The sequence below is a fragment of the Spirosoma luteum DSM 19990 genome, from assembly GCF_000374065.1.
Lineage (GTDB): Bacteria > Bacteroidota > Bacteroidia > Cytophagales > Spirosomataceae > Spirosoma > Spirosoma luteum.
On sequence record NZ_KB893246.1, the window covers coordinates 57672 to 115342 of the forward strand.

Here is a 57671-nt window from a genome sequence, read left to right on the forward strand (position 1 = left end):
CGGCTATCCATCTGCGCCGGAACAGTGCGATTGCCATCTACAATTCCCTGTTTTACGGGTATCCTGAAGGGCTGCGGATTGAATCAGCCGTGTCTACAACCGCGCTGACGGGTGGTTCAATCGACCTGAAAGGCGTTGTACTGGCCAACGTAACAACGCCGGTAGCAGGGGCGGGGGTAATCACTAACGAGCAGGCAACGGGTTATTTTACGGATGCCAGTCGGGCTAATCAGGTCATTATGTCAAACGATCTGGTGTCTCTGATGCTGAATTCGATGACCTTCAATCTAACTTCCCCTAATTTTGTGCCCCAAACGGTTTCACCATTGCTAACGAGCGTGGTGACGGGCGGGAAATTAGCCAACTCTTTTTTTACATCGGTTGCCTACAAAGGGGCATTCGGTACGGACAACTGGCTTTCAGGCTGGACAACGTTCAATCCACAGACCGCTGATTACGACCGGTAATCTGTCTTCTAAGTTACAAAAGCGAGTCCCCGTCAGAAACAAGTTTCTGACGGGGACTCGCTTTTGTAACGGAACGAATCAACGCATACCAGCAAGCGTTTTCAATCGATTATAAATCCGGATTGGAACGCTGTAACGCTGTAGAGTTTTGCGGTGATAGTAAGCCGTAGACTCCACCAGTTCGGGAAAGGTAAAAGTCCGTTGAGTGCCTTTGTCCAACTGCGTTTTGTAACGATTGAAAATATTGGTATGAGTGGCCTCCTCCCCAAATCCAATATTTTCAACTTTCGAAACGGTTGGGTAAACCGACAATCCATCAGCTTTGAAACGGTTGTAGCAGAAACGAATATCCCACGCATCGGCCCGCCCTTCCATTTGGCTGCGCAGCATACCCACTAAGTCGGAGCCGCCCCGCATGAATGCTTTCTGTTGCTGTTTATCCCGTTCAAATGTTGGATAATCAGTCATGGCCCAGTCGATGGATTGCCAGCGGTCGGCCCAAGTAGCCCAACCCCAGGGGCTGTGGCGCGGAACGAAATAAGCATCCACGTTGTAGTTGGCTGGCTTTGGAAAAGGAAATGTATACCCCGCTACGGAGTACACCCGTTTACTGGAACTGTAGTGGACCAGTGCCTGGTTCATGAAGTCCAGAAAGTTGGGTGCCGTAATCAAGTCGTCCTCCACGATAATGGCCGATGGATACTCTTCCAGCACTAAGGATACGCCCCGGATGATGGAATCAGCGCATCCTATATTTGTTTTTGCATAGTTTCGGTGAATAGTTCGGAAGCCAGAGACTTTATCCAGAAAGTCGTGCACTTCGGCCACTTTAGCCACATCTGCTTCTTTTCGGGGGGCATCCACAAAAATAATTAAGTCACTCTGAGAAGCTAAATGGTTAGCTTTTAGGGCCTGAAAAGTTGCTTTTAGTTCGTCTGGACGCTTAAAGGCAAACAAAATTACAGGTGCGTTCATACAATACTTGTTCAGTTATTTCTATACATTAAGTAGAAGAGAAAGACTTTGTATCGTTTTGATTAGCTTAACATAAGCCCTTTCAGGTAACATAAATCCTTGCCATCTCTTCTTTGAGGACGAGATGGGCTAGACGAGTTATTCAGTTTTCTACGTTTTGAAATTAGGACCATAGACTCCGAGTTCAAAATGAAATCACTTCAATGGCACCGTCTCTCTATAACTCTTTATTTTCTATATAATATAATTATTAATAACTAAAAGCATTTTATTAACTCTATTTCAATATAGTAAACAATATTTTGTTGTCATTTAGCTTGATATTATAACTATTCAAATAAATAGCTAATTAGAAATTAATTAATCGCACATGCTAACAGACCATTATATTCGTGTGTTTGATAACCGGTAGTCGTATGATCAATCATTCTTGTTTTTTTAAGATAGCAGTTAAGTAATCCAGTCGACTTCTGGATACGGACAACGCCGTACCATCAACTAATTGAATTTCTCCAGAACGATTGCCTATACAATGGAATGTTTGAATATATTTTTGATTTACGAGCGTTGACCGATTAATCCGAATAAAGTCGAGGTGGTGTTCAAACCATACAAGAGGTTGTGTAGCTACAGAGGAAGGTTTATCACGGAAATTAATGCGTGTGTAACTCCCTTCTCCCTTGAGCCAAATAATTGAATCAACTAAGACCAAATCTGAGTAACCTGGCAGACGAATTGATGTCATATTTATTTCCATTTTAATAGATTTATTATATAGGGCAAATATGATAAAATACGAACGGAGTAAATCTGGTATTGTTTGCATGATACTGGTTAATCACAAATAAGAAGTTGGGATAACTGACTGAAAGCCTAAGCGCTAACTACATTTATAAAAAAATAAACTTCGCTAAATCTGCCAGTTTAAACAGTGAGTTACGTGTTTTGAAGCTTTTACTGTTAGTTTTTCCGGAAGCGAAGCCAATTTTTTGCAATGAGATGTGACTTTATGACCGCTGTAAAAAAAATAAAGACGGGCAACTTACATAGCCATATATCCGGTGTAGAGTCGGGTCGGTTAATGGTTAGCACAGAGAAACTACCAAACGTAAACACATCTGAACTGCTGTTTGTACAAACCACTACTAACAAGCCCGTTTTTTTAGTTCTGCAGATTAAGCAACAGGGAATTACCAGCTCGGTAACGCTGACGACAGATGCCCCGGAGTATTTTCAGTTTGCTACTGATGATTATCCCATTTTTCTGTCCAGCCTTACCCTGACTCCTGACGTTATTAATAGAGGTGTATACGTACATATACGTTATTTCTCCGGTAAAGTTGGTGTGCACAAGGGTGAACTGAGCATTCAGAACGGGGTGGATTCAAAATACGTGTCTCTAAGGGGACAATACATGGGCTTTCTACCCGGCATCCAATTTCCTTGGCCTGTTATCAGGAAGTCAACAGAATCCGTCTGGTCTCAACAGTCGCTATCTAGACGATGGCTAACTCCGCTGTTTATTTTATCCATTTTGCTTGGTACTGCCTACGCAACTTTTATGTATCGCTCCGTGCCTGCTACCGCTCAAGAAAGCCAAACCAATAAGCCGAAAGAGAGGACAGTTCCAAATTCGGCATCCTCCCTTTTAGCCACTAAAACGCCGGAGATGGCCGTGTCACCGACTCGGAAGAGAAGTAAGAACAAGGTAGTGCCTACGAGTAAAGAAGAAACCCGGCTCAGTTCACCAGACCACGCACCACCGGTAGAACGACTAGCGAATAATGGCCAGCCTGATGCACCGTTGCAAAAAAGGAAATTAGTAGCATCCATTGAAAAACCGACAGATCAAAAAAAAATGGATGGAAAAAAGACGAATGAACAACTTACAAAAAAACGGTATCGAAACGATATTGAAGGGGTCTCTACTGCTGCAGGTGATACCACCACGAGTGAGTTGGAACGGCTCATCAATAAATCCCATTGATACAGTAATACATCCACCCTGTCAGTGATTTATGCCACAAGACAAACAGACTAATTTTTAACTCTTCACCTGTAAATTTTTATTCAATGAATACCATACCATCTGTTGTAAAACCCCGGAATCCAAGAAGACGGAAAACCGGTCAGCTACCGATCTTGATTATTGAAGACAATGCTGATCAATGGCTCATTATACGGTCGGCATTGAGTCAGCGTTTTCCTGAAGTAAATCCCATTTGGGTAAATAATCAAACGCAGGCTATAACGTATCTGGAAACCCACTCTCAGGATATAAATACGTTTCCAAGGTTGATTCTGGTTGATCTGTATTTACCCCGTATAGAAGACGGTTTTGAAGTGCTTAAGTTTACAAAACAGCATATTTTTCCCAAGAAGCCAACCGTCATTGTCCTTAGCTCATCGACGGCCGATATGGATATAGTGAAGGCATATGACTTAGGTGCTGTTTCATACATTGTAAAGCCTAATAGCTACGCAGATTGGCTAAGTTGTTTTAATTCGTTACGGCGCTACTGGTGGGAGTTGGTTACACTGCCACTATATCATCAACAGTATGGGTCATAAATGTACGGTAATGCGCTGGGGTTTTAGTTTATTCTTCTTGTGTGCAGTACTGTCGGTGAGTTTTGCTCAAACAACATATTATGTAACCAGTACCGGTAGCGATGCCAACGACGGTAAGTCGGTGGAGAAACCATTAAAAACTTTGGCTAAAGTCAGCCAGCTTGCGCTCCAGCCTGGCGACGTGGTTTTGTTTCGTCGGGGCGACACCTTTCAGGGAACCTTGTCAATCAGCCGGTCTGGTACCGGATCAAAACCTATTCGGTTCGATGCCTTTGGCAGTGGCGCAAAACCACTGCTTGTTGGATCGATGCCGGTCACAAACTGGACTAGCCTGGGTAATAATCGCTGGCAGGCTTCCTGCTCTGATTGTGGCGACCGCCTGACGGGGCTATATATGAACGGAATACCCCAGCCATTAGGCCGCTACCCGAACGCCGACGCACCCAATCGGGGCAGCTTGACAGTACAATCGCACGTGGTTACGAGTCAGTTAACAACGCAGGAAGACCTGACAAGGGACTGGACAGGGGCTGAAATTGTGTTATTTCCCGGATACTGGGTTATAGACCGTGCAGCCATCAGGCAGCAGCAGGGAAATACCCTCTTTTTAGATGACCCATCCACCTATCCAATCTCGGACGGTTGGCCCTGTTTTATCCAGAATCACCCGGCAACGCTCGACCAACCGGGAGAATGGTCTTATAATTCAAAAGATAGGACAATTCAATTGTATTCGGATCAGGTGAACCCGACCCAGCAACGCATCAGGGCTACGTCGGTTGACCGGGTTATCGATATTTCCAGCGCGTCTTTCATTACCATTCAGAATCTGCACGTTGCTCAAGCCCGGGTATCGAACCTGTACGCATCGAACGTATCAAATTTAACGCTGATACAGGATGACTTTTCGGAAGCTGGCGAAGATGGTGTGGTCATAAAGGGTACAGGACATACGATTCTGGTTGATAACAGTTCCATTACGAACTGCAACAACAATGGATTTTATATTGACTCCTACCAGGATTTTATTTTTCGGAATAGTACCATTCGCCACATTGGAGTGGTGGCGGGGCGGGGTAAGGGGGGCGATGGTCAGTATATCGGGTTTCAGTCCCACGCCACGCAGCAGACGCTTATCGAAAACAACACGATTGACAGCGTTGGCTATAATGCCATCACCGTAGCGAATAACAGCATAGTCAGGAAGAACCTGATCGCTAATTTTTGCCTGGTGAAAAGCGACGGGGGGGGCATATACCTTTTTAATGGTAATCTGGCTTCCCTTCATAATATTCGTATCGAATCAAATATCATTCAGCGGGGTATTGGTACCTACGGAGATTTATCGGGTAAAACGCTCAGCGCAGCACATGGCATATTTTTAGACGACTGTGTAGAAAATGTGTCTATACTGGACAACACCATTTTCAACTGCAATGGCTTTGGTATTCTTATGCACGCAGTTAACCACGTCAACGCACTCCGGAATACAAGTTACGATAATAGCCTTGGTCAGCTTTTACTATATAACTACAAAGCACCCTGTTTGCTCCGAGATAATACATTGACCAGAAACGTGCTGCTGGCCAAAACATTGGCTCAGTCGGTGGTTAGTTATGCATCAGGTAATGACGACCTCGTCAAATTTGGCTTGATGGAGCATAACTACTACGCCCGCCCGTTCAAGGACCTATCGACTATCAAAACGGTTTCTAACCACGATATAGTTGACAGCCTGGATCTACAGCAGTGGCAATCTCAATACGGCAGGGATCTTACCTCTGGGCAAAGCCCGCTTACGTATAAAGAGTACGCGGTGAAAAGCATGAACCCCGCAAGCCACCTGCTCACCACTTTCGACAAAACAACGGACGGGTGGGACACCTGGAGTCCGTATGGCAACAGTCAACTCACCTGGATCAACAGTCCCTTGCTTGATGGGGGGAGTTTACATTTTGGCATTCCCGACGTATCGAACAAGCGGGATTCCTACGCATTGCTGTTCAGAAGCATTCCGACCGTAACGAAAGCCCAAACATACCTGCTTCGGTTCGACGCTACCTCTTCTGCCCATAAAAAGATGGTTGTCTATATTCGACAGCGCGTCAGTCCTTATCAGGATTTAACCCCTCGTTACGAGTTTTCAACGGGTCCCACCCGCCAGAGCTATGAATTTGCCCTGACGGTTTCTGCTACCGAAGCAGACCCACTGATCAGCTTTCAACTCCAGGACGAGAGACAGCCTGTCCTGTTCGACAATATCCGGCTCCAGAAAGCAGCTATCGAGTCAATCGATCCCAACAGTTGTATCAAACTAGTGTATAACCCTACCCAACGGGATAGTGCCGTTTTGCTGGATAAACCATACCGGGACGTTAAAAACCATTATTATGCCAGTCGGGTTACGCTGAAGCCGTTTACATCCGTTGTTTTACTACATGACACGTTACCCCCGGTTGATGTTAGGATGTCATTACGGACTAACCGGACAGCCGTGGACGTTAACGAAATCATTACCGTGTCGCTTTCCCTACACAGTGAATCAATCGGTCAGAAAAGGAGCCAGGTGCAGTGGACCTGCCGACTGCCTGCCAATCTACTACTGGTAAACGGCATGGGACTTACTTATAAAGATAGTACTCTAACCGGCACGGTTTATCAGCTCAGCACCGATACTACATTTACATTCCAGGTTAGATCGTTGATTCCTGGATCCTACAGTATAGCGGCCGAAGTAACAAAAACAACCTTTGCCGATCCAACCAGTACGCCCGATTCTGGCACCGAAGACGGAGAAGACGACATGGCCCATCTTACGCTGCTGGTCAATGACCGGGGGGCCATACTGCTGCCGGAGTCCGTTATAGTTTATCCCAATCCAACGTCCGATGAGTTTACTCTTACTGCCGGAGCCGATATATCGGCCATTCGGATTGTGGACCTGCTGGGGCGGCAACAACTCACTCTGGAACCGGTTCGTAAAGGGGAAACCATTTATTTTGGGAAGGAATTGGTCAATACACCTTACCTGCTTTGCATTGACTACGAATCGGGTGATAAACGAGTAATTAAACTTATAAAGAGATAAAAATTAAAAAATAGCCCGGTCATCAAAAAGCCGATTGTAGTCAATAATAACTACAATCGGCTTTTTGATGACCGGGCTACGCGGAGGATATAATTAAGATAGACTAACTACTCTACCAGTAAAATCTTCCGGGTAATTCTCTTTTGCCCCTGCACCAACGTCAATATATATGACCCTCTATTCAACTCGCGAACGGGAATATGAATCAGATTCTCGCCCATCATCACTTTGTGATTCATTACCATACTCAGTTGCCCGGCAATGGTAGTTAGTTGCAGATTTACAGCGCCTGTTTCTGTTGCGTGATAACGCACCTGAACTGCCTCGCGGGCCGGTACTGGAAATACCACTGTAGTAGCCTCAAATTCATCCGAGTTAATGGCAGCCGCCCGTGCATTACTACTACCGGCTGCGGGGTACAGGCGTAATTTGGGAACCGCCTGCTGATCCTGGCCCGGATAGGCCCACATCAGCTTGGCTACCGCCCCACCAAAATTGTCGAAGTACTCCATGCGGATGTCATACTTCTGACCCCCATTCAATACGATACCGGCCCCCGTGTTCAGCTGGGGAGCGTGCCCGTTCCAGTCATCGATCAGCAGCACCCCGTTCACCCACAACCGGATACCGTCGTCGCCCAGGGTGCTGAAGATGTACTTGCCATTCACCGGAGCCTCGACCTGGCCCGTCCAGCGAACCGAGAAGTAGTCCGACTTTACTCCTCTTCCAGTCGGCGATTTGTCACCCCAATCGAAATCTACCGTTTCCTCCACCCGGCTCACCACAATGGGGGTTGTCAGGTTAGTGTTGTTGAAGTAGTCGGCCCGCAGCCCTGTTCCGCTGCCACGCCCACTCCCACCAGCCGGAGTGCCCCCCCCGGTACCTCCCCGTAGATAAGCGGCTGCCGGAATGAGCTGCTTGTCCAGACCCGGCCCGTTGTAGCTGACGTTCAGGGCCTGCCCGCCGTTGCCCTGGTAAAAGAGCACACTCAGGGCATGCACCCCCGCCTTGAGCCCGATACTGCCCGAGCGTTCCTGCTCAGGATGGTTTCCGTCGTTGTTGACCACCTCGGTAGTGCCAATCAGCAGCTTGCTGCCATCGTCGGAGAAGGTGTAAAACGTGTACATCCCATCGGTAGGTACGCTAAGGTAGCCGGTGAAGCGCAGGCCATAGTTGCTATCACGGCTGCGCACCGAGAGGGCGGGTACGCTGGCCGTTCCGGATTTGAGAGCCGTCAGGGCGTTAAAGTCGGGCAGGGCGCTCCAGCTTCCTTCATAGTACTGGTAGGTCAGGCCAGCCACCGCATTAGCCGGATTCTCCGGGTCTCGCAGGGCGACCGGTGTGGGCGTAGTGGTGGTACTGTTCTCCCTCATCAGCACAATTGAAGAGAAAGGAGCAATAATTACCTGACCCGAATACACGTTGTTTTTCACGTCCCGGAAGGAACCATCCAGGGTCTGAACTTTATCCTGAAATGTAGTATTGTAGTACAGCTTGATCTTATCATCTGGGTCAACGTTTACCAGGGTGGCTTCCCTTAATCTGAGGTTATCGATCCAAGCTGTTTGCCCATCCTCATATACCTGAATCAGCAGAATAGCATTCGATTCATCCATCGTAGCCGTAAAAGTAGCTTCGTACGTCTGCTGTCCTGTACTCAGGACCAGAGCGGTCCGGTTAGCCAGATCCTGGTAGCCTCCCGATAGCTGACGGGGATACACCTGAAGGCGCTTATCCGCCTTCGAAGCGATCCCATTAAACAACAATTGATAGGTTTTCCCTTTAGTAACGGCTCCAATGTTGATGAAGGCTAACAGATAGGAATCACTCTTGCCAGAAGCCGACCCAAATGATAAGCGCATGGAACCACCATCAAGTTTGTTTGTATTATCCCAATCGATTCGACCATTGCCATAGGGTGCATAGCCGTTCCAGCCGTTTGTATTACTGGTAAATGACTGATCCAGCAGGGTGGCCCCCGTTTGACCAACGGTTTGCGTCTTATAGGTAATCGGGCTGTTGAATGAGTTACGGTCCATCCCCCACCGCGATTGCCATTCGGCTAAAGTAAAGTTATCACCCGTTACCCCCGATCCCGGATTATAGATGGCCCGAATCTTAAACAGGTCTTCAAACGGACGGGCATAATAATTGTAGTCGAACGAACCGTACTGGCTTAGGTCATTTTCAAACGATTCATACTCGACTACGCCCTGTGTGGGGTATTTACTAAAAAGTATGTTGTTTTGAACCTGGTTATTCCGCATTTGGCATACCCCATTGTAACTAAATTTGAGTTGTTCCTCGCCGTTGCTAAAACTAGTGTTGTTCTTAATGATAATGTTGGACGAGCCCCGAATCATAAGTCCTTTACCACTTGAGTTGAACGATGTATTATTGGAAATCTCAGAATTTTGCATGCAGTCGTCCAGAAAAATACCGTTTGCCCCGGAATAGACGCTAGGGGGCATTCCCTCTGCCGCACCGATACCATTATATACAATGTTCGACATAATTTGCAGCCCACCGGGGTTATTGCGGTTACCATTCCAGGCGTAAATCCCGCCCCCATCACTTTTTGTCAGGCAGAAATTGCTGATCTGATTGTAGCGGATAACGGTATTACTAGATACCGACATACCGATATACCCAATATTGTCCAGCACATTGCTTTCAATCAGACCATTTTGGTTTACACCCGATATTAGCCCGGTATAACTGCCATCTCCACTTTTTCCACGCCCTGGTACGAGGCCAATTCGCCGGGCGGTATTGTTCCGGAAAGTGAAGTTCTGATATCCCTCAATGCTTACGCCGACGTTGTTAATATCTTCAATCAAGTTATTTTCAATCAGCACATTTGTGTTTGACCCTAAAATAGCAATACCATCGAACCCGCAATTCGTAATATCATTGCTGGAAATACTCAGATTAGAACCCCCATTGCCTACTATGCCCGTTGCAAGCGTTTGGCTGATCTGTATATTGCGGATAGTGATGAACGACGAATTGTTCAGGTTTATGCCCACGTCGAAAGCGGTAGCCGTAATGAGCTGACTGTTGACATCATTCTGACTATCGTACAGTTGGATGGTCTTATTACTTGGGTTATAGTACCATTCACCGGTTTGATCCAGCGTAGCCGGGTGATTCTGAATAAAAAAGCCCCATCCATTGGCAAGGTTATAATTGCTAGTGTTGTTGAGCGAAAGCGTATTACCATTTTGCCCCGTAATTGGTGCCCGATCCATAATCCATTGAGTCGGACGAACCACTACCTCGCCACCAATCCAGTTTGTCGGCAACCCCTGCTGGCTAGTAAGCTGATTTTTACCGTTGTGCGACTCCACCGTCAGATACCCCCGGTTGGTATCAGTCAGGTTAGGATACCGGCCTAGCGGCAGAGCTGTTGCATTGCGGTAGAGCCCTGTCACCTGACTTCCGCACGCAGCGCATATAGCCTGCCAGATATTGCCGTTGCGGCTCCATTTGCCAACGGTAGCTGAACCTGCAATAATTGGCTTATTCCCTGATCCGTACGCTTCAATAACTATGGGGTTGCCCGATGAACCGGAATGCTTAATTGATAGAGTACCCTGAAATGTATCCCCCCGGCGTAGTAGTATGGCATCTCCGGCTCTGAGGGTCATAGTATTAACCTTCGCTAAACTCTGAAATGCAGCCCCTGATGAGCGTCCGTCATTGGAATCCTTCCCATCAGTGGCTACATAATACGTGGCTTGGGCACAAACCAACTGGCTTATCAGACTGAAAAGAAAGAGGGTAGAATAGCGAGTGTAAGCACAAGGAGAGGTGTTGTACAAGTGCATTTTGTACAGAAAAAACCTGAGTAGATACATAAACCAAATTAAGAGAGGTTGTAATTAAAAGAAGTAGTTCAAAACTTAATGGAATGGGCTCGGAGAATAATAAACCGTTGGGGAGAATTTATAAAAGTGTGGTAGTTGTAGAAATGTGCGGTTAAATAAAGGCACTGATTAAAAATCACTTCTTTTATAGAAGTGGAAGTTTACTGGATAAATATAGTTGGCAAATTTGGCTTCTTTAAAGCCGATGGGATTAGGTTAAGCCTTTTAGTTTTTCAGAATAAACATTAATATTTCTCTTGATTATCCCTATATACATACACTATTTCCTATAAACAACCAAATAATTAAGACCTTGACTAATGAACCAATGTTAGTCGTTGAGCTGCTTTGTTATGCTCAGAAGTTCAAACAAATAAGTTGCCAAAGAATACATTTTGCTATAAATAAATTAAATTTTTTTGAAATTTTTACAGCAATTACGTGAGTTAGAAGTTAGTTTGTTTATAATCATGAAACGGGTAAGACTCACGAGAGGATACTATAACTTCCTTCGGCGTCAGCCAAAAGACAGGTATAAATTTCGTATGCTACTGGAATAAATTTACAAAGAAAAAAAACTGATTATCAGCTTGATATTGGGCATTTCCGAATCTAACTTTTTATGCAAGTACCAGTTTGAGGCAGATGGCCTTGACCCTGATGAGCACGATTAGACACCTTATAGCCTAAAGAAGCATGTGGCCGTATCGAATTGTAATCCATAATGACCTGCTCAAGGGCCATTTCATTCATGCTGAAAGTAGAAAAACCCACTCGGCCACCATATTTTCATCGCTCCAGTGGCCCAACCGGGTTACTAGAGCGATTTCTTTAGTCTACGTAAGAGAAAGGCATAAAATTTGTCATAGTCTTCACCCCGCTCAACGACCGTATAATCCCAGCGAATTAGTTTGTCGCGAACCGCGTTGAGTACCAGCATTTTGTTTTTGCCTTTGGCCATTTTGCCGCACTGGCAGACTGACTGATAACACGCCTGTAGCTCATAGTTGACTTGAATAGCCGACACTGCCCGGCACAGGCCGCCCTGCTAAATGCAATAATGACTTGAGTCATTTTTGCGCCCGGTGACTTACTCGGGTCTTACTGCAGCATAGGCGGTCCGATCTTTTTCTAAAGCTGCTAATAAGGTCTTACAAGTGTGCCGGGCCTGCTTTTGCATGGTAGAGCTAACGAACGTATCTTGTTCATCGAGTAGTCGAGCCAGTTGCTTATAGACTTGTATCACTCGTTGACGAGCAGCACTCAAGAAGGCTATTTGTCAGATGATTGGACGGGGTAGTTGCCACAAACGGGTTCTATCCCAAAAGCGATACGGGACCGCCCGTGCAGGCATACTCGTCCATCAGCTGAGCCTCAACTTTATCCGTCTTACCTCACTGCATACCACCAGGCTGTTTGATTTGAAGCGATGACTCTAGCTAAATTGGTTTTGTCCAGGTATTCTAGCAGATGCGCATTAATAGATACCTGCGTGTTGCATGAAGAACACCGCTTCCGTTAGTTGCCAGTTCGTTAGGGCTTTCAAATTCTTAAGCCTATTTTGACTCCAACCACCGAATTTGGTGTTTGGGAATATAGTTGATTGCCTTGTTACGAGTAAACGGCAGCATCGGCCGTCCGCCTTTTTATGGGCCGCGAACCGCACAGGGACCCCTGCCTATTTTCAATCCGAGCCTTTGCAAGTCTAACCGAATGGGGTGCTGACCGCGACAGCGGACCGTTTGAAGCATATATCTTTGACTCCTCGGCGCCCCGTTTGCATACCCCCTCGGGTTGCCTGTTAGCAAGATACCAAAGCTGGGAATCTTACTAACTCTCAAACCTAGATGGCGACCCGGCTGCTTTTATTCCTCTTTCCAATCACCAGTGAAAAGCAGGGTAAAAAACTAAATTTCACTGGTGATTGGAAAGAGGAATAAAAGTCTGTTGCCTATTTTACAAGTATTTCGTTATGGGGAAGTGCGTACTGGTTGTTCACCGTTAGCAATACGATGCGGTCCCCTTTTTTGCAGGTAATCAGTACTTGTTGCACGGGCAACTGCTGATACGTTTTATTCGAGAACATACGGAGCGTGTTGGTCGCTTTGTCACGAATGGCCACATGAAAATCAATTTTGTCAACGGCTTTATTTTTCGTCGGCGACAAAGCGACTGTTTGCACGGTCAGCTTACCAGTAGCGGCAGCCGAAAGTCGGCACTGGCCTGTTGGCGAGTAGTTGTTAACGATCATTTTGCCGGGGATAAAAGCGGCCGGGCAACTGTTGAACGGTGCCTGAGCGAAACTTACCGCAGTAATACCGCAATTAACGGCCAGCAGGAAAATCAGCACTGTCTGTTTAATGATGTTTGATTTATTGGTTAGTGATGAAGCAAATCTACCAATCGACTTATTTCTCCCTGTCAAACATTGTAAAGGAAATGTAAAAATTAGCAACAGTACTGGCTATCAATAACTTACTCAATCCGCAGCGACTTCACCGGGTCCATCAGGGCGGCTTTTACACTTTGGAAACTTACCGTGATTAGCGCAATCCCTACGGCCAGCAAGCCCGCCAGAGCAAATACCCACCATCCAATGCCTGTTTTGTAGACGAAGCCCCGCAACCACTGATTTATAGCATACCAGGCCAGTGGGCTGGCAATGATAATAGCCACCAATACAAGTTTGACAAAGTCTCTGGAAAGTAGGGCAACGATGCTGCTAACACTCGCGCCGAGCACTTTACGGATGCCGATTTCCTTAGTCCGCTGCCCAACGGTGAACGTAACCAGTCCATACAAGCCTAAACAGCAAATAAGGATGGCAATACCCGTGAATGCGTTGATAAGACGGGCGGTCAGGGTTTCGGTTTTGTAAAAACTGGCTACCTGCTCATCCAGAAACTGGTATTCGAATACCTCGTTTGGGTACAGTTTCAGCCAAGCCTGACGGATGTACTCCAGCGTTTGGATTGGATTCCGGCCCGATAGTAGAATACCGGCCCGCACATAAGCGTCAGCCCTACTGGCGATAAGGCAGGGGTCGATTTGTTCCCGCAGTGATTTGAGGTGAAAATCACGAACAACACCCACAATGGGCAACGGAACCGACGATAAGTGGTACTGCAATCGCCTACCCAATACCTGTTCCGGCTTCTGGAAGCCGAGTTTGTGCAACAGCGTCTCATTGATGAGATACTCGCGAATGGTATCGCTCGGTGCCAGGTTTCGCCCGGCTATTACTGTTAGCCCGAAGGTTTTCACAAAATCAGCATCGGCCAGCCGTTCGCGAACCGGATAACGCTCCCAATCGGGTTTACCATCGAACTTGACTTGTCCGCCATACATCAGCCCATTGGTAGGTAATAAAAGGCTTAGACTAACCGCCTGGACATCACTATACGCTTGTAGTGTTTGTTTGAAGGCATCCTGCAATGGTTTTGTACCGAAGGGCATCGTCACAGCAACGATATTGTCTTTACGGAAACCCAAATCGGCCCGCTGCATGTAGCGGACCTGCTGAGCGACCACCAATGCTCCGAGAATAAGGGCCTGACAAACGGCAAACTGCACAACTACCAGCACCTGACGAACACGTATAGTTCTACCACCTGATACACCCGACTTACCCCGGAACGCCGAAGCTGGCGTAACACCGGACAATACGAATGCCGGGTACGCACCCGCCAGCAACGTTACACCAACGAGCAGCCCGCCAATGAACCCAATGGTTATCCCGTCGGGGTGCAGAGCCAAAGGTAGCTCTACCCAGTCAACAAATAGGGGCAGGATAACTACCGTCACCAGCACTGACAAACCCGTAGCAGCAGTTGTGATGAGGCCGGTTTCGAGCAGAAACTGACCTATCAATTGCTCCCGGTTGCTGCCCAGAGTTTTCCGGATGCCCACTTCTCTGACGCGCCGGAGGGCCTGCGCTGTAGCGAGGTTGACGAAGTTGATACTGGCTGCCAGCAGCAATAACACACCGACTGTGCCCAGTGACCAGAGAAGTGACGGTCGGATGCTGCCTCCAATCCGGGCTACGTCGAAATGTATTTCCCGCATAGGCTGGACAACGAACCGATAGTAGTTGGCTTCTGGGCCGTAGGATTTCCGAGCTAGAGCGGGCATAGCTTCCTGCAAACTGGCTACGTCTCTGGGACTTTTCAAGGTAACGTATAGCCGGTTGGTACTGTTGAGTTGCCGCCAGTTTGCCTGGTCGTAGTCGGGGTCGAGCTGATGGAGCGTTGCCATTGAAACGAACAGGCCCAGCTTTGTATCGGTCGTGGTGGGTGGTTCGGCCAGCAAACCCGTTACGGTTGCGCTGATTTTGTTGTTGAGTAGCAGCGTCTGCCCAATGGGATCTTTATCGCCAAAATATTTTCTGGCCCAGGATTCTGTCAATACAACGCTGTTGGGCTGACGCAGTGCTGTTTCGGGATTTCCCCGTAGCCACACGTAGCTTAATACATCGAACCACTGCGGCTCAGCCAGCCCTGCTCCGCTACGTTCCAGAAAACGTCGGCTTGTCCCTTCGCGGGGCTGGTTTACGCTGACGGTCAGTTCCCGAAACATTCGCAGAAAAGCGGCCTGTTCCACCTGTGGGAAGTCCGTTCGTAGTACTTTAGCCATAGGCAAGGGTGCCTCCGGGTAATACTCAACCGACCCGTCGTCGAGGTGCAGGTCGGTACTGATGCGAACCATGCGGTCGAATTTGGTGTGATACCGGTCGGTGCTGAGGTGATGGCGGATGAACAGGAAAACAAGCAATCCGCCCGCCATGCCAACGGATAAGCCAATGATATTAAGCAGTGTATACGTCCGGTGCGTACGCAGGTTACGCAAGGCTATTTTAACGTAGTTTTGAAGCATGAATGTCCGTACCAGATTACATCATCAAGGTACGGACATTGCTTATAGACAGGCTGTTAAAAAAAGTTAAGCGTTGTTATTACTCGCTCCGTAAACTCTTCACCGGGTTCGTCAGGGCGGCTTTGATGCTCTGGAAACTCACCGTCAGCAGGGCAATGCCCACGGCTATCAGACCTGTCAGCGCAAATACCCACCACTCAATGTCGATCTTATAGGCAAAATCCTGCAGCCACTGGTGCATGGCATACCAGGCTAGTGGACTGGCAATAACAATTGCCACCAGCACCAGCTTGAGAAAGTCTTTGGAGAGCAGCGTAACGATGCTACTAACACTCGCGCCGAGCACTTTACGCACACCAATTTCTTTAGTCCGCTGCTGAATCGAAATCAGGGCGATGGCAAACAAACCCATGCACGACAGGAGGATGGCGACCCCAGCGGCAGAGGAGAAAATAGTAGCCAGCCGCTGCTCCTTTTTGTACCAGCGTTCAGTATTTTCATCCAGGAAGGAGCCGATAAATTCCTGCTTCGGGGCTACGGTTTTCCAGGTCGCTTTAATGGTTTCCATTGCCCCCGTCAGGTTCTGGGGATTTACCCGAATCAGGATGTACTGAATCGGACTCATCGACTGCATTTGGAGGGTGATTGGTTTGGCTTCCTGACGCAGCGAATACAGGTTGAAATCCGAGATGACCCCAACAATCTGGAACGATTTATTATCGGGTTTGATAAACTTACCGACTGGATTATTCTCCCCAAGTGCCTTAGCCATACTTTGGGTAATAAGCACCGCCGAACTGGTATCAGTACCAAACGCCGTACTAAAATCGCGCCCCTGCAACAGCTTGATACCCATCGTTTTCAGGTAGTCTGTGTCGACCCGTAGCCAGTCGCAGGTAACGTCGCGTTTGCCATAGAGGAAGCCAAATAGCTGCCGCGATGAACTACCATCCAGCCCGGCACCAATGTTGACACCCGACCCCGAGATAGCTATGATGTTCGGCTGGTTGGCCAACCGGTCGCGCATAGTTTTCAGGGCTGCACCACCGTTCAGTTCATTCCCAACCGGAATACTCACAACCTGTTCTTTATCCAGCCCCATTGGTCTTTGCTGGAGATAACTAATTTGCTGACGCACAATCAGCGTAGAAATTATGAGCAGACAGGCAATGGCAAACTGAGTAACTATTAACGAATTACGCAATAGTCCCGGTCGGCTCGATTTACCCCGGAGGGCAGCCCCGTTGCCCTTCAGTACATCCACGACGTTGAAGCGCGTTACAAACCACGACGGGTACCCTCCTGCCACCAGCGTGATGAGTAAAAAGCCCAGGCCCGTTGTGAGCAGAGATACCGGTTTCAAAAAATCGGTCAACCTCAAATGGCTTCTGAATAGCTGGTTAAAGGTGGGTAAGGTCAGATAGGCCAGCCCCAAACCCAGCAGCAGAGCAATCAGACTAAGCAGAACGGTTTCGCCCCAGATCTGACCGAATAACTGCCCCCGCTGCGCCCCCAGCGATTTACGAACACCCACCTCCCGCGCCCGTGTGAGTGACTGGGCAATAGTGAGGTTAATAAAATTGATGCAGGCAATAGCCAGAATGAATAATCCAACCAGCAACAGTGTATAGACATACGTCCGGCTGATGGCCTGACCGCCAACCGTTTCCGTATCAAAGTGTACGTCCGTCAGCGGTTGCAGGAGCAAACTTTTCTGGTAGCCGAGGGTATTTTTGGGGTAACCCTGCTGCTGCTGTTCGCTGATGTCTTTAGCGAAGTACTTGGCGATAAATGCCTGCGTGCGCCGTTGCAGGGTCTGCGGGTCGGTACCAGCTTTGAGTTTCACGTAAACATCATGACTGCCGTGGTCCCATCGAGTTTTATTACCGGCATAATCAGCCGCGTTTTCGCTGCGGATGAAGGCATCGTACTTGAGTGTTGAATTATCTGGAAAATCGTTGACCACGCCCGTTACGGTGAAGGCTTGCCACGCGCCATTCAGGCGGAGTTGCAGCAGCTTGCCAAGGGGATCCTGCCTGTCGAAAACCGCTTTCGCCATGTTTTCGCTGATGACGATATCGCTGAGACCGTTCAGGGCGGTTTTGGCACTGCCTGTACGCATCGGAAAGGTGAACATCCGCAGGAAATCCGCATCGACCAGCCGGACATCTTTGCTGTATGTCTGCCCATTCTCCCGAACACTCATGCCACTATCGAAGACGCGCGATACGCCCTCTATTTCGGGAAACTCGGCTTTGAGAGCGGGCGTAATCGGGAACGGCATCGTGCTGCTGCGGTCAGGCGTACCATCGCGGTTGGATTCCAAAAAATTGAGCCGGAAGATGCGGTCACCATCGGCATGAAACCGGTCGTACGATAGTTCAAAAGTGGCCGTTAGAAACAGCAGGATGCACGTACCGAAGGCTACTGATAAGCCAACAATATTAATGGCCGTATGCGTCCGGTTTTTCCAGAGCGTACGCCAGGCAATTTTGAGGTAGTTACGGAACATAATCGGACAAATTTATTCGCTGCGTAATGATTTCACCGGATTGACCAGTGCCGTTCGGATGGACTGGAAGCTAACTGTAAAAAAGGCAATCAGAATTGTTAGCAGGGCCGCCACGGCAAACGTCCATCCGCTGATGCTGATGCGGTAGGGATAGTTTTCCAGCCATTGCTGCATAGCATACCAGGCCAGCGGAAAGGCAACCAGAAGCGAGAGCACCACCAGTTTTAGAAAGTCAGACGACATCAGTTGAATAATACTGGCTACAGAAGCTCCCAGCACCTTCCGAATTCCGATTTCTTTAGTGCGCCGTTCGGCAGAGAGCGTGGCAAGGCCGAACAAGCCGATGCAGGAAATAAAAATGGTCAGGATGGCCCCAAACAACAAAATCTGTTTCCATTTCGCTTCCGACTCATACTGCTTCAGGTTGGCCTCCTCTAAAAAGGTGTATGAATAAGGATGAAATGGGAAGAGTTTTTTGAACGTCTTTTCAATGTACTTCAGACTGGCCGTTGTTGTGTTCGGTTTGATTTTCATGAACACCTTTCCAAATTGATTGCCCGGTTTCATGGTGAATAACTGCGGGCCGATTGCCTCGTTCAGCGCGTTGAAATGATGGTCCTGTACCACCCCTACCACCGTATATTTTTCATCGGGTTTGTACCAGAAGTCAACCACCTGCCCAATGGGATTTGTCCAGCCCGCTTTTTTGGCAAACGTTTCGTTGACCAGTACCGAGCGGGTTGAATCAGCCGGAAAATCAGGGGAAAAATTTCGACCTTTTCTAATCGGAATATGGAATAGGGGCAGGTAAGTCGGGTCGACCGTTTCGTACTTGAAGTTGATCTCCGTGTTCTGGTTTACTTTAGCAATGGTGCCCCATTGGCCGCCGTTTTTGGGTGCTACATCAACTATATTTCCATTTTTCAGCAGTTCCCGTTTCAGCAACAGAACTTCGCTCCGCTTCAGGTTTGATTTATCGACACTGATAATATTGGCATCGTCATAGCCTAAATCCTTGGTTGTCAGGTAATCGAACTGCGAATAAATGGTGAGGGTAGCAATGATCAGGAATGAAGCCAGGGCAAATTGGATTACGACCAGGGAGCGCTGTAGATAATTCTTTTTCGACAGATTAAATCGGTTGTACAGCGTTTGGACCGGGTTATAGCTAGACAGGACCAGTGCCGGATAAAAGCCAGCCAGGAAGCCCGTAGTCAGGAAAAGCCCCACATACCCCAGTACCAGTTTAGTATCCAGCAGGTAGGCCAGATCCAGCGCTTTGTTGGCCAATTGATTAAAGGTAGAAAGCACCAGCTGTAGCCACAGCAGGGCCAGTAAAAACGCGCCCAGACACAATAGAAACGACTCGCCCAGGAACTGCAACGTAAGTTGCAGACGCCCTCCGCCCACTACTTTCCGAACGCCGATTTCTTTAGCCCGCTTCAGGGAGCGGGCAACCGTCAGGTTCACGAAGTTGATGCAGGCAATCAGCAAAATGAACAGGGCGATCCCCGACAGAATGTAGGAGAACATGGGACTGCTGCCATCCACCAGTCCGTTGTTGGCGGGCAACTCTTTGCTCAGGTGCATGGCCGTGAATGGTTGCAGGCCATAGGCTACCTGGTTTTTGAACCCGTACTTATCCGCCATCATTTTAATGGAGGAAGCGGCATTGGCCCGGTAAATCTGGTTCATTTTAGCCTCGATACGCATAATCTGGTCTTGCGTAGTGCCAGGGTGAAGCAGGACAAACGTATTCAGGAACATGTTGAACCAGTTTTCATTATTCGTCATTTCGGCCTGGTCTATAACCATGGGCAAAAGAATATCGAACTTGATGGATGAGTTCTGCGGGCTATTCCGGACCACACCCGTTACGGTATACGGGTCAAACCTGATCTTGTCGTCAACGGGATTATTAAAGAAAATGAATTTCCCCAGGGCCTCAGTAGTACCAAATTGCCTGCGGGCCATGTCCTCCGAAATAACCACGGAGCGGGGCTCCCGCAGGGCCGTTCGGGTATCACCGCTGAGCAATGGAAACGAGAAGACGGAAAAAAAACTGGAGTCGGCAAAGAACACTTCCTGACTAGCTATTTCAGTACCATTTTTCAGGTCCATCCGGTCGCTTCTGTACCGTACGAACGATTGTATTTCGGGAATGCCCGCGCTGAACGTTGGTCCCTGAAAAAGGCCAGTATTGCCCTCTACATGGTCTATTTTGCCCGCCGGTGTCAGTTCCTGACGGGCAATACGGTACAGCCTGGTGCTGTTGGCATGAAACCGGTCGTAGCTGACTTCGTCTTTGGTATACAGAATAATCAGCATGGCCGCAGCCAGCCCAATGCTTAGCCCCACGACGTTAATAATCGAATACGCCTTGTTGATAGCCAGCGTACGGAGAGCGATTTTGAGGTAGTTACGGAACATAAACTAGCTGATTTTTAGTATCTTTAATAAGCAAAAGCTGTTAACAAAGTCTGATGGCTCATCAAGCTGATCTGCTTCCGCAAAGTTTATGATTCAGGACGACGGCAGTAACGCTCCGCTTATACACCAGCATACAATTGCCCGCCTGACCGCAAAGCTATATCCCTACTTCGAGCCTGGAATGATTCCGTTTGAGCCAATTCCTGAAATGATGGTTGGCGAGTACAATAGCCCAACGCCGGATGTAATTCTGTCTGATTATACGACCGGGCAGGCGCATATTAGTATTGAAGTGACACAGACGAAAGGAGTAAAAGCGGACCTGAGGAAAATAATAAATTGGCCCTGCTTCGGCGACGGTGGGCTATCAATCGAATCGTCGTTCTCCGAACGGCTTCAGCTTGATTTGAATGCCCTTCTGTAAACCTTTTCACTTCACCAGTACAGTGTTTTTCTGATCGGTTTTTACCACAAAAGGCAACTGCATTTGCAGCACATCGTTCTGCCGATACTCGTACTGATAACTACCCGGCGGCATCTCCAGATCGAACGGGAAAGCCGGTTTATTTTTATCGTCCTCTATCTCGCGTTCTGCCGAAAATCCGTTTCCACTAATTGTAATTTTGGTTTTTCCGGTGCAGGTTAAGCAACTGAATGTTACTTTCATTATGCCCGGAGCCCCCGCCGTATTAGGTAGGGCAGGAGTAGGTGGTGCTTCGCCCAGACCAAGTGAATCCAATACCCGGGTTTTCATGGCTTCTTTCTGTTCTTTGCTCATTCCCACCACGTTGAACGTTCGGTTGTAATGAATGGCCTTCCCATTACGATCACCGTCGATACGTATCGAATAGGTCTTGTCGTCATCATTGATCGACGTATTCAAATTTGAATGGACGGATGTCTGCGCTAGGGTTATAAAACTGGTTAATAGCAGGCCGAGAAGCAGGATTCTCATAATCTGATTTAATGACGCTACACGTGAAAATTCTCCGTCACTACTTTCCCATCGAACAGGTTCACGATGCGGTGCGCAAACCCGGCATCGTAAGGGGAGTGCGTTACCATAATGATGGTCGTACCTTCGTCGTTCAGTTCACTTAATACTTTCATCACTTCTTCCCCATTTTTCGAGTCGAGGTTACCCGTCGGTTCATCAGCCAGAATAAGTTTGGGTTTGGCGACTACCGCCCGGGCAATGGCTGTACGCTGTTGCTGACCACCCGACAGTTGCTGGGGGAAGTGATTGCGCCGGTGCATAATGCCCATTCGCTCCAGAGACGTTTCTACCCGGCTTTTACGCTCATCGGCAGGGGTTTTCAAATAGAGAAGGGGCAGTTCTACGTTTTCATAAACGGTTAATTCATCAATCAGGTTGAAGCTCTGGAACACGAAGCCGATAGAGCCTTTGCGTAGCTGTGCCCGTTGCCGTTCGGTCATGTTCGCTACGGCCGTACCGTAGAAATTATACTCCCCATCGCTGGGATTATCGAGCAAACCCAGGATGTTGAGCAGGGTCGATTTGCCACAACCGGATGGCCCCATAATGGCGACAAACTCGCCATCTTTCACCTCCATGTTGATGCCATTGAGGGCGGTGGTTTCTACTTCTTCGGTAGCGAAGAGTTTCTGAAGATTAACTGTCTGGATCATGATCTATAAGAATGTCTGAACGGGGATTTAAAATCAAGGAGTTAAAACTCTAATACGTCATTGTCACCAAAGTTCTCGTACGAACTCGTGATGACCTGATCGCCGGGTTGCAGACCCTCCAGCACTTCGTAATATTCGGGGTTTTTGCGACCCAGGGTAATATTCCGTTTTACGGCCCGGTTGCCAGTTTGGCTAACCACATATACCCAGTTTCCACCCGTATCAGAGAAAAACCCGCCAACAGGTAGCAGCGTAGCTTTAGCCGCTTTCCCTAATTCTAACTGGATGGGTGTCGACTGCCCGCGCTTGAGTCCTTTGGGCGCTTCTTTCAGGAACTTCATATCCACATCAATACGACCATTACGGGATTCCGGATAGACGCGGGTAATTTCCAGTGCGTGCTGTTGTCCATTGTACTCAAAGGAACCAGTTAGCCCGGTAAACAGGCGGTTGTTATAGTGTTCATCAACGCCCACCCGCATTTTGAAGCCGTTCATGTCATCAATCTGACCAATATTCTGCCCCTGGTTGATATTTGAGCCAACTTCAATATCCATGGAGGATAGCAGACCGGATACGGGAGCCTTCACCACCAGGTTATTGAGCGTTTGCTGCCAGAGCGACACGTTTTTCTGGGTTCGGGCCAGGGTGCCTTCCAGTAGTTTAATTTGCGTCCGAGCGTTGTCATCCTGGTACTTCTGTGATTCGACCTCAATTTTCCGTTGTTCAATCAACCGTTCGTAGTCCAGTTTGGCCTTTGTGTATTCCTGAGCTGAAATAACTTTCTGGTTGTACAAAGTAGCCTGCCGGTCAAACACATCTTTGGCCTGGTTAATCTGAAAATCGAGGTCCGATAGTGTTTTGCGCAGGGCAAACCGTTCCACGCGCAGCCGCTGCCGGGTATTCTGCAAGTCATTCACCAGCCGGTTGGCTTCGGTTTCCGACTGTAGGAAGTTGAGCCGCAGGGTTTGGTTTTCCAGGCGTAGCAACACATCACCCTGTTTTACGTTGGTACCACCTTCAACGAGTTTTTCCGTTACGTAGCCCCCGGCAATAGCATCGAGCCGGATGGTTTTCAGCGGTTGTGCTACACCCGTTACGGCAATGAAGTCCTCAAATGGTCCGGTCGAAACGGTCGAAACGGTTATTTTATCTTTTTCAACGTTCAGTTTCGACCGGCGGTCGGTAAAAAAGAACGTGTACACCAGTAAGCCCACTATCAGCGCACTGCCCCCAAATAAAGCCGTGCGCTGGGTTGTCCAAAATCGTTTAGGTAAGACGCGATCCATTGTTCAATACATTATTTAGTGAATGAGAAGCCATTGATACGTTGACTAATAACGCTGGACTCATCTCCTGATAAGGTATGTGCCAATAGTCATGCCAGTTGGAGGCACCATTTGATTGTCAACGATTTAGTTCTGCATGCTCGTGTTCATTTGTCCGCTTTCGGACGAATCGTGTCCGTTTTTGGGGTACGTACTAATCCCTGTTGGCTCACCTCTGCCAGCACATAGGCCGATAACGTTCGGGAGCGGGTAACCGGATTCAGAAAATCATACGTTAGCTGACTGACGTGGTAATAGGGGAACACGGCCAGCGTACGGACCGTAAAACCCCGGTTACCAAGCGAATCGGCAAGGTCGGCCGATGTAAATACCTGCCGGGAGCCTGTTCGTAGTTGAGCACTCAAAGCAGAATCGGCACGGGCATACTGCGTGGGGGCTTTCGCGTAGAACTCATATGACCAGAAACTACCGCCCCCCACACCCGTACCCGGTTCGTACAGAATCGTTGGGCGGCTGGCGGTAGTCGGCTGTGTATTTGCGTAGTCGGCGGCTGCACTTCCGGCCTGATAGCGTAGAAAAGTAGGGTATAGAAACAAATTCAGGGCACCGGCCAGCACCAACATAACCCCAACCATCCGTCCGGTTAACCCCAGCAAATTGTTTTGCCGAAAGAGCAGAAAGGTACCAATAGCGCTAACCAGCACAAAGGCCAGGGCCAGTTGAAGGTGTTCCGGTTTTACCAGGTTCAGTAGCCAGGCCATTACCGCTACCAGTAACAGCCCGATGATGGTTTGAGCAATAGTCCACCGGCGCAGGGCAAGCGATTTCAGGCTGACCAAAAACTGCGCAGCCAGGATGGTGAAGAAGGGGAAAACAATGTTCAGGTAGTGGGGCAATTGAAAACTCGATAGCGAGAAAAGCGCGAACGTAGCCAGCCCGGAACCGAGCGATACGTACTCAGGACCCGGCTGGTTGAAGAACTGTTTTCGATGCCGGAACAGGTTAGCCAATGCATTGCCAATACCCGCGTACAGGGGCAGCGACCAGGGAATAAATGCCCAGAGCAGGGTATGGACAAAGAAAAACTTATCACCCTCGCCCTTGATTGGACCTGTATTGAAGAATCGCCCAAACTGGCTATCCCAGAAGAAAAAACGAATTCCTGATATGCCCGTTTGGCCAAAGATTACTTTCTCCGGGTGCAAATCGAACTGTTGATACAGGCAGTAAATTTCGGGGAGGGTAAAAACGAACGACAGCGCAACAGCTACATACCAGCGTGGTTTCACTAGCTCGCGCCAATGCCCGGTCAGTATCCAGTGAAAGACCAGCCCCGCGCCAATGGGGATGAGAACAAAAATACCCTTGGTCATCAGGGCACAGCCCGTGAGGAGTGAGCCAGCCAGCAAATGAAGGCCGCTGTTGGGTGTACGCTTAAACACCCGCCAAAAATGATATACCGCCCCGATAATAAGCGGCATCAGGTACGGCTCTGCCCGAACATCGCTGTTGGATAAAACACCGTGAAACGCTGTCAATAGCACTAGGGAAGCCACCTGAGCCACTACCTTTGGGTAAACGAGTCGGGAAAAGCGATAGGTGTACACCACACTACCCAGGAAAAAAAGCAGAGCCGGAAACTTGTACGCGAAGGTGTTGATACCAAAAATCCGAAAACTTAGAGCCGCAACCCAGAAGGGGAAATGGGGCTTGTCGAGCCAATCTGTACCCACCGCGTAGAGGTTGACAAAATCACCCGTTTCCGCCATCTGTTTGGCAATGCAGGCGTATAATGCTCCATCAACTTCCATGATGGGCAGAAATAGGCCCGTCATGTTCAGCAGTACACCAACGGCTACAAGCCCATAAAACCAACGATCAGGGAGAGAATCACTCATTTGGCGGTCATTATGCTTTGCTGTCATAAGGTTGCCATCATACCTCGCTGTCATGACAATCGTGCCCAGTGATAGCGAAGCACAATGACCATTAATGACTATCAGATGACCAAAAATGACCACCTAATGACGATAATGACCATTCACGACAATTTGAGAATCAAAGTACGGAAGAAAACCGTAATTCGTTGTTGAATCGGGTTGGGTGTGCAACAAATTCGCCAGTCCGTTATCTTTAGACTATGCAAGATGCCAAACTCTTACTCGTAGATGACGACCCAGACGTGTTGCTGGCAGCCCGGTTGTTGCTCAAACGGCACGTTGGCTCGGTAGATATTGAAAAAAATCCCGAAAAACTGCCGTTTCTGCTCAACAACAATCGCTACGATGCCATTGTACTCGACATGAATTTTCAGCGGGATGTGAGCAGCGGGCGCGAAGGTTTTGCCTGGCTCGACCGGATCCTGGACATCGACCCCAATGCGCGGGTTGTGCTGTTTACGGCCTACGGCGATGTAGAAATGGCCGTGCGGGCTATCAAAGCCGGTGCAGTCGATTTTGTGCTGAAACCCTGGCAAAACGATAAGTTTCTGGATACCATTCGCGGGGCTGTCCGTAAAGGAGAGGAAGATAAAAATCAGATTGAAGCCGACGGGCAGGGGGTATTGGCCCGGAAAACGGGCAAGCAGTCCGGCATTATTGGAGCAGCCATGCGGCCTATTCTGGATACGGTTGCCCAGGTAGCTCCCACCGATGCCAATGTATTGATTCTGGGCGAAAACGGTACGGGTAAAGACTTGATTGCCCGCGCTATTCATGACCAGTCGAACCGGCACGACAAACCCTATGTAAGTGTTGACGTGGGTGCATTGACCGAGAGTTTGTTTGAAAGTGAGTTGTTCGGTCACGTGAGGGGAGCCTTTACCGATGCCCGCGACGACCGGGCCGGACGCTTTGAAGAAGCTAACGGGGGCACTATTTTTCTGGACGAAATTGGCAACCTGAGCGCATCACAGCAAGCCAAACTGCTCACGGTGCTGCAACATCGTCAGGTTACGCGTGTTGGCTCGAACAAAGCCCGACCGATTGACGTGCGGCTCATCTGCGCAACCAATTCCGACATTTCTGAGCGGGTAAACTCCCAGGATGGTCCGGCGGTTCGGTTCCGGCAGGACTTACTCTATCGAATTAACACGATTGAATTCAACCTGCCCCCCCTGCGTAGCCGCCCGTCCGACATTGGACCATTGGCTGACCATTTCGTGAAAAAATACGCGAAACAGTATAACCGGCCCGTTTCTGGCCTGAGTCCGGCATTGCTGGCCGATATGAAGCAATATCAATGGCCGGGCAACGTGCGGGAATTGCAACACGCCATCGAACGAGCCGTTATCCTCGCCCGGCCTGGTGCGGTCCAGCCGGGGTTGACCCAATCGGGCGAAGCTTCAGGAACCCTGCTGGAACCCAATCATTTTATCTTTAAAAATGGATCGGCAGCGGCATCACCCGTTAACGAAACGCTGCAACTGGAAGATATGGAGCGTCAATTGATTCAGCAGGCGATGCAGAAACACCGGGGCAGCATCACCGATGTGGCACGGGAACTTGGCCTGTCGAGGCAGGCACTTTACCGGCGGCTGGAGAAGTTTGGGCTCTAGTAGTCGGATGTACTAAGTCAATTTACACCTCCTCAAGTTGTCCCAACTCACGGGCAATCATTGTCCGGGCTAGTTGTACGACCTCATCTACCGGGCGGTTCGCGGGTTCGATACCGGGCAGCACCTGCCAGGACATGCGCGAAAAAGACGTGAGCGGGAACATCCCCGTTGGGTTAAAATGGCCCGTGCCGCGAATGACAACCGGAACCACCAGCGCATTGGGTGCCCGCTTCAGCAGGGTAGCAACCCCGCCCGCCACAAATGGGCCCATAGGATAGGCGAAGGAATCTTTTTTTCCATCCTTGGGAGCGCGGCTCCTGGTTCCCTCCGGAAAAATCACCGCCGAATGGTTTGTGTCCCTGATAAGCTTTCCCAGACGGGCAATCTCCACGATAGCCTGCTTGGGGTCTTTTCGATTGATGAGAGCCGCGCCACTCTTTCGCAGATTGTATGAAATCCCCGGTATGCCGTGCGCCAGTTCTATTTTCGATACGAAAAGGGGCGTGTGTAGGCGCAGAAACCAGATCATGGGCGAGATATCGAACATACTCTGGTGGTTGGCCACGAAAATAATCGGTCGGTTGGTGGGTATATCGGTTCGGTTAATGAACTGGATGGTACTACCGGTCAGATACCAGCCATAGGCGATAAAAGCATTCATCCAGTCAACCGATTTCTTATGCGCCCCTCTGCCAAAGCCGTGCCAGGCAACAACCTGCGCTACGTGAAAAAAACACAGTACCAGACCAAAGTAAATCAGGTAAACAACCGTTAGTATATAATCAAGGAGTTTTTTCATACAGCATAATCTGTCAGAATTCGACGCACCAAAATTAATGCGCCGACACGATTCTCCATGTAGAAAAAGCGAAGTCCAGCCTGATTCAATCAGTTATATTGTCGAACTTTACCCAATCATTTACTTAGTCGTTCATTTTTTTGTTTGATCAGTCCATGAGCTTATCTGGCACACGTTTGGAAGTTATGCGATTCGTCGGTGAGAAAATCGACGCGTCCATTGATGCGTACCTGAAACCTATTGAAACAAACTGGCAACCTACCGATTTCCTACCCGATACAACCAGGGAAACGTTTCTGGACGAGGTAAAGCAATTGCGGGAAAGCACCCGCGAGCTGTCGTACGATTACGTAGCGGTGCTGGTGGGCGATACGATTACGGAGGAAGCGTTGCCTACCTACGAATCGTGGCTGATGGATATGGAAGGCGTTAATCAGTCAGAACCGAATAGCTGGACACGCTGGATTCGGAGCTGGACTGCCGAAGAAAACCGGCACGGCGATTTATTGAACAAGTTTTTATACCTGTCGGGGCGGGTGAATATGCGGGCGATGGAGGTGTCGACCCAGTACCTGATTGCCGATGGTTTCGATATCGGCACCGGCCGGGACCCCTACCGGAATTTTATTTATACATCCTTTCAGGAGCTGGCTACCAACGTATCGCACCGCCGTACGGCTACACTGGCCAAGCAGGCTGGCTGTGTGCAGTTGTCCAAAATTTGTGGGGTCATTGCCTCCGACGAAATGCGCCATGCGAAGGCTTACAAAGGCTTTGTAAGTCAGATTCTCGAAGTTGACCCAACTGGTATGATGCTGGCTTTTGAGGATATGATGCGCAAGAAAATTGTAATGCCCGCCCATTTCCTGCGTGAATCCGGCGTAAAAATCAGCGACACATTCAGCCATTTCTCCGATGCCGCTCAGCGTTTGGGGGTGTACACAACAATGGATTACATCGAGATTGCAGAGTCTCTGCTGATCGACTGGAACATTGGGTCTGTTAATGACCTCAACGACGCCGGGCAACGCGCCCGCGATTACCTGATGGCCCTACCCAGCCGGTTGCGCCGGGTAGCCGACCGGACTAAAGTACCAACCCTGGAGTATCCGTTTAGCTGGATTGCTGCTTAATATGAATCGGTTTGCTATCGGCATCGGCTGGCGTATCGGTAGTATTATCCTTTTGGTCAGCGCCCTTACGTATTATTGGTTACAGGCGGTAAACGGGTTGCTGCTTTTTCCTTTGGCCGTAGCACTGCTTTCCATCATTATCAGTCTATACCGGTTCGTTACCAGCCTAAACCGTAAACTAACCCGGTTTCTGGAATCGGTACGCTACTCCGACTTTGCCGTTGCTTTTCGTGCCGACAGTAATCTGGGACCTTCTTTCCACGCACTCAACAGCCAGTTCAACGAGGTACTGGATGCATTTCGGCAGGCACGGGCCGAGAAAGAAGCGAACCTGCACTATGTAAACACTATTGTACAGCATGTCGGCGTCGGATTATTGACCTTTGATGCAACCGGGCAGGTGGAGTTGGTCAATCAGTCTGCCCTTCGGTTGCTTGGTATCTACCGGCTCCGCACCCTGAATGATCTTGATGCCACTCATTCAGAGCTGAGTCATCTGTTAAGCTCGGCCAAGACATCGTCTACCCCGGTTTCGTATCAGACCGGTACCGATGGTGAATTGTCGGTACGGTGTACATCGGTTCGATTACGCGGGCGTTTAGTCACCGTCGTTTCCCTGCAAAACATCCGGACAGAACTCCAACAGCGCGAACTGGAAGCCTGGCAAAACCTGACAAAAGTTCTCCGGCATGAGATCATGAATTCTATTACGCCTATCGTATCGCTGGCTGGCACTATGCGCGACATTGTTGAAATTGATTTGATGGGTGAAGGAGACAAGGAGGAGGGAGTGACGAAAAACCCCACCTTGTTGGCTTCTTCCCCCCTCGATGATTTACGGGATGCGTTGACAACAATTGAACAGCGGGGCGAGGGTATTATGCGGTTTGTGGATGCGTATCGAAACTTCACCACCATTCCCCAGCCCGTTTTTTCCGATGTGCCGGTTGACCCTTTTCTGCGCAAAGTATGCCAGTTAGCGAAGGCCAATGCACCCCGATGCCAGATGTCCGTTCGGGTTGCCTCACCAAACCTGGTCATCCGGGCCGATGCAGCCCAAATTGAAATGGTATTGCTCAATCTGATCAAGAACGCGGTAGAAAGCCTGGGAGAAGTAGTGCAACCAACCATTCAGATCGAAGCCGAGTCGGTAGGAGCGCAAGTCATCATTCGGGTTATCGATAATGGGCCGGGCATCGAACCCGAAGCGATGGAGCAGATTTTTATCCCGTTCTACACCACCAAAAAAACAGGTTCCGGCATCGGCCTGAGTCTGTCGCGCCAGATTATGCAACTCCACAACGGCCAACTCACGGCCCTTTCTACCCCAGAAGCCGGTAGTACATTTAGCCTCAGTTTCTAGAGGAATTGGGATCGGCAATCTGTATTTTTAATGCGCCTGCTGTAGCTGTAGAAGTGGGTGAGGTTAACGTTTTAGCCAGCTTCGCTCACCATTTTCTCTGGCATTACGGCCAATCTCATACAAAAACGGCCTGTAAGCTAATTGCTTACAGGCCGTTTCAATGTGCCGAAGGCGAGACTCGAACTCGCATGTCCGTAAAGACACACGCCCCTGAAACGTGCGTGTCTACCAATTTCACCACTTCGGCAATTCTATTGTGGTAACTTGTTTCCCGGAAGGGACTGCAAAGATACAGTTCACTAAACCGTACACGCAAGGGTTTATACTAAAATATTTCGCGTTTACCGGCTAAACTGTAATCGTTTCCCGGCCCGCTCCGCCAGGAAGCGCCCGTTCTGGTATACTAATTCGCCCGATACGACGGTATGGGTTACGGTTGCCCCAAACGTATTTCCCTCCAACGGTGACCAGCCACACTGATACAGAATGTTCTGCTTCGTTACCGTAGTCGGCTCGTTTATATCCACCAGCACCAGATCGGCCCAGTACCCTTCCCGAACGTAGCCGCGCCGGTCGATCTGAAAACAGTCGGCGGGGGCGTGGCTCATTTTACGTACCATTGTTTCCAGCGTCAGCTTCTCCTGCTTCACAAACTCAAGCATCAGCAATAAGGGATGCTGAACCAGAGGTAGGCCGGATGGGGCCTGCCAGTAGGGCTGTTGCTTCTCGTCCCAGGTATGGGGGGCGTGGTCAGTGGCTATAATATCCAGTCGGTCATCCAATAATGCTTCCAGCAATGCCACTTTGTGGTGCGGTGCTTTGATAGCCGGATTGCATTTGATCTGATTTCCCAGCCGGGCGTAGTCGGTGCTGTCGAACCACAGATGATGGACGCATACTTCGGCCGTGATTCGTTTTTCGGTTAAGGGGATGGTATTGTCGAACAGGGCTAACTCGTCGGCTGTTGAAATATGCAGGATGTGTAATCGGGTGTTATGCCGTTTGGCTAGTTCAACGGCCATGGACGACGATTTCAGGCAGGCCTTTTCATTCCGAATCAGCGGATGCAGGTCAGCAGTTGCCCGGTCACTATACTCCTCCTTGTACCGTTCTGTATTTGCCCGAATGGTGGCTTCATCTTCGCAATGAGTGGCAATCAGCATGGGACTTTGCCGGAACAGACTATCCAGCACCGACTCATTATCCACCAGCATATTCCCGGTCGATGAACCCATGAAGACTTTTATCCCACAAACATTCTGGCTATCAGTGCGCAGCACTTCGTCGAGGTTGTTATTCGACGCACCCATGAAAAACGAGTAGTTTGCCAGCGCAGTCCGTTCGGCGATAGCGTATTTGTCAGCCAGTAACTCCTGCGTGAGCGCATTGGGAACAGTATTAGGCATCTCCATAAACGTGGTGACGCCCCCTGCTACACCCGCCCGCGACTCGGAGTGAATCGTTGCTTTATGGGTCAAACCCGGCTCCCGAAAATGCACCTGATCGTCAATCACGCCCGGCAGTAGATACTGACCGCTGGCATCGATTACCTGACTGACACCGGCATCGGACAAACCTGGTTTCATCTGGGCAATAAAGCCGTTTTCTATTAAAACGTCTGTTTCAACAATACGGCCTTCGTTGACCAGTCGGGCGTTACGAATCAGAATTTTAGTCATAATAACCGGGCGGCTTCTTTGGCAAAGTACGTCAATATCACGTTGGCACCCGCCCGCTTAATGGCCATCAGGGATTCCATCATGGCGCGTTCCCCGTCGAGCCAGCCGTTTTGGGCGGCTGCTTTGATCATAGCGTACTCACCACTGACATTGTAAGCCGCAATGGGTAAGTGAAAGTTATCATCCAGTAGTTTGATGATATCCAGATAGGCCAGTGCCGGTTTTACCATCAGGAAATCGGCCCCTTCTTCAAAGTCGAGCTGGGCTTCAATTAAGGCTTCGCGGCTATTGCCGGGGTTCATCTGGTACGTCTTTTTATCGCCAAACTTAGGGGCCGAATCCAGCGCATCGCGGAATGGGCCGTAGAAGGCACTAGCGTACTTAGCCGCGTACGACATAATGGCTACGTCGTGAAAGCCGCCTTCGTCCAATACCTGCCGCAGATAGCCCACACGCCCATCCATCATGTCGGACGGGCCGATGATGTTGGCGCCGGCCTGCGCCTGCGCCAGGGTCATTTTGCCCAGTACCTCCAGCGTCTCGTCGTTCAGAATTTTACCGTTCTCCACAATGCCATCATGCCCATCGGAACTGTAGGGGTCCATGGCCACATCGGTCATGACCATAACATCCGGGAAGCGGTCTTTTATGGCTCGAACAGCCTGCAAATACAATCCATCGGGATTATAACTTTCAGTAGCATATTTATCTTTTCTGGCTTCGGGCAGGTTCGGAAACAGATCAAACGTGTTGATGCCCAAATCAACGCATTCCTGAATTTCGTCCAGCAACAAATCGAGCGACAGCCGGTAAATTCCCGGCATAGACGCCACTTCTGACCGAACGTTTTTGCCTTCCAGGATAAAGAGGGGAAGAATAAAATCGGTGACCGACAGGCGAGTTTCCTGCACCATATCGCGGATAACCGCCGACTGGCGATTCCGGCGTGGGCGACGTGTTAAGTTCATTTGTTTCTGGTTTTCGGTTTATGGTTTACGGTATTTGGTTTACGGTTGGCTGACGCATGCTTGTACGCGTCAGCCAACCGTAAACCAAATACCGTAAACCTCAAACGATCAATTTAAATCCTTCGCCGTGCACATTCACTAACTGAACATTCGGGTCTTCGCGAAGGTACTTGCGTAGCTTGGTCACGTATACGTCCATGCTTCGGGCGTTGAAATACGAGTCGTCCCCCCAAACCATTTTCAGGGCAAAACTACGACTGACGGGCTGATTGAGGTTCTGTGCCAGCAATTTTAATAACTCGGATTCTTTGCTGGTTAGTTTCTGAGGGGGGACGTCGGCACCCGACTCAGCACGTCTGGAGAGAAGTTGATGGGGATAATCGAATGAGAGCGAGCCAATCTGATAGGTAGTCTGCTCTACTATATCGGCCGTGCGCTGGTACCGACGCAGGATAGCCTGAATCCGCAGCAACAACTCCTCCATGCTGAAAGGCTTCGTGATATAATCATCGGCACCAGCCTTGAAGCCCTGAATGGTGTCTTCTTTCATCGACTTGGCTGTCAGGAAAATAATAGGGACATCGCGGTTACCCATCCTCACTTCTTTGGCAAGAGTGAAACCGTCTTTTTTCGGCATCATCACATCAAAGAGACACAGGTCATACTCACCCGCCATAAATAATTCCAGCCCCTTATTGCCATCAGTGGCACGGTCGGTCTGGTAGCCTTTCATAGTCAGGTATTCCTGAACCAGTAGCCCCAGATTGGGGTCATCTTCAACGAGTAGTACGGTGGGCATAAGTGTGAAAGAGCGAAAGAACGAAAGAACGAAAGAGTGGCTTATGTGGCATCGCTCTTTTACTCTTTCGCTCTTTCACCAATTGAGTAAGGTATAATAACTTCGAAGGAACTTCCTTTCCCGGGCTGACTTTCGACCGTTATCTGGCCGTGATGCTGGTCAATAATCTTTTTAACGTAACTCAATCCTAATCCAAACCCTTTCACGTCGTGCCGGTTGCCCGTGGGCACCCGGTAAAACTTCTCGAATATCCGGCCTGCCTCATCTTTGGTCATACCTATACCTTTGTCGGCAACGGTAATGCTCACCCCCTCGGGCAGGCTTCGGGTACTGAGGGTAATATGCGGGCTTGCGGGTGAATATTTCAGGGCATTGTCCAGCAAATTATAGACAATATTGGTCAGGTGAAGTTCATCGGCCTCTACCACTTCCTGGTCGGCATCAAAATGCAGGTCAACTTCACCGTTCCGCTGCTCGATTTGCAGCCCCAGATTATTCAGTACTTTTTCAATTACGTCATGCACATTGACGGATGACAGATTGAGTCGTATTTCACCCCGGTCCAGCAGGGCCATTTGCAGTACTTTCTCCACGTGCGAACCTAACCGGCGTGTTTCATCACGGATAATTCCCATGTACCGGGTTAGCCGGGAATCGGGCTGTTCGTCCGGCTCCCACTGATTTACCGGGGCGTACACTCCCACCAAGGCTTTCTTGGAAGACTGAAGCTGCTCCTGCGCCATTTCAACGGCCAGCGAGATGGTTGAAATAGGCGTTTTGAACTCATGGGTCATATTATTGATAAAGTCGTTCTTGATGTCGGCCAGTTTTTTCTGCTGAACAATCGTGTTGATAGCAATGTAGAAGCAGGCCAGAATAACCAGTATCAACACCACCGATGCCCCGGACATAAACCCCAGCCGATCCAGAATGAACTGCTGCTGGGTGGGAAAATACACATACACGTAGTTGCCGGTTTCCAGCAAATTATTCGGGAACAGTGCTGCTTTATAACCCACTTCATCAAATTGCCGGGCTTCGGTGCCCATCGAGGCAAACAGGAACTGGGGCTGATCCTGCACCCGGACTGCGTATGAAAACGGAATACGGATTCCCCGCTCTACCAATGCCTGCCGAAGTAAGGTATCGAGTGCCAGCCGGTTAATACGCGCCTGAATGGGCCGGTCGGATAGTAACAGTCCTTTAAGCACGTCCTTAATCATGTGCGACTGTTTTTCTGCCCGGTTCTGACTAGTGCTGGTCGGCGAAGTGGGCAAGCCTGACTTCACCACTAGGCTCCCCCTGTTTACGGATTCTTTTTTCTGGTATAGGTTTTTGTTAGCCATCCGTGGTAACGAATCATACTTGACCTGATTGTTAATCCGGATTAACTCGGTCGTCAACACCTTTTCGACCCAATGATCGAATAACTGTTTTTGTACGATTTGGGCCTGCCAGTCACCCACTGCCATAAACTCGTTCTGTTGCCGGATAAACTCCTCCACAATGGCCGATTGCTCATCCGTTAGTGGGTGAACGATGGGGTGCAGTACGTCGGACTGAACGACAATTGCCCCCGCAGAGGCCAGCCCGGGCGGCATCATTTTCCAGGCCAGTGGCCGTTCACTTTCTGCTCTTTCTTTTCTTGGGTGACCAGCCGGTTTTTTGGTGGATACCTCTTCTGACTGTCTGATAGATTTACTACGGTCGTCTGATGCCTCGGAAACGAGCTTATGATCTTTTTTTGCAATGGCCATCAGGCTATTCTGTTGTTCCTGCGCCTGAACCCGCTGCTTAGTCAGGTATACAATCTCCTGCCGTTCCAGCGTTCGAACGACTTCCTGCAACGCATCTGTCACTTTATAGGCAAACTGCTCTTTCTGTAATTGTAGCGCACTATTAATCCAGTACAATTGCAGGCCTACCAGCCCCACTAGTCCAATGGTCATCAGTGCAACAATCCAGCGTATTCGTTGTCTCGTCATTTTTTCACCTCCCTGTGCAACGGTTTACCATTTTTTTTCATCTATAGTAAACCGCTATAGCTATTGGTAAAACTACGAATGGAATGAGCTGTTCATTAATTCGTTAACAAACTTTAACAGTCCGTCTACAACCCATTCACCAGTTTTTTAATCCTAACGTTTATACTTTTTTAATCGCATGAAAAAAACAGTCTTAACCTTCTCCCGGTTCACATTGGCCCTGTTGCTAACCGTTGCCCTAAGCAGTTTTGCGCTGGCCCAGGCCCCGGCCACACCCTCGAAAAAAGCAGAAAAAGACGAGGTTACTGTCCGAATTATCGAACGCAATGGTACGACTGTCAGAGAAACGGAACGTACTTACCGCGCCGATGACATGAGTGATAATGACCGTGATAAACTCGTTACGAAGCTGGTCGATTCACTCAAAACAACGCGCAAGGATAAAGGACGCACGCAGATGACTATTGTTATCGAAAGCAACGATGGGAATCGGATAGTGACGCGCGAACGCGCCAGACCTGAACTCAAAAAAGCGCCCAAAGATGCCTATGTACAACGGAACAGGCTGCCCAGAGCGAATAACAACTCCAACAACCAGGCATGGCGGTATGAGTTTCGGCAAAACTTCGACTCGCTGGCCGACCGGATGAACCGGTTCCGATTTGAATTTCCCCGGGATTTTGACCGGCAGATTGCCCGTCCTTTTGAAAACTGGTCCCAGAATTTCAGTAGCAAACCCGCCAGTATCCGTGGCCTGGATGCCTATCCCAATAACCCGGACCGTAATCAATTAAACGTCCGGTTTTCGGCCCCTGCCAAAGGGGATGTCAGCGTCATTGTCACTAACACGAAGGGGAAGGAAGTGGCCAAACGCGAGATAAAAGATTTCTCTGGTGAGTTTGTTGGCCAAATTGACCTGGGTAAACAATCACAGGGAACCTATTTTATTACCGTCACCCAGAACGACGATGGGGCAGTGAAACGAATTGTGGTAGAATAACGATGATGCCAATCGGGTGAAGAAGACCTACTTCCGGTTCCGATCTTCTTCACCCGATTCAACCAGCGAAAAATATTTTCAAAAATACAGTACTATGTATTGCAAGATACCAAAGAAAACCCATATCTTTGTATTGTTCTTAAACACATCCGCTTATGAAAACTGTAGTTGTCGCTGGTATGTTAGTAGTAGGGAGTAGCCTTCAGGCATTTAGCATGGGGCAACCGCACAATGTATTTGCGGCCCGGAAGCACATGCGTACAAAATACTCCGTATCCGCTGTAGAACAGAAGGCAGTAGAACAGAAGAGCGATGCCTCGCTGTGTTGGCAAACTGTAGTGAAGGCTACCAAAACCATGTTGAATGACCTGGTGTTCGTCGCTTTTTCGCACATCAGTCCAGTGCACAGCTTTTGAGTTATTCGTATACTTTTTCCCCGCGTTTCAGCCAGATGCCCCACAACCGGGAGTAGGCATGAACACGCTGCGTTGGTTTCCCCTGCCCATTTACTACGGGATTCCCTTCATTTACCCACTCAAATAAGCTACCATAGAGATTGTGTACGTGCTGATAGCCAGCCGCCATTAGTTTCTCTCCTACCTTTTCGCTTCGGTAGCCTACCGAACAGTACACAACGATATTCCCGTCTTTAGGAACGTCTGCTACCCGGTTCAGCTCAAATTCATCGTAGCCAACCCACTTCGCTCCGGGCAGATGGCTCACGTCATACTCCTCTTTCGTACGGGTATCCAGCAGAATAGCATCCGGCTGTTTCTGCAAAGTTGCTACGCTCATTAGTGGTACCGTCTTCTTGTATAAGGCATCAAGCATAGTGGCATAGGCTTTGCTGTTTATTTGGGCATCACTACCAAACGATATACTAAGCAAGGCTCCCAGTAAAATCCATCCTTTTTCCATTAGTCATTGTCAAAAAGCCAGAGGATGACGTGTAATACACTGGTTATGACAAATAAACTACTGACGTTCAAATTTGTCATAACCAGTGTATTACACGGATTTCGGGCTGTGAAAACTACATTTGATTTTGTATTAATCCATTACGAAGAACGATTTGGCTACATTATTTCGTTAAAAACTTAAACAATTCAATGATTAGAACCGTATTTCGATAGTCTTTGGCTATTTTTATGGTTTGCCAGAAACTACCGGTAACTGACTTTACTCCTTACTGACCGATTGCCCATGCGGAACATCATTGTACGACCAATTTTGCTTGTTGTCCTGCTGTCCGTCAGTTTACTAACTGCATTTGGCCTAACCAAGCCGGGCCGTAGCTTCCTGCACCGCCTGTCTCACACCAAACGAGTGAGCAGGCCTGTGGCCAAAAAACCCCTTGTTCGTGCCCTGGCAACAACGGTAGCATCTTATAAATTCGGGCCCGCTGCCCAGCCAGTTGAAGTATTTGCCCTGCCGGATAGTGGACAACAGTGGGTAGACAGAGTATTCCACTCCCTCACACCCGAACAAAAAATTGGTCAGTTTTTTATGGTGGCAACATTCTCCAACCGCCATGAAAATCATTATCAGTATATCGACAATCTTATTCAGAACAACCATATTGGCGGTTTGATTTTTTTTCAGGGTGGTCCCCATCGTCAGGCTATTCTGACAAACCGTTATCAGGCAGAGTCGAAAGTACCCCTGCTCATTGGCATCGACGGAGAATGGGGCCTTGGTATGCGGCTGGATAGTACGATGGATTTCCCAAAACAAATGTCGCTGGGAGCCATTCGGGATAATGAGTTGATTTACCAGATGGGCGCGGAAATCGGACGCCAGTGCCAGCGGCTTGGTATTCATATCAATTTTGCCCCCGTTTCAGATATCAACAGCAATCCAGCCAATCCGGTCATTGGGGTTCGCTCCTTTGGCGAATCGAAAGAGAATGTGGCCCTGAAAGCTTCTGCTTATATGCGTGGTTTGCAGCAAACGCACGTGATTGCTACCGCCAAACATTTTCCGGGTCATGGTAATACCAGTGCCGACTCGCATCATACGCTGCCAACGGTAGCGCGGTCGTCGGAACAAATGCGCGAGATTGACCTTTACCCGTTTCGCAAGCTCATTGCCGACAGTTTGATGGGGGTTGTAACGGGCCATCTGTACGTACCGGTTATGGATAATACCCCGGCACTGGCCGCGACGTTATCCGAGAAAATCGTTACGGAACTACTTAAGAAAGAACTGGGATTCCGGGGGCTGGTCTTTACGGATGCGCTGAACATGGGGGGCATCAGCCGGTCAGCCAAAGCACTGGATGTCAACCTTCGGGCATTGATAGCGGGCAATGACATCCTGCTCTACCCCGAAAACGTTCGTGAAGCGTCCCTGCATATCCTGAGTGCTGTTCAGCAGGGGATTATTTCGCAGGAGTTTATCGACGAAAAGGTAAAAAAGATTCTTCGCGCCAAGTATTGGGCGGGCCTCAATCAATACAAACCCATTGATCTGGCCAACTTATCCACCGACCTGAACGCGCCCGAAGCTGAACTGCTGAAACAGAACCTTTGTGAGCAATCGGTTACGGTGGCTGAAAACAAATATGACCTATTACCCTTAAACCGGCTGGATACGCTGCGGCTGGCTTCGATAGCCATTGGTGCCGAGCCGGGAAATATATTCCAGAAAACACTCAATCAATACGCGCCCTTCGAGACGATTGCGCTGCCTGACAAACCCGTTTCGGAGGCTAATCTGGCCGGTATACTGGAAGATATTGGCGATGCCAATACAGTAGTTATCAGCTACCATCGCATGAGCGAATCGGCCAGTCGACAGTATGGCCTTACAAAGCCATCCCTCGATCTGATAAGCCGCCTTAAACAACGGGGTATAAAGGTGGTCGTTACCGCATTCGGGTCGCCGTACAGTTTGCCGAAGTTTGCCGCAGCCGATGCCCTGGTTTGCGCCTATCAGGACCTGGATGATATGGAGCGCGTAGTGCCTCAGATACTGTTTGGTGGGTTGGGCGCGCGCGGTATGCTGCCCATTTCTATGGGTGAGCTGAAAATGGGCATGGGCCTGAAGTTGAATCCGGCAGGGCGGTTATCGGCCGGTTCGCCCGAAAGTGTTGGCATGAAGTCGTCCATCCTGAATCAAATCGATGCAATTGCGCAGGGAGCCGTCAAGAACCATGTAGTTCCCGGATGCGAGATTCTGGTGGCTCGTAAAGGCAAAATTGTGTACAGCAAAAACTTTGGTGCATTGACCTACTCCCCCAATTCGGAGAAGGTAACGGACGAAACCCTGTATGACCTGGCTTCACTGACCAAAGTACTGGCCACGCTGCAATCGGTTATGGTTCTCTATGACCGCAAGCAGATTGACCTGAATCAAAAAGCATCCGTCTACCTGCCCGAATTGCGGAATACCAATAAGCAGAATATTGTGCTGACGGATTTACTATGGCACCAGTCAGGGATGGTATCGTATTACCCCACGACCTGGGACCGGACCCGACTACCCGGCGGGGGGTTGAAAGCCAGCTATTACTCTGCTACCCACGACAGTTTACACACCCTTCAGATTGCCCCTACCCTTTGGGGTATTCCGGCCCTGCGCGATTCGGTCTGGAAGTGGGTTATTCAATCGCCCATGTCGCGCAAGATGGACCAGTCGGGTAAACCTGCCTACGTATATAGCGACCTCAACTTCTTGACGCTGCAAAAGATTGTAGAACGGGTTAGCGGGCAACCCCTCAACAAGTTTGTGACCGACAATGTGTATAAACCGCTCGGGTTACACCAACTAGGATTTACCCCGTTGCAGCGGTTATCAGACCCTGTGTGTGCCCCAACCGAACAGGACACCTATTATCGGAACCAGCTACTGGTGGGCACCGTACATGACCAGATGGCGGCTGTACAAGGGGGTATTTCGGGCCATGCCGGCCTGTTTGGTAACGCGCGTGATATTGCCACACTGCTACAGATGAACCTCCAGAAAGGCGTGTACGGTGATCAGCGTATTCTGAATTTGATGACTGTTCCTTATTTTACCCAGACGCTCAGCAACCGAAGTCACCGCGCGCTGGGCTGGGATAAGCCAAATCCAACCAGTACGAGTAGTGTGTACATGGCCCAACAGGTTTCACCCCGGTCGTTCGGCCACACCGGTTTCACGGGTAATGTGGTTTGGGTTGACCCCGACGATGAGTTAATTTTTGTCTTTCTCTCGAACCGTATTTATCCTACAGCCGGTAATAACTCCATCAACACGACAAAACTTCGTCGGCGTATTCACGAAGTAATCTACAGCGCGGTACAGTAGTGGTGTCCTGATTGAATGGAGGCACACAGCTTTCATTTACATCTATTTATTGCGTCATTTGTGGCCACTTCCGGCATGAAGTGGCATTTTTATTGCTATGTGTACCAAACGGGATTATTGCTATAATAATTTACTAACTACCGGCAGCTAAAATACTGATAGCCAGTAAACTAACAAAAGCCAATCCGTTATACTCTCCCATCGAAATTCCTCTTCCCTGCGTATGCAGTTTACCTTTAGACGCTGTTGCGCCTGTTCATTTTTCATATGAGACGTACACTTTACGCTTATCTATTCATCTGCCTGAGTATGGCCGGGTTGTCTACCCGCAGTACAGCGCAGACTATCTCGACCGGGGTGGTCAGCCCAGTCAGCGTTTGTCCCGGTGGAGCCGTCTCTATTGCGTATACTGTATCTGCATCCTTTGCGGCTGGAAATACCTTCTCGGCACAACTCTCCGACGCAACCGGCGTATTCCCGGTAAAACCAGTGGCAATTGGTACACTGGCCAGCGTAACATCGGGGACTATCAATGCAACAATCCCCTCATCGATTGCCGCTGGCACTGGTTATCGGGTTCGGGTATTGGCCAGTGCACCAGCGCAAACAGGGTCAACCAGTTTGGCCTCTCTCACCGTTAACGCTCCACTTTCGCCGGGTATAACAACGCCCGTTGCGTACTGCGTGAACCAGGTTGCGTCTCCGCTGGTAGCCACCCCTTCTGCCGGAGGTACGCTGCAATGGTACGCATTAAATGGTACATCAACGAGTGCCACAGCCCCAACCCCTGATACCAAATCAGCAGGTCCAACATCCTATTCGGTCAGCCAGGTGGTTGGTGGCTGCGAAAGTGCCCGTAGTGTTATTACGGTTAACGTATCAACAGGCCCCAATGCCCCCGGTGTATCATCCGTCAGTTACTGTATTGGTCAGTCGGCTACTTCATTAACGGCAACGCCATTGCCCGGTGCTGCCCTTACCTGGTACACGTCGACATCGGCAAGTGTAGGCTCTTCCATTGCCCCTACGCCTTCGACAAAAACCGCTGGTACTACTGTATATTACGTAAGCCAGCGTATAGGTTCCTGCGAAAGCCAGCGGGCCAGCCTGGTTGTGACGGTAAACGGCGCACCAGACGCACCAACCGCCATTGTCCCTGCTCCTTATTGCGCTGGAGCGGTGGCGACATCACTAACAGCAACCGGGCAGAATCTGAAATGGTACGGTACAGCCGCAACAGGTGGCACCAGTTCGTCCGTAGCAACGATACCCAACACCGCAGCGGCCGGTACACTGGATTATTACGTCAGTCAAACAGTGGGTGGCTGCGAAAGTGCCCGCACCGGTATTGTCGTGGTTATAAACCCTGCCCCATCCGTACCGGCAACTATTTCGCCTGCCTACTGCCAGAATCAGACCGCTAGTGCCCTTACAGCAACACCGGCTGCTGGTGGCACACTTAACTGGTATGGAACGGCACCAACGGGAGGAACTGCGTCTACTACAGCCACTATACCCTCCACCGCATCGGCGGGTACGGTCAATTATTACGTCAGTCAAACAGTAAGCGGTTGCGAAGGTCCCAGAGCCGCTATTGGCGTTATCACGAAAGCAACTCCCGTTGCTCCGGGCATCATAACTCCCATTACTGCCTGTCAGAACCGGACCGGCTATGCCCTGGTAGCGACGCCCTCCGCTGGTGGTGCACTTAACTGGTACGGCACTTCGGCAATGGGGGGCACAGCAACCTCCAATCCTGCCTCCCCATCCACTGCGTCCGTAGGCTCGACCCTGTACTACGTCAGCCAAACGCTGAGTGGTTGCGAAGGCCCCCGGGCCTCCATTACCGTTTCTGTCAACGCTGTTCCTGCTCCGCCATCGGCAACTCCCCCCCGTACTTACTGCCAAACCGAAACGGCATCTCCGCTGGTAGCCAGTGGATCTGCTCTGAAGTGGTATGGACTAGATTCTACGAACCGGAGTCCAACCACGGGTGCAACTGTACCACTTACCAGTTCGGCCTTTGTAGGGAGCAGAAATTACTACGTTACCCAAACCGTTGTAGGGTGCGAAAGTTACGTTCGTGCCATTCCGGTTATTACCAAAGTTACCCCCAACCCACCCGCGGTTCAGGAGGTGAGTTTCTGCCAGAATTACCCAGCGGTGCCGCTTACGGCCACACCGGTCCCGAATGCAACTCTCAACTGGTATGGCGAGAATGCATCGGGCGGTACGGCTTCTGCGGCTCCCCCGGCCATTCCCACCAGTGTCGATAAAACATACACTTTTTATGTTAGTCAAACACTCGATGGCTGCGAGTCGGGCCTGGGAAGTGCCGCGGGGCGGGCCGCTATACGGGCACGGGTCAAACCAACGCCTGGTGCGCCCGGTGTAAGCCCGGTAAGTTTCTGTAACAACGGTCCGGCTCAGGCACTGACGGCGAACGGCACGGGGCTGACGTGGTACAACGGGGCAGACAGTCCGCTGGGAGTTACTCCCATACCCGGCACGAGTACGGTAGGGAATCAGGTATACAAAGTAACCCAAACCTCCGGCGAGGGATGCGAAAGCCCTAAAGCCAGTCTAACGGTTATTATCAATCCCCTGCCCGGTCTGCCAGGGGTATCGAATTTGACGTATTGCCAGACGCAGCAGGACCAGCCTCCGCAAAACCTCACACCCTTAACGGCCAGCGGACAAAATTTGAGATGGTACAATCCCGATGGCAATGCCTACCCTAACGCCCCGATTCCGGTAATTGACCGGGCGGGTACCCAGTCGTATCAGGTTAGTCAGACCGTTAGTAATTGTGAGGGCGCCAAAGCAACCATCCAGGTCAATGTCAACACCTTGCCTGCTCCCACTACGCCAAAAGCTGTTGTTACCTATTGCGTAAACGCCAAAGCGGTTCCACTGGAGGCCAGTGGCGAAACAGGCAGTCAGTTAAGATGGATTGACCCCTACGGGCGGATTACCCCTGATGCGCCTACACCTTCGACCCTGAATACCAATGTAGTGCCCGGTGGGGATCCTTTTTACGTGTATCAGATTGGGACCAGCGGATGCTATAGTCCCCGGGCCATTGTAAAAGCAGTTGTTACGTCACCACCTACCCTGGCTCTGGTTGCCCCTGTTGCGAGTACGAACCTGGGGCAAAGAGTACCCCTTCAACTGACGTTTACCAGTTCCGGCCCGTTCACGTACACCCTTACCGGAGGGTACACCGGTAGTTCCATCACATCCGATACCACTATTTCGGTGCTACCCAGGGGAAACACCATCTATCAGGTCGAGACCGTTTCAAATGGGTGTGGCCTAGGGTTACCCGGTAGTCCGGCTACGGCTCAGGTAACTGTTCGGGTACCAACTATAGCAACCAGTGCACTAACGGCTTCTACCCTTTGCGTTGGTGGGTCACTCTCCGTGCCTTTCACCACAACGGGCGCGTTTAATACTGGTAATACTTTCAACTTCGAAGTGGTTAGCATGGTCGACACAACGAAGAAATACGATATACCCGCCACGGCCACCGGATCACCGGTAACCGCTATGCTGCCCACTACCCTACCCGGAGGAGACTATTTTGTTCGTGTCAAAGCCAACAACCCGGAAATTGGCATTATCGGCAGCAACAGTCCTACCCCATTAACCGTGCGCGCACTGGCCAGTGCTGTTCTGACGGGTTCACAAACCATCTACGAGTCCATCCCGGTTAACCTGACCATGACGCTGGGGGGTGATGGGCCATGGGCCATTGTGTACTCGGACAGTCTCCGCAGTTATGCTGCTACGGCGGATAGTAATCCCTATTTTCTGGAAGCCCGACCCACTCAAACAACTACCTACCGGTTGACGAGTGTACGTAATGTTTGCGGCAGCGGGCCCGTTTCCGGCCTGGCCACTGTTATAGTAGTACCCTTGCTGGGTGTAGTTGATAACCCGCTCGATCCCCTGGTGAAAACCTATCCGGTTCCTGCCGCCACAACACTTCTGGTTGAATTAGATGTACCTTTGACCAAGCAACCGGCCACCCTGTTATTGACCGATGCGAGTGGGCGACCCATCCTGCAGCGCATAACCCGTGATCGGATTAATGAACTGGACCTGACCACTCAACCCAACGGACTGTACCTGTTGCGCATCCAGGTTGGAGACCGGCAAACCATTCGTAAAGTGATGAAACAGTGAGTAATCAGTCGGGTAGTGGCTGATTGCCGAATCGATCCTTATGCCTGACGAGTACTTTATGGAAATGGCACTGATCCTGGCCGAAGAAGCCGCCGATAGCGGGGAGATTCCCGTTGGTGCGCTGGTCGTTTGCCGGAATCGGATTATTGCCAAAGCCCGTAACCAGACTGAGCAACTCAACGATGTAACGGCTCATGCCGAATTGATGGCCATCACAGCAGCCGCGCACTACTTAGGCAGTAAATACCTGACTGACTGCACGCTGTACGTAACCCTGGAGCCCTGTGTTATGTGTGCAGGTGCTTTATTCTGGGCGCAGCTGAGTCGGCTTGTTATTGGCGCACCCGATCCAAAACGGGGCTATAGCCGCATCCAGCCCCCCTTACTCCACCCTAAAACCCGACTCGAAACGGGTGTACTGGCCGAAGAAAGCAAAGCGTTGCTTTCAAAGTTTTTCGACCGGTTAAGAACATAAACTCCTGTCGACGTGTTAATTTAACCGAATAATCATTCATTCTAACCAAGCAATATAATGGCTTTTGTATTAGATCCTCTTCCCTACCCTAGTGACTCGCTTGAACCTAATATCGACAAGCAAACGATGGAAATTCACCACGATAAGCACCATAACGCTTACGTGACAAACCTGAATAATGCCATTGCCGGTACAGAAATGGAAAGCAAATCAATCGACGATATTCTGGCAAACATCAGCAAAGCACCCGTTGCTGTTCGGAACAACGGCGGTGGCCATTACAACCATACATTGTTCTGGAATACCATTTCTGGCAATGGTGGTGGCGAACCAACGGGTACGCTGGCCGATGCCATCGATACAAAATTTGGCTCTTTTGCTACTTTCAAAGAAGAGTTTACCAAAGCAGCAACCACCCGCTTTGGTTCGGGTTGGGCCTGGCTTATCGTAACCGCGGAGGGAGAACTAGCCGTTACGTCGACACCAAACCAGGATAACCCGCTAATGGATATTGCCGAAATGAAAGGCTTCCCAATTATTGGGCTTGACGTTTGGGAACACGCTTATTATCTGAAGTACCAGAATAAGCGTCCCGACTATATTGCTGCCTATTTTAACGTGGTTGACTGGGCTGCCGCTGAAAAGCGCTATCAGAAAGCCAAACAGGCTTAGGGCGTTATGAATTATAAATGATGAATGCTCTTTTTTTTGGTCATTCATCATTTATAATTCATAATTCATCATTACTTTTGCACTCCCAAAAACGGTGATTGTAGCTCAGTCGGTTAGAGCGCCGGATTGTGGTTCCGGAGGTCGCGGGTTCGAGCCCCGTCTTTCACCCTGGTTAAAGCCCTGACGTTGTCAGGGCTTTTTTTGTTTGTACTCAAGCTCATTGGTACTTGCCCGGCTGTAATCTTCTGCAATAAACGCATAGTCTTTTTGTAGTTATTTATCTTGTTTAACGTTTAATTGAAAACATTGAACAAAATTTCCAGAGATGGCGTTAACGGGTTACTAATCAGCACAACTATGAGTACGTATTCAATCAAAGATCTGGAACAACTTTCGGGCATCAAAGCCCATACGCTCCGTATTTGGGAGCAACGCTATGCTATTATAGCCCCACAACGGTCAGATACCAACATTAGAGCTTACGATGACCAGGATTTAAAACTGGTACTGAACATCGCGATGTTGAAAGATAATGGCTATAAAATCTCGGATATTTCAAAATTATCCTTGGATGACCTGTACAACAAGGTAATTACGGTCACCAATAAACAGCTTAACTACCCTGATCAGATTCAGGCACTTACGCTGGCCATGCTTGATTTCAATGAAGACAGATTCGAGCAGATTATCTCTAGCAACATTGAGCGATTTGGCTTCGAGAATACGATGATCCATATCATCTATCCCTTCCTGAATCGTATCGGAGTCTTATGGGTAACCGATACGGTGGGCCCCGCTCAGGAACATTTTATAATCAACCTGATTCGACAGAAACTAATCGTAGCAATCGAGGAAAACAGGCTTGCCAAGCGGGCAAATGCGGAAAAATACCTGTTGTTTCTTCCGGAGGGCGAATACCACGAAATCAGTCTGTTATTTGCCAATTATCTTATCTCAGCCCGGTCAAACAAAGTTATTTACCTGGGGCAGAACCTTCCGTTCGATGAGTTGCAACCAGTTTACGAACGGTATAAACCCGATTATATATTTACCGTTCTAACCTCTTCATTTTCAAACCATGATGTGCAGCCCTATGTAAATCGGCTAGCTGCGACCTTCCCGGATACGCAAATACTGTTGACTGGGTATCAGGTAGTAGGACAAGACATTGATACGCCGGACAATGCCAGAATAATAAATCAGATAAGCGACCTCATTCGTATCCTGACGTAAGTTAATCCAATTGGCAGCGTGTCTATCAGGCATACGTTGAATATCATTCTTAGAAACTATTGTTCGGCAAATGCTAATGCCCGTCGTTCTGCATAGGTATACAGGTCGCCCGGTACCTGAAAACCTACGTGACCACCCGTTCGGGGCGTTTCCAGAAAAATATGTTTGTGGGTTTCCGCTAACCAGCCCGGCGAGCATTCGGGTGATAGCAGTGGGTCATTCTGCGCGTTGAGCAATAGCGTCGGGACGGTGATACCCGCCATAAAATTGATGGCTGAGGCCTGGTTGTAGAAATCATCAGCATCCCGGTAATTATTGACGGGTGCCGAAAAAAACTCGTCGAAATCACGCCATCGCTTCACCTGTTGTAGTTTACTCATATCCAGCCGTCCGGGAAAGCGGGTAGCCTTCTGATTTATCTTGACCAGCAGCTTTTTCCGGAACCGATTCCGATAGAACCGGTTGGAGGGCTGGTCGAGCAGGACAGCACTGGCTCCCAAGTCAGTAGGCGCTGAAATAGCTATGCCCCGCCTAATAACATCGGGTAGCTGATGGCCATTGACGCCAAGGTATTTTAGGGTAATATTCCCCCCCATGCTGTAGCCAACCAGTACTACTTTCTGGTAATCTCTGGTTTTCAGCGCATGGGCAATCACTTCGCCAAAGTCACCGATTTCGCCGTGGTTGTACAGCCGGAATGCCTGATTCATCTCCCCGCTGCACGACCGGCAGTTCCAGGCTAATACGTCGTAATTATGCTCGGAAAAAAGTTTGGCCGTTCCCCGAATGTATTGCCGGTTACTGTCTCCTTCCAGTCCATGCGTCAGAATAACCAGTTTCTTTTGTGCCTTGTCGATCCAGTCCAGATCAACGAAATCACCATCGTGCAGGATCAGGCGTTCGCGCTCATAGGTAACGTTGCGCACCAGCCGCGTGAGGCTGGGCAGAATAGTTTGCAGGTGGCCATTATACTGGTGAGCGGGTGGCCCGGGATAAGTAGAAAGAATTAGCGGCATATTAACTAAACAACGGATACATTTATACCGTTGTTCCAGCATAATTTTATCGTCATGCCCATTGCCAAATACGCATCCGTCATCATTGCCAGTACGATAAAGTTTCTGGGTGGGCCACTGTCGGGCGCTGCGCTGGGATTATCATGGCTGGAAACGGCCCTTTGCACTACCCTTGGAATGATGATCAGCGTAATAGTCATAACCTACGCCGGGTCCGCTCTACAGGCCTTACGGCAACGCTACAACCCCACCCCCACCCGGCTCTTTACCAAACGGACACGCATGGCCATTCGGGTTTGGCAACGCTCGGGTATGGCAGGAATTGCGTTACTAACCCCCGCAATACTCACTCCCATTGGTGGTACTATTCTGGCCGTTTCGTTCGGTGTAAAGCCGGGCCGACTGATTCTATATATGCTCATCAGCGGGATTCTCTGGGCTATCGTACAAACACTGCTTATTTATCAGATTCCCGGCCTGAAGGGTATTATGGGGTAACATGACGCTCAGCGGCTTACCGTCTGAGGAGGAGCAGTAGCCGACTTTTTCCGGAAGTCACCCTGCGAGAAGTGTTTCTCAATCAGGCAGTACATCAAGATAAAGAAGTAGCGGCTACCCATTTCCTTGATTTTCAGTTTCGACTCCCCGTACTTCCGGTTTGTCCAGCTGTTGGGCACTACTTCGTAGGTATAGCCGCGCACAATCGCTTTCAGGGGCAGTTCAACGGTCAGGTTAAAGTGCGGAGCCAGAAAGGGTTTGATTCCTTCAATGGTTTCACGCCGGTACAGCTTGAACGCGTTTGTGGTATCGTTGTATTTGATGCCCATCGTCATCCGAACAATGAAGTTGGCGATGCGATTGATGAACTTCTTTAATTCGGGGTAGTCGACTACTTTCCCTCCCTCTTCCCAACGGGAGCCAAATACAGCATCGGTACCGGTCTCCTGCATTTTACGATAGAACTTTACCAGATCCTCCGGGTCGTCGGACAGGTCGGCCATGAACACGGCTACACAGTCGCCGGAGAAACGCTCTAACCCGTAGCGCACGGCGTACCCAAACCCATTAGGCCCCGGATTGGTGTAGTACACCAGCGTTGGTATTTCTGTAGCGGCAAGCTGCTCCAGAACCCGTAAGGTGCCATCCTTTGAATTGTCGTTCGTCACACAGATTTCGTGATCGATTCCGTGTTTAGACAATGTCTGATAAAGCGCGCGCAGTGTAGGGGGCAGCGACTCTTCTTCGTTGTAGGCGGGTATGACAACGCTTAATTTCATAGGTAATCAGGTGCGGGTCTTCCCGCCATTAGGGTGGATACTTACCGATAGGGCAGCAGGCGTAGGGTGCTATAGAGCTTAGCTATCGGCCCTGGTACAATATATTTTCTAATAACGTCTTTGGCGGCAGGCCAACCGGGTTTGGCCATATTGAGGTACTTTATGGCGATGCGCGCCCGCCGGAAGTAACTGCCCTCATATTGCCTGGCATCAAGCATCATGCGGTAATAACGGGCCATGTTCCGGCGCAGAACGGTATCGTACCGATAATCGAGTTCCCGATTGATGTCGCTGTACATCTGGATACGATTGCGCAGAAAAACCTCGTTCTGATAGTTATCGTGAAAACTGGCTCCCGCACTGTTTTTTCGGTACACCGACATCACGTCGGGTATGTAGCCAATCTTACCCAGTTTGGCCTTTAGAATCAACCGCGGAATATCCCCACTCGACGATTCCCGGAACCAGGCCGGGTATTCGCGGATGCTGTTCCGGTATAGAGTACTGGACGTAGCCATAAACCAGATTTCATCATCGCCAATTAAATCATCGACCGTATAAAACGGCTTCATGTCGGGTCCGTTGAGTACGTGCGACGGACTACCGTCCTCGTAGGTAATCAGCGCATTATGGAAGGTCATGGAATAATCCGGATGCGCGTCCAGGAGATCAGCCTGTTTCTGGAGTTTCAGCGGGTCAGTCAGGTAATCGTCTCCATCTATGAGGGCATAATACTCCCCTTTGGCCAGTTTCAGGGTTTCCAGAAAATTGATTCCCCCATTTTTGCCCATGTTGTGGGGGTGCAATACGCCAATCACCAGGCCCGGATGCTGACGTTCGTATTCCTGAATGATTTCCCGCGTGCCATCCGTTGAAAAATCATCCCCAACCAAAATTTCGATAGGAAACGTAGTCTTTTGCGCCAGAACACTGTCAATAGCCTGCCGAATAAAATTCTTCTGATTATAGGTGATAATCAGTACGCTGACTTTGGGCATAATCAAAAGTTTTGGGTTTACGGTATCCGGTTGGCTGACGCATAAGGTATATTGGCGCGTCAGCCAACCGGATACCGTAACCTCTATACAGTCACCTCTTTGGCCGATTGGATTTGTGCTTTCCAGCCCTGAGGTTCGTCTTTTTCGGCTGGCTTGGCCCAAGGGTCGTAAAAGGGTAGAATAGCCACCCAGCGCCCGGCGGGATCATCCCAGCTAAACCGGTCGGCAAAACTCGATGGGCTAACCCAGTGCGGCAAATCGTACCGGAACAGAATCAGATCGCCCATGTCCTGATACCCTTCCGTTTCAACAATATGATCGTTGATAACGTAGCCCGTACCACCCGATGAGTAGTCCTTTCCGTACTGATTCAGGGCTAGAATAGTCCCTACTTTTTGCGGGTTGAGCGGGTGCCAGTGCCGCCCAAAAAAGCTGCCGCCCAGTGGGTAATGCGTCACCTGCGGATGGAAATAGGGTTGCCCTTTCCGGATACCGTATTCTTCGTTATTGCCGGTCAGGCTATTCCAAAAATTACGCATCGGCTGGAATACCTGCATCAGCGTCTGCTGGGCTGGCTCTTCCAGGTCAAGGATAGCATCGAATGTGTGGTCGTGGAACAACTGCGGAGCCTGCTGAATTTTAGCAATGTGCAGCCGTTGTTTGTGCTGGTTGTTGTCGAACGGATCGGGGGCTTCGGCCAGGGGTGTTTTAGCTGCCCAGGTATGGGTAGCCGTAATCACACTACGCAAGGTTTCTTCCGGAATCCCGGTTTTGATGATGACGATGTTCGGCTCGTTCACCAGTTTCATTACCTCATCGTACGGAATTTCCGGTATAATCCGGCCATCCTTAAATTCGGCATCAACTTTTATCAGATATTTTGCTACTTCTTTCATGGTCGTCGTCTTACTGATTTACTACAAAATAGGTGGCTATCTTCATAAAATCCAAATTCTACCGGGCTGATATTAATCTGTTTTGGGCTGGGTGGCATAGCCAAATCCTGACGCACCAAAACCATTACCATTGTAGAACATAATCCATTGATTCTGGTGCGGAAAAATATGACAATAATCCATCATCATTGAATCCCATCCCTCATCCGACCGTTCGATACCAGCCAGTTCATCGCGCCGGGTCCAGTTGATACCGTCTTCCGATTCGGCGTACCCAATTCGGTAACTACGCTGCACATCGGTACGGTAGTTGGTCGCATTCCGGTAGGAAAAATACATTTTGTACAAATTTCCTTCTTTGTACACCGTTGGTCGCCCGATGGCATCGGTAAATTCATCGTAACTAACACAAACCTGTCCCGTTCGTTTCCAGTCAAGCCCGTCGTGAGATTCGGCGTATTTTACATCGTAGAACGGTTCCGGATGGCCATCAATGACTTCAATCTTCGTGCAGGACAGGTACCACATCCGCCACAACATCGACCCATCGGCCTGTTTTTCACGCATCACACAGGGCTGCGCCACCCATACCTGGTCAAAGATGTAGCGGTCCATGAGAGGCCCGGTAAATTTCCGCTCGAACGTCAATCCGCCATCCCGACTAATGGCCAGTCCAATGGCCAGTCGGTAACTGGCTGTTTCGCTTTTGTTCCAGCCCGTATAGTACAACCAGATTTCGTCGTCGACGGGCAGGAACCAGGAAGGCATCGTTCCGGTTTCGTCAAACATGCCCACTTCGCCCCTGGTCAGGCAGGCTTTGTCGTGTACGTACGTTACCTCGGACAAGTTATCGGGATTCAGCTCAACGAAAGAGACCGCCGATGCGATGCTCTCATCGCGGGTAGAGAAATATACCCGCAATTTGTCGGCCATAGGGTAGCCAAACGGAACCTGTGCGTGCGTACGGCTGAATGGCTGAGTGCCATCGGGTTTGTAAATTAAACCTTGTTTGTTCCACATAAGAAACTAATTTATTGAACGTGAGCGAGTGGTTTTCCGGTATCCGGACTGGCATTGACTCTGTCTTTCCGAACGTAAATACGGGTATCGTTTACCAACCCCAGGTAGGTATAGTGCGTTGCCACAAACCGACCGAGCGGTTTAATCATCTCATGCCCCTGCGTTTTTCGGTCATTCATCCAGAGGTTCTGGCTACCAACGGCATCCACAAACACCGGCGGAAACGAGCGCAGGAAGTCGGCTAAGTATCGCTGTTTGTAAACAGCCTGCATGGGATGCATGAAAGCACTTCGAATGGTATGATTTTCGGCAACACCCTGCTGCATATTCGCCTGAACGTAATAATCGCAGCGCCACCCCCAAACGGCCAGTTTTTCGCCGGGTTTAGCATAGTGCCGTACTACGTTGGAAACCGGCGACTGCTGAACAGTCCAGCCATTCTGCCCATCGGATGGATACATATTGAGAGGAATCTGTTGCCTATAGTGCTGAATGGCCTGTATCCCGAACAACCCCAGAAAAATAGCCGTTGCCGCTACCCCAATCCATTTACCGACAGCCCCGCTTAAACTAAGTTGCTGCCACCCGTAGGCGAAGCTAAAAAACAAGGGGCCAATGATAAAAAACAGATAATGCACGTAACCGGAACCGGTTCGGGTAATGGCAAACAAAGTAGCTACGAACAAAGCACCAACAAACCCGCTGATACGCCACATACCCTGGTTTGTGCGAATACCACGACGCAGGGATAGCACAAAACCCACCAGCCAGATACTAAAAATAAGCTTAACCAGCCAGTCGAATTCGCTGCCTCGCTGCAGAAACGTTGGCAGTTGGAGCAGGCTCTCCAGCTGATTGGTATCACCACCGTATTGAAAATTACCTTTCAGATAGAACGTGACGAAGTCATCGTACACCCCGGTTGCTGTTGTCAGTAGAACAACGAGTAGCGGAAAGGCAAAACTACCAATAACCAGCCACGCTATCCGGCTCACTTTGGCCTTTGTGGTTAGTTCGACCCGTGTCAGTATATCCAACAGCATAAACAGCCCTACCACGGCAGCTAATGGTATGGCCTGTAATTTTCCAAACGGAACCATCCCGAGCAGAAGACCAATAAGACCAATCCGGACCAGAGAAGGTTTCTTTTGGTCTAGCAAAGTAGCGTACAGGTAATAACTCAGGCCAAGCAGCAGGAGTGCAACCAGTTCACTGTTGTAGTGTAAAAAATCACCATTCTGGGTCAGGCCCAGCATGAACACAAACGGCAGTAGTACTAATGCAGAAACCACCTGACCAAACCACCGGCCTGCTACCACAAAAAGTAACCACAGGTAGCCGGAAACCAGACAGAAAGCCGTAAGATGAGCGGTAATATAATCGAAAGGTAGTCCGAAAAGCCCCGGTATAATAAGGAAATAACTATCCAATGGGCCACCCGTTGTTCCATCCACGGACCGAAAATAGACGGGGTCATGGTACAGGGTAAAGGCCTGCGTTATCATCTGACTCTCGTCCGGATTTATTTCAGCATTGAAAACGATGGTCGACAGCCGCAATAGAAAAAACAAGGCGATTGACAATAACCCAACCAGTTTCCAGTCGATAAGCGGCCGCTGAATCAATGACCGGGCGGCCAGCCAGAGCAACGCCCAGCAGAGCGCATAAACGGGTAACCAATAAGCAATCGGGTATGTGTCGAAGTGGGGCATTCGGGTTGTACAATGGAACCATGGTGGCTGATTTCTTCGGCGAATCAGCCACCATGGAACCTAGTAATAACTACTTGGCTAGCGCCAGGCGGGCTGCCATACTATCGTGAATCTGGGCCATCGTTTCTTTCAGGTCGTAAGTCCAGTTCCAGTCCGGGTAGTGCTGCTTGAATTTCGTAAGGTCGGAGATGTACCAGATATGATCGCCACTGCGGTTTGTTTCCGAATACTGGTAATTCATTTTGTTGCCCGATATTTCTTCGCACAGCGTAATGGCTTCGAGCATGGAGCAGTTGGCATATCGGCCACCGCCCGCGTTGTATACCTCGCCCGGACGCGGGTTCTGATAGAAATGCCAGAACATGTTGACAAGGTCCCAGCTGTGAATATTGTCGCGAACCTGCTTACCCTTATACCCGAAAATGGTGTACTGGTTGCCGGTGATAGCGCATTTCATCAGATACGACAGAAAACCGTGCAACTGCGCACCCGAATGGTTTGGCCCCGTCAGGCAGCCGCCCCGGAACACGCCGGTATTCATCCCGAAATAGCGACCGTACTCCTGAACCATAATGTCAGCCGCTACTTTAGAGGCCCCGAAAACCGAGTGTTTGGTATGGTCGATGCTCATGTGCTCGTCGATACCGTTCTCAAAATAGGGGTGGTTCCGGTCAATTTCCCAGCGCGTTTCGGTTTCAATCAATGGCAGGAAGTTCGGGTTATCGCCGTATACTTTGTTGGTCGAGGTAAAGATGAACACCGCTTCCGGGCAGTGCAGCCGGGTCATTTCGAGCATGTTGAGCGTCCCAACGGCATTGACACCAAAATCGGTGAACGGTTCGCGGGCGGCCCAGTCATGACTGGGTTGGGCAGCGGTGTGTAAAACCAGTTTTATATCGGTGCCAAATTCCTGGAAAATTACCTCCAGTTGCGATACCTCCCGAATGTCGGCTGCCCGATGCTGGTAATTTGGGTAGGCTTCAGCCAGGCGGTTTTTATTCCACTCGGTCGAGCCGTCAGCCCCGAAGAAATACTGCCGCATGTTGTTATCAATCCCAATAATGAGATCAAATTTATCGGCAAAAAAGGCAACGGCTTCACTCCCAATCAAACCGGCCGAACCTGTGACTAATGCAATTTTCATGTCTCTATTTTTGCTTAAAAGCGACTAGCTATTTAAATAGTACTCTTTTACTGAGTCGGTACTGCTGAACAAAGTAACGTAAAAATTTACACCTATTATAGCCAACAGACCGTTTAGGCGTGGTAACAAAAGAGCTTTTCAGTAAGCGGTCTCATACTATAAAAGCGATTAACCAGTACGTACGCACTGACTAATCGCTTTTACATTTTCGATTGCTAGCCGTTATATTCCCTGGCCGGATGTACCAGGGCCAAACAGTTTTTCGCGAATTTTTTGGGTTCTTGCGTCCAGCGCCGGGTTTGGCGTGTACTGATAGCGTGACTGTACAGCGACTGAATCCCTGCCTAACCCATATACTTCTTCATCGCCAGCGCGGTAATCTGAGCTGTAATCATTAGCCCGGTTGTCGGTTTGGCGAATGGTATTATATTTTTGATAGTCGCAGGAGGCCAGTGATAATACCGACACCACCAAAAGACCTATATTTAGTACGCGCTTCATAGCTACTTAATTACGAATTGATTCGGCAAAAATAAGCAACAGTCTTTAGTCAACCGTATTTGTGCATTAGTTTTTTCTTCATCCGTTGCGCATTTATTAAAATGTGGGGTTACATCCTCCATATGCCACGGTGCAGCTACTGTTTCAACTGACGAATTTCTTCCGCTACAAACCCCATCAGTTCCCGGATATAATTGCGGGAGAAGTCGAACGGTACGTTGGCAGCCGCGTATATGTCCCGGATAGGGGTTTTGTAACCCAGACTGAGCGCCCTTTTGTAACCTGCCAGACCCAGCGCCGGATCTTTACGGTAGTTTCGCCAAACCCCGATGGCTCCTAGCTGCGCAATACCATACTCAATGTAGTAGAAAGGAACTTCATACAGATGCAGTTGCCGCTGCCAGATGTATTCCTTATAAAAAGCGAATCCGCTCCAGTCCGTTACGGTATCAGCAAACTGCGTATATATCCGTATCCAGTTTTCGCGCCGTTCAGCATCGGTGTGGGTCGGATGCTCATAAATCCAGTGCTGAAATTTGTCGATGGTCGCTACCCAGGGCAGGGTTTCAATGATGGATTCCAGATGCTGTAGTTTGGCCCGGCGCAGTTCGTCCGGGTTATCGAAAAATACGTCCCAGTGTTCCATCGACAGGAGTTCCATGCTCATGGAAGCCAGCTCGGCCACCTCCATTGGCGGGTTACGGAATGCTTTTAAAGGCAGTTCGCGGGTCAGGAAAGAGTGGACTGCGTGGCCTCCCTCGTGTACCATCGTGACCAGGTCGCGCAGGCTCGACGTGGCATTCATGAAAATAAATGGTACGCCAATTTCTTCGAGCGGATAATTGTATCCGCCAGGTGCTTTCCCTTTTCGTGATTCCAGGTCGAGGTGACCCATAGCCCGCATAATCCGTAGGTCGTCGCCCAGTTCCCTATCCAGCCGGTCGAAGCACTTGATGGTTTTTTCGAGTAACTCTTCACCCGTAGCAAAGGGCTTCAACGGCGGGCGCCCTTCCACATCCACTTTAGTATCCCAGGGACGTAGCGGATTTACCTGTAGCTTCTCTTTCCGAGCAGAAGCCAGTTCGTCCAACAGGGGAACAACCGCTTCGGCTACCGACTCATGAAAGTTTACACAATCCTGCGGGGTATAGTCAAACCGCCCGAGAGCTGCAAAGGAGTAGTCCCGGAAGTTGGCAAAACCAGCGTTGATCGCTATCTGATGGCGCAAATCGCGCAATCGGTCG

Annotated in this window: 43 protein-coding genes and 2 tRNA genes (2 of these 45 cut by a window edge); 17 read left to right on the top strand and 28 right to left on the bottom strand. The window is 49.6% G+C overall.

The annotated features are described in order from the left end of the window. Positions 1-467 carry the end of an IPT/TIG domain-containing protein gene (locus B156_RS0104745; RefSeq protein WP_018618500.1) on the top strand. 1252 nt of this gene lie to the left of the window's left edge, so the window shows 467 of its 1719 coding nt (coding positions 1253-1719); its start codon lies beyond the left edge, outside the window; it ends in the stop codon at positions 465-467. 78 nt (positions 468-545) lie between these two features. Here the strand turns inward: B156_RS0104745 and B156_RS0104750 are convergent, their stop codons facing one another. Beyond that, a complete protein-coding gene (locus B156_RS0104750; protein WP_018618501.1) occupies positions 546-1442 on the bottom strand; it encodes a glycosyltransferase family protein in 897 nt (298 codons plus the stop codon). Between the two features lie 424 nt (positions 1443-1866). Further along, entirely contained in the window at positions 1867-2268 is a 402-nt protein-coding gene (locus B156_RS30720; RefSeq protein WP_084757662.1) for a LytTR family DNA-binding domain-containing protein, read from the bottom strand. 183 nt (positions 2269-2451) lie between these two features. Here B156_RS30720 and B156_RS0104755 point away from each other — a divergent pair, with 183 nt between their 5' ends. From B156_RS0104755 to B156_RS28825, 3 genes are all read left to right on the top strand, one after another. Further along, on the top strand, positions 2452-3429 hold the full coding sequence (locus tag B156_RS0104755) for a hypothetical protein (protein WP_018618502.1): 978 nt from the start codon (positions 2452-2454) through the stop codon (positions 3427-3429). Between the two features lie 86 nt (positions 3430-3515). After that, the gene (locus B156_RS0104760) at positions 3516-4013 is read left to right on the top strand and encodes a response regulator (protein WP_084757664.1); all 498 of its coding nucleotides are present in this window, start codon (positions 3516-3518) and stop codon (positions 4011-4013) included. 10 nt (positions 4014-4023) lie between these two features. Beyond that, the gene (locus B156_RS28825) at positions 4024-7101 is read left to right on the top strand and encodes a right-handed parallel beta-helix repeat-containing protein (protein WP_018618504.1); all 3078 of its coding nucleotides are present in this window, start codon (positions 4024-4026) and stop codon (positions 7099-7101) included. Positions 7102-7208: 107 nt separating this feature from the next. On the opposite strand, the gene B156_RS0104770 is transcribed toward B156_RS28825, so the two are convergent. The 6 genes from B156_RS0104770 to B156_RS0104800 all read right to left on the bottom strand — a co-directional run bounded on the left by B156_RS0104770 (position 7209) and on the right by B156_RS0104800 (position 20784). Then, entirely contained in the window at positions 7209-10751 is a 3543-nt protein-coding gene (locus tag B156_RS0104770) for a PA14 domain-containing protein (protein ID WP_018618505.1), read from the bottom strand. Between the two features lie 1036 nt (positions 10752-11787). Then, complete coding sequence (locus tag B156_RS32370) at positions 11788-11910, bottom strand: hypothetical protein (protein ID WP_281167483.1); 123 nt, start codon at positions 11908-11910, stop codon at positions 11788-11790. A 1011-nt stretch (positions 11911-12921) separates the two neighbouring features. Continuing rightward, positions 12922-13320 carry a hypothetical protein gene (locus B156_RS0104785; RefSeq protein WP_018618507.1) on the bottom strand — a complete coding sequence of 133 codons (399 nt, stop codon included), beginning with the start codon at positions 13318-13320 and terminating at the stop codon, positions 12922-12924. Between the two features lie 125 nt (positions 13321-13445). After that, positions 13446-15842: an ABC transporter permease gene (locus B156_RS0104790; RefSeq protein ID WP_018618508.1), complete on the bottom strand. Its 2397-nt coding sequence runs from the start codon at positions 15840-15842 to the stop codon at positions 13446-13448. A gap of 79 nt (positions 15843-15921) precedes the next feature. Further along, positions 15922-18354: an ABC transporter permease gene (locus tag B156_RS0104795; protein ID WP_018618509.1), complete on the bottom strand. Its 2433-nt coding sequence runs from the start codon at positions 18352-18354 to the stop codon at positions 15922-15924. Positions 18355-18366: 12 nt separating this feature from the next. Beyond that, the gene (locus B156_RS0104800) at positions 18367-20784 is read right to left on the bottom strand and encodes an ABC transporter permease (protein WP_018618510.1); all 2418 of its coding nucleotides are present in this window, start codon (positions 20782-20784) and stop codon (positions 18367-18369) included. A gap of 88 nt (positions 20785-20872) precedes the next feature. Between B156_RS0104800 and B156_RS0104805 the strand changes: the two genes are divergently transcribed. Then, a complete protein-coding gene (locus tag B156_RS0104805; protein WP_018618511.1) occupies positions 20873-21208 on the top strand; it encodes a hypothetical protein in 336 nt (111 codons plus the stop codon). Between the two features lie 6 nt (positions 21209-21214). Here the strand turns inward: B156_RS0104805 and B156_RS0104810 are convergent, their stop codons facing one another. From B156_RS0104810 to B156_RS0104825, 4 genes are all read right to left on the bottom strand, one after another. Next, positions 21215-21739, bottom strand: a complete 525-nt coding sequence (locus B156_RS0104810) for a hypothetical protein (protein ID WP_018618512.1) — start codon at positions 21737-21739, stop codon at positions 21215-21217. Between the two features lie 17 nt (positions 21740-21756). Beyond that, complete coding sequence (locus B156_RS0104815) at positions 21757-22434, bottom strand: ABC transporter ATP-binding protein (RefSeq protein ID WP_018618513.1); 678 nt, start codon at positions 22432-22434, stop codon at positions 21757-21759. A 41-nt stretch (positions 22435-22475) separates the two neighbouring features. Further along, positions 22476-23723 (bottom strand): efflux RND transporter periplasmic adaptor subunit, encoded by a 1248-nt coding sequence (locus tag B156_RS0104820; RefSeq protein WP_018618514.1) that lies wholly within the window; start codon positions 23721-23723, stop codon positions 22476-22478. A gap of 146 nt (positions 23724-23869) precedes the next feature. Next, positions 23870-25621, bottom strand: a complete 1752-nt coding sequence (locus B156_RS0104825; RefSeq protein WP_018618515.1) for an ArnT family glycosyltransferase — start codon at positions 25619-25621, stop codon at positions 23870-23872. Positions 25622-25863: 242 nt separating this feature from the next. On the opposite strand from B156_RS0104825, the gene B156_RS0104830 reads away from it, so the two are divergent. After that, on the top strand, positions 25864-27279 hold the full coding sequence (locus B156_RS0104830) for a sigma-54-dependent transcriptional regulator (RefSeq protein WP_018618516.1): 1416 nt from the start codon (positions 25864-25866) through the stop codon (positions 27277-27279). A gap of 22 nt (positions 27280-27301) precedes the next feature. Here B156_RS0104830 and B156_RS0104835 read toward each other — a convergent pair whose 3' ends face one another. Further along, positions 27302-28078, bottom strand: coding sequence for a lysophospholipid acyltransferase family protein (locus tag B156_RS0104835; protein WP_018618517.1), 777 nt, complete (start codon positions 28076-28078; stop codon positions 27302-27304). Between the two features lie 155 nt (positions 28079-28233). Here B156_RS0104835 and B156_RS0104840 point away from each other — a divergent pair, with 155 nt between their 5' ends. Together B156_RS0104840 and B156_RS0104845 are read left to right on the top strand one after the other, a co-directional pair. Next, positions 28234-29211, top strand: coding sequence for an acyl-ACP desaturase (locus B156_RS0104840; RefSeq protein WP_026260609.1), 978 nt, complete (start codon positions 28234-28236; stop codon positions 29209-29211). A 1-nt stretch (position 29212) separates the two neighbouring features. Next, positions 29213-30574: a sensor histidine kinase gene (locus B156_RS0104845; RefSeq protein ID WP_018618519.1), complete on the top strand. Its 1362-nt coding sequence runs from the start codon at positions 29213-29215 to the stop codon at positions 30572-30574. A gap of 163 nt (positions 30575-30737) precedes the next feature. Here the strand turns inward: B156_RS0104845 and B156_RS0104850 are convergent. The 5 genes from B156_RS0104850 to B156_RS0104870 all read right to left on the bottom strand — a co-directional run bounded on the left by B156_RS0104850 (position 30738) and on the right by B156_RS0104870 (position 36005). Beyond that, positions 30738-30821, bottom strand: a tRNA-Leu gene (locus B156_RS0104850). Positions 30822-30915: 94 nt separating this feature from the next. After that, the gene (locus B156_RS0104855) at positions 30916-32253 is read right to left on the bottom strand and encodes a dihydroorotase (RefSeq protein ID WP_018618520.1); all 1338 of its coding nucleotides are present in this window, start codon (positions 32251-32253) and stop codon (positions 30916-30918) included. Then, a complete protein-coding gene (hemB, locus tag B156_RS0104860) occupies positions 32250-33221 on the bottom strand; it encodes a porphobilinogen synthase (RefSeq protein ID WP_018618521.1) in 972 nt (323 codons plus the stop codon). The genes B156_RS0104855 and hemB overlap by 4 nt, the downstream gene beginning before the upstream one ends. A gap of 100 nt (positions 33222-33321) precedes the next feature. Further along, positions 33322-34020, bottom strand: a complete 699-nt coding sequence (locus B156_RS0104865; protein ID WP_018618522.1) for a response regulator transcription factor — start codon at positions 34018-34020, stop codon at positions 33322-33324. Between the two features lie 59 nt (positions 34021-34079). Continuing rightward, entirely contained in the window at positions 34080-36005 is a 1926-nt protein-coding gene (locus B156_RS0104870) for a sensor histidine kinase (protein WP_026260610.1), read from the bottom strand. Positions 36006-36183: 178 nt separating this feature from the next. Between B156_RS0104870 and B156_RS0104875 the strand changes: the two genes are divergently transcribed. After that, complete coding sequence (locus tag B156_RS0104875) at positions 36184-37005, top strand: T9SS type A sorting domain-containing protein (protein ID WP_018618524.1); 822 nt, start codon at positions 36184-36186, stop codon at positions 37003-37005. Positions 37006-37160: 155 nt separating this feature from the next. Further along, complete coding sequence (locus B156_RS0104880) at positions 37161-37421, top strand: hypothetical protein (RefSeq protein WP_018618525.1); 261 nt, start codon at positions 37161-37163, stop codon at positions 37419-37421. A gap of 1 nt (position 37422) precedes the next feature. On the opposite strand, the gene B156_RS0104885 is transcribed toward B156_RS0104880, so the two are convergent. Beyond that, a complete protein-coding gene (locus B156_RS0104885) occupies positions 37423-37923 on the bottom strand; it encodes a rhodanese-like domain-containing protein (RefSeq protein ID WP_018618526.1) in 501 nt (166 codons plus the stop codon). Positions 37924-38208: 285 nt separating this feature from the next. On the opposite strand from B156_RS0104885, the gene B156_RS0104895 reads away from it, so the two are divergent. The 6 genes from B156_RS0104895 (at position 38209) to B156_RS0104925 (ending at position 47863) form a co-directional block, all read left to right on the top strand. Next, positions 38209-41295, top strand: coding sequence for a serine hydrolase domain-containing protein (locus B156_RS0104895; RefSeq protein ID WP_018618528.1), 3087 nt, complete (start codon positions 38209-38211; stop codon positions 41293-41295). Between the two features lie 267 nt (positions 41296-41562). Then, complete coding sequence (locus B156_RS0104900; protein ID WP_040585122.1) at positions 41563-45483, top strand: Ig-like domain-containing protein; 3921 nt, start codon at positions 41563-41565, stop codon at positions 45481-45483. 40 nt (positions 45484-45523) lie between these two features. Further along, complete coding sequence (locus B156_RS0104905) at positions 45524-45958, top strand: nucleoside deaminase (protein WP_018618530.1); 435 nt, start codon at positions 45524-45526, stop codon at positions 45956-45958. A gap of 57 nt (positions 45959-46015) precedes the next feature. Next, positions 46016-46630, top strand: coding sequence for a superoxide dismutase (locus tag B156_RS0104910; RefSeq protein WP_018618531.1), 615 nt, complete (start codon positions 46016-46018; stop codon positions 46628-46630). 93 nt (positions 46631-46723) lie between these two features. Continuing rightward, positions 46724-46799, top strand: a tRNA-His gene (locus B156_RS0104915). 188 nt (positions 46800-46987) lie between these two features. Beyond that, the gene (locus tag B156_RS0104925; RefSeq protein WP_018618532.1) at positions 46988-47863 is read left to right on the top strand and encodes a MerR family transcriptional regulator; all 876 of its coding nucleotides are present in this window, start codon (positions 46988-46990) and stop codon (positions 47861-47863) included. Positions 47864-47919: 56 nt separating this feature from the next. On the opposite strand, the gene B156_RS0104930 is transcribed toward B156_RS0104925, so the two are convergent. Beyond that, positions 47920-48879: a YheT family hydrolase gene (locus B156_RS0104930; RefSeq protein ID WP_018618533.1), complete on the bottom strand. Its 960-nt coding sequence runs from the start codon at positions 48877-48879 to the stop codon at positions 47920-47922. A gap of 54 nt (positions 48880-48933) precedes the next feature. Here B156_RS0104930 and B156_RS0104935 point away from each other — a divergent pair, with 54 nt between their 5' ends. Then, positions 48934-49377, top strand: a complete 444-nt coding sequence (locus B156_RS0104935) for a hypothetical protein (RefSeq protein WP_040585195.1) — start codon at positions 48934-48936, stop codon at positions 49375-49377. A gap of 8 nt (positions 49378-49385) precedes the next feature. On the opposite strand, the gene B156_RS0104940 is transcribed toward B156_RS0104935, so the two are convergent. From B156_RS0104940 to B156_RS0104975, 8 genes are all read right to left on the bottom strand, one after another. Then, positions 49386-50156, bottom strand: coding sequence for a glycosyltransferase family 2 protein (locus tag B156_RS0104940; protein WP_018618535.1), 771 nt, complete (start codon positions 50154-50156; stop codon positions 49386-49388). 41 nt (positions 50157-50197) lie between these two features. Further along, the gene (locus B156_RS0104945) at positions 50198-51154 is read right to left on the bottom strand and encodes a glycosyltransferase family 2 protein (protein WP_018618536.1); all 957 of its coding nucleotides are present in this window, start codon (positions 51152-51154) and stop codon (positions 50198-50200) included. Between the two features lie 83 nt (positions 51155-51237). Next, a complete protein-coding gene (locus B156_RS0104950; RefSeq protein WP_018618537.1) occupies positions 51238-52050 on the bottom strand; it encodes a hypothetical protein in 813 nt (270 codons plus the stop codon). Positions 52051-52122: 72 nt separating this feature from the next. After that, positions 52123-53070, bottom strand: a complete 948-nt coding sequence (locus B156_RS0104955) for a glycoside hydrolase family protein (RefSeq protein WP_018618538.1) — start codon at positions 53068-53070, stop codon at positions 52123-52125. 11 nt (positions 53071-53081) lie between these two features. After that, positions 53082-54782 carry a hypothetical protein gene (locus tag B156_RS0104960; protein WP_018618539.1) on the bottom strand — a complete coding sequence of 567 codons (1701 nt, stop codon included), beginning with the start codon at positions 54780-54782 and terminating at the stop codon, positions 53082-53084. A 70-nt stretch (positions 54783-54852) separates the two neighbouring features. Then, the gene (locus B156_RS0104965) at positions 54853-55926 is read right to left on the bottom strand and encodes an NAD-dependent epimerase/dehydratase family protein (RefSeq protein WP_018618540.1); all 1074 of its coding nucleotides are present in this window, start codon (positions 55924-55926) and stop codon (positions 54853-54855) included. A gap of 222 nt (positions 55927-56148) precedes the next feature. Then, positions 56149-56427, bottom strand: a complete 279-nt coding sequence (locus tag B156_RS0104970) for a hypothetical protein (RefSeq protein ID WP_018618541.1) — start codon at positions 56425-56427, stop codon at positions 56149-56151. A 136-nt stretch (positions 56428-56563) separates the two neighbouring features. Then, positions 56564-57671: the 3' portion of a M3 family oligoendopeptidase gene (locus tag B156_RS0104975; RefSeq protein ID WP_018618542.1), read on the bottom strand. It continues 626 nt past the right edge of the window; only the last 1108 of its 1734 coding nucleotides appear in the window; the start codon falls outside the window, past its right edge; its stop codon occupies positions 56564-56566.

Excerpts from the sequence above, each read along its gene's own strand:
- B156_RS0104830 (WP_018618516.1), top strand. The coding sequence starts at position 25,864 with ATGCAAGATGCCAAACTCTTACTCGTAGATGACGACCCAGACGTGTTG.
- B156_RS0104865 (WP_018618522.1), bottom strand. The coding sequence starts at position 34,020 with ATGCCCACCGTACTACTCGTTGAAGATGACCCCAATCTGGGGCTACTG.
- B156_RS0104940 (WP_018618535.1), bottom strand. The coding sequence starts at position 50,156 with ATGAAATTAAGCGTTGTCATACCCGCCTACAACGAAGAAGAGTCGCTG.
- B156_RS0104755 (WP_018618502.1), top strand. The coding sequence starts at position 2,452 with ATGACCGCTGTAAAAAAAATAAAGACGGGCAACTTACATAGCCATATA.
- B156_RS0104845 (WP_018618519.1), top strand. The coding sequence starts at position 29,213 with ATGAATCGGTTTGCTATCGGCATCGGCTGGCGTATCGGTAGTATTATC.
- B156_RS32370 (WP_281167483.1), bottom strand. The coding sequence starts at position 11,910 with ATGCTGGTACTCAACGCGGTTCGCGACAAACTAATTCGCTGGGATTAT.
- B156_RS0104795 (WP_018618509.1), bottom strand. The coding sequence starts at position 18,354 with ATGTTCCGTAACTACCTCAAAATTGCCTGGCGTACGCTCTGGAAAAAC.
- B156_RS0104895 (WP_018618528.1), top strand. The coding sequence starts at position 38,209 with ATGCGGAACATCATTGTACGACCAATTTTGCTTGTTGTCCTGCTGTCC.
- B156_RS0104910 (WP_018618531.1), top strand. The coding sequence starts at position 46,016 with ATGGCTTTTGTATTAGATCCTCTTCCCTACCCTAGTGACTCGCTTGAA.
- B156_RS0104880 (WP_018618525.1), top strand. The coding sequence starts at position 37,161 with ATGAAAACTGTAGTTGTCGCTGGTATGTTAGTAGTAGGGAGTAGCCTT.
- B156_RS0104750 (WP_018618501.1), bottom strand. The coding sequence starts at position 1,442 with ATGAACGCACCTGTAATTTTGTTTGCCTTTAAGCGTCCAGACGAACTA.
- B156_RS0104810 (WP_018618512.1), bottom strand. The coding sequence starts at position 21,739 with ATGAGAATCCTGCTTCTCGGCCTGCTATTAACCAGTTTTATAACCCTA.
- B156_RS0104925 (WP_018618532.1), top strand. The coding sequence starts at position 46,988 with ATGAGTACGTATTCAATCAAAGATCTGGAACAACTTTCGGGCATCAAA.
- B156_RS0104870 (WP_026260610.1), bottom strand. The coding sequence starts at position 36,005 with ATGACGAGACAACGAATACGCTGGATTGTTGCACTGATGACCATTGGA.
- B156_RS0104885 (WP_018618526.1), bottom strand. The coding sequence starts at position 37,923 with ATGGAAAAAGGATGGATTTTACTGGGAGCCTTGCTTAGTATATCGTTT.
- B156_RS0104950 (WP_018618537.1), bottom strand. The coding sequence starts at position 52,050 with ATGAAAGAAGTAGCAAAATATCTGATAAAAGTTGATGCCGAATTTAAG.
- B156_RS0104835 (WP_018618517.1), bottom strand. The coding sequence starts at position 28,078 with ATGAAAAAACTCCTTGATTATATACTAACGGTTGTTTACCTGATTTAC.
- B156_RS0104945 (WP_018618536.1), bottom strand. The coding sequence starts at position 51,154 with ATGCCCAAAGTCAGCGTACTGATTATCACCTATAATCAGAAGAATTTT.
- B156_RS0104930 (WP_018618533.1), bottom strand. The coding sequence starts at position 48,879 with ATGCCGCTAATTCTTTCTACTTATCCCGGGCCACCCGCTCACCAGTAT.
- B156_RS0104875 (WP_018618524.1), top strand. The coding sequence starts at position 36,184 with ATGAAAAAAACAGTCTTAACCTTCTCCCGGTTCACATTGGCCCTGTTG.
- B156_RS0104960 (WP_018618539.1), bottom strand. The coding sequence starts at position 54,782 with ATGCCCCACTTCGACACATACCCGATTGCTTATTGGTTACCCGTTTAT.
- B156_RS0104790 (WP_018618508.1), bottom strand. The coding sequence starts at position 15,842 with ATGCTTCAAAACTACGTTAAAATAGCCTTGCGTAACCTGCGTACGCAC.
- B156_RS0104935 (WP_040585195.1), top strand. The coding sequence starts at position 48,934 with ATGCCCATTGCCAAATACGCATCCGTCATCATTGCCAGTACGATAAAG.
- hemB (WP_018618521.1), bottom strand. The coding sequence starts at position 33,221 with ATGAACTTAACACGTCGCCCACGCCGGAATCGCCAGTCGGCGGTTATC.
- B156_RS0104770 (WP_018618505.1), bottom strand. The coding sequence starts at position 10,751 with ATGACCCTCAGAGCCGGAGATGCCATACTACTACGCCGGGGGGATACA.
- B156_RS0104800 (WP_018618510.1), bottom strand. The coding sequence starts at position 20,784 with ATGTTCCGTAACTACCTCAAAATCGCTCTCCGTACGCTGGCTATCAAC.
- B156_RS0104815 (WP_018618513.1), bottom strand. The coding sequence starts at position 22,434 with ATGATCCAGACAGTTAATCTTCAGAAACTCTTCGCTACCGAAGAAGTA.
- B156_RS28825 (WP_018618504.1), top strand. The coding sequence starts at position 4,024 with ATGCGCTGGGGTTTTAGTTTATTCTTCTTGTGTGCAGTACTGTCGGTG.
- B156_RS0104955 (WP_018618538.1), bottom strand. The coding sequence starts at position 53,070 with ATGTGGAACAAACAAGGTTTAATTTACAAACCCGATGGCACTCAGCCA.
- B156_RS0104970 (WP_018618541.1), bottom strand. The coding sequence starts at position 56,427 with ATGAAGCGCGTACTAAATATAGGTCTTTTGGTGGTGTCGGTATTATCA.
- B156_RS0104905 (WP_018618530.1), top strand. The coding sequence starts at position 45,524 with ATGCCTGACGAGTACTTTATGGAAATGGCACTGATCCTGGCCGAAGAA.
- B156_RS0104965 (WP_018618540.1), bottom strand. The coding sequence starts at position 55,926 with ATGAAAATTGCATTAGTCACAGGTTCGGCCGGTTTGATTGGGAGTGAA.
- B156_RS0104855 (WP_018618520.1), bottom strand. The coding sequence starts at position 32,253 with ATGACTAAAATTCTGATTCGTAACGCCCGACTGGTCAACGAAGGCCGT.
- B156_RS0104805 (WP_018618511.1), top strand. The coding sequence starts at position 20,873 with ATGATTCAGGACGACGGCAGTAACGCTCCGCTTATACACCAGCATACA.
- B156_RS0104840 (WP_026260609.1), top strand. The coding sequence starts at position 28,234 with ATGAGCTTATCTGGCACACGTTTGGAAGTTATGCGATTCGTCGGTGAG.
- B156_RS0104825 (WP_018618515.1), bottom strand. The coding sequence starts at position 25,621 with ATGAGTGATTCTCTCCCTGATCGTTGGTTTTATGGGCTTGTAGCCGTT.
- B156_RS30720 (WP_084757662.1), bottom strand. The coding sequence starts at position 2,268 with ATGCAAACAATACCAGATTTACTCCGTTCGTATTTTATCATATTTGCC.
- B156_RS0104900 (WP_040585122.1), top strand. The coding sequence starts at position 41,563 with ATGAGACGTACACTTTACGCTTATCTATTCATCTGCCTGAGTATGGCC.
- B156_RS0104760 (WP_084757664.1), top strand. The coding sequence starts at position 3,516 with ATGAATACCATACCATCTGTTGTAAAACCCCGGAATCCAAGAAGACGG.
- B156_RS0104820 (WP_018618514.1), bottom strand. The coding sequence starts at position 23,723 with ATGGATCGCGTCTTACCTAAACGATTTTGGACAACCCAGCGCACGGCT.